The following is a 57,671-nucleotide window of genomic DNA, read 5'->3' as shown; positions in this document are numbered from 1 at the left end:
GTATGGTGCGGCCCGTGCAAAATGCTAAAGCGCACTACCTTTAAAAACAAGGATGTGGCCGATTTTTATAACAAGAACTTTATTAACGTGGCTATGGATATGGAAAAGGGCCAGGGTCCGGAGCTTGCCTCGCAATGGGCGCTTGAAGGTTATCCAACACTCATCATCTTTAACTCAAAAGGTAAAAGGGTATCGCATACTGTCGGTTTTGTTCAGGCCGATGATCTGCTGCGCTTTGGTAAGCAGGCTTTAGCAGCCCGATAAAACTTAGGTATAATAAAAAAGGCCGATAACACTCTCGCAGTATTTCGGCCTTACATCTACCTATGAAAAACAAACCCTCTGAGAAGGGTATTAATACATATCCAAAAGTAGTGCCAAGGCCGTGGTTGAACTTATTTCAACCTATAATTAACTAAGTGTTGCGTGGAATAATGTTTTAACGTGTAATTTTCGCCACAAAAAACGTAGAGCAAATTCCCCAAGTGGGAAATTTGGCACAGCATATCATACTAAATACACAGCATCGGCTTCATCAGGCTCGTTCAGGCGTACATCAACATGGTCTTTTATTACGGTTGATAGCGCTATTCCCGAAAAATCTGTAATTACAGGGAAGCTTTTATGGTTACGATCAATTAAAATTACACTGCGTATTTTCTTTAAAGGCACATTTAAAAATACCCCAAGGCCGTAAGCCAGTGTTTTACCGCTGTTAAGTACGTCATCAACTAAAATAATTACCTTATCGCGGCATTCCTCAACGTCAAAATCAGTAGTGGCTTTAAGTGAGCTGCTTTCCTTATCAATATTAATGGTAAGCAGGCGGCTTTTAAAGGGAGCCTTTTCATCCAGTATAGCTTTTATGCGCTGGGCTATAATATTGCCGCGCGGCAGTATGCCCGCAATCATGATCTCTTGCTCGTCAAAATTATCTTCCAGTATCTGGTAGGCAATTCTATCTATCTTTTGCTGTATTTGCTGGCTGTTTAATATCAGCAATTTTTTCTCGGTCATGGCGGCAGCTTTATTTTTGTTGATTTATGAGGCTAATATATAAGCTTTACTCCTTACTATACGGAAAGAATATAAAATTGGCACCCTCGGGCACTATGGCAAAAACACACATAAAATCGTGCGGGTTTTTAAAGCTATCAATAAAGCGTTGCTTCAATTCCTTTTTAATAACGCCCTTTTCAATAAACTCTTCAAGGGTTGAGGCATGTACACTCCACTCGGAGTTAAGCTCATTACGGTCAAGTATCACCTCGCCCAGTTTTACATCGTGCTGGTGGGCTATAAATATGGGGTAGGCCGACAGGCCCTCAACCATAATTTCAACAGCTACTTCGCGTATGGATTCGCTGAAGAATTTAAGATCAACCTCAAGGCTTACCAGCGGACTCTGTTTCTTTTTATCATCGCCGTCCTCGTTCAACAGATCTTCGGGGTTCATATATTGTGAAATTCTAAGTTCTAAAATCTAAATTCTAAGGTTTGACTTCTAATTACTGATCACTAACCTCTGTTCTCTAATCACTAACCACCAACCACCAATCACTAACTACTGATCTCTCAACCTCAACAGCACCACATTCTCCACGTGTTGGGTATGCGGGAACATATCAACCGGTTGAATTTTAACCAGGTCGTATTTTTCTTTAAGCACTACCAGGTCGCGGGCCTGGGTGGCGGCGTTGCAGCTTACGTAAACAATTTTGGGGGCTTCAATCTCCATCAATCGGGCCACCACATCAGGGTGCATACCCGCGCGTGGCGGATCGGTGATGATAACTTCGGGTTTGCCATGCTCGGCTACAAATTCGGCCGAGAGCACATCCTTCATATCGCCGGCGTAAAATTTGGTGTTGCTGATGTTGTTTATCTGCGAGTTGATCTTGGCATCCTCAATAGCCGATGGCACGTATTCAACGCCCACTACCTCGCGCACGTGGCCTGCCACAAAGTTGGCAATGGTGCCCGCGCCGGTATAAAGATCATACACCAGCTCATCGCCCTTAAATCCGGCAAAATCGCGAGTTATTTCGTACAGCTTTAATGCCTGTACCGAGTTGGTTTGGTAAAATGATTTTGGCCCGATACGGAATTTGATCACCCCGTTTGGCGATGGCATCTCCTCGTAAATATATTCAGGGCCTTTAAAGGCTACTACCTCCTGGTCAAAAATGGTATCGTTTTTTTTATGGTTGATGATGTACAACAGCGATGTGATCTGTGGGAACTCAGCCTCGATAAAGCCCATCAGTTTTTGCACTTCATCATCGGTAGCGTAGGCGAACACCATCACCACCATTACCTCGCCGGTTGATGAGGTGCGGATGATAAGGTTACGCAAAGCGCCGGTATGCTGTTTCAGATCGTAAAACGAGTAGCCGTGCTGTTTCACAAAATCGCGAATGCGGTTACGCAGCGAGTTTGATGGCTCGGCTTGCAGGTAGCAGTGCTCAACATCTAATATCTTATCAAACCTGCCCGGGATGTGGAAACCCAGCGCGTTCATATCCAGTTGCTGGTCGTCGCGGTTCTCGCCATCGTACAGCCAGCGCTTGTTCGAGAAGGTGAACTCCAGTTTATTACGATAATACTTATCGGCCGGTGAGGCTACGATAGGCATAATATCGCTGGCATCTAACTTAGCCAAACGGCTAATAGCGTCAGACACTGATTTTTGCTTGAAGGTAAGCTGGGCATCATACGTCATGTGTTGCCATTTGCAGCCGCCGCAGGTGCCAAAATGCTCGCAAAAAGCCTTAACACGGTGTTCCGACGATTTTTTTAGTTCGGTTATCCGGCCTTCGCCAAAATTCTTTTTGCTTTTAAAAACTGTTACATCGGCCACATCACCGGGGATGGCCTTATCAACAAACAACACAAAATCATCGGCCTTGCCTACGCCCTTGCCTTCCTCGGCAATATCAATTATAGCTACGTTCTCGAAGAACTTACTTTTTTTTGCACCTCTGCTCATCAGGCTGCAAAGTTAAGCCAATTATTTAAAATGGCGATACTTCGCCGTCGGCTTCATTTATTCCGGGCCGAGGGTCTATTCTTAAATAATATAACCAAACCAATGCGATCAATATTAATGTATGTATAACAATATAACTCTTTGATCTCCAATCGGGTTCTGTAATAGACTCGATTCCGAAGATCATAAACAATGGTAAATAAGTAATCACTATTAAAACAAATGACAACCATGCCTTAGCAACAGTCACTCTTAGTTTTAATAATGAAACTACTGAAGCGCAAATCCATAATACAAATAACGCTGGCACTAACCAAGCACATTCACACAAAATACCTATTATATAGATGTTAAACAGTTCAGAAATGTCCAAAAAACCCTCAAGGCCAAGTAGAAAAATAAATACAGGCATAACAAATGCAACGGTTACACCTATCCGGAATACATATGAACAAGCATTCATGATTTATTAACTTCAGGATTTGGGTATTTTATTTAATTAGTACTTGTGTGCAGGTTTGCTTGTGTTTCCAACCGGAACATCCATATGGATATAACTATAACAATAGCATAAATGGATATAAAATACAAGGAAGATGTATCATCATCAGTAATAAACCTTACGCCGTCAAGCATATAAAACGGCAGCCATGATAATGCTAATCCGGCTACTGTTAGCCAGGCTTTGGCCGATGTAATGCTGATTCGTGATGTGGATACTATAAAGGCACAAATGGCTAAAAACAAAAAGCTCGGGATTGACCATATAAAGCCTGCTACAATTCCTATCAGGTAAATAAAAAACGCGTCAGATGCTCCCTCTGATGGCACAATGCTAAGCATCAGTATGAAAACAGGGGCTACAAATACAGCCGTTTGCCATACCCTTAATGTGTATTTTAATGCAATGTTCATGTTGTAATTTTTAATGTTTTACTTAAGCGAATTGTACAAACCCCGATGGATGGGTTATACTCTTAATTGTTTTTGCGTACTTGTACCGCATTTTTTTGAAGTAAGCCATAAAGCCCACGCCGCCCGCCATAAATAATTTGCGGTGCGCCATCCAAACCGTCATGATGGTGGCGTAGTAGAATATTTTGTAGGCAATGGCCCGCCATGCCTTTGAAAATGCCGATCGGTTGCTGAATATCATATCCATTCGCTCAGTTTGGAAGGTGATGTGGTATGCCTCGTCTATCAGTATATCGGTACATATCTCTTTTAGCAGGGGGCAATTGGTGGCGTTCTTTAAAGCCTGGTAAAATATCTGCGCGGTACTTTCAACGGTGATCACGGCTAAAGTCCACATCTCCATGCTGGTGTTTAGGTGGCGGACAAAACGAAAAAGTGAATCGCCCCAGTTTTGTTTGATGCGCGGCAGGTGGAGCGTATCCAGATACTGGCCAAGATTGTTACCATGCTTTTGCTCCTCTTTAATAAAAAGCTTTATAGCTTCCAGGTAAGCAGGATCTTTAGTTTTGGCCGAGTAACGGGTAGCGGCGGCTATAAGATTTTTCCCTTCGGATGTTTCGCCCAGCTGCCAGGCCTGTAGCGAGGGTAATATGCGGTTAATCTCCTCAATGCTGATCATGGGCAGCTGATCCCAGTTTATACGGTGCTGGCCGGCATTGGCCCTGAAATGAGCCACCCAGTAATTACTTGTGTGCATATTGTTATGTTTTAAAGGATGAATGGTTTGGTTTGTAAAGCCCGGCGACCATTGCCGCCGGGCCGTTGCGATAAGGTTAGGTTGAGGTATTTTTACTGGTTATCCCAGTTTATTTTGCGCGAGAAGTACATGAGTATAGCGATAATAGCGAACAGCGTGACACTGCCAACCAGCAAGGCCAGATCTTCCAGCTGAATGATCACGAAAACAAATACATAGAATACACTGAGTATAAAGGTGAGCAAACCGGCTACCTTACCGTTTTTAAGCAATGATGCAATAAACCAGGATATCAGCCCCACGGTAGCCACTGCCGCTATAGCATACGAAATATTGAAGCCCACCTGCTCGGCAAATGATAGCAGCAGTATATAGAACACCACCATGGCCGCGCCAACCAGCAGATAGTTAAAGGTGTGGATGGACGTGCGGGTAATAATTTCGGTAAGGAATAATGCTACAAATGTTAACAGTATTATAAGGATGGCGTACTTGCTGGTGCGCATGGTTTTTTGATAATCATCAACCGGGATGATCATTTTTACACCGAATGATGACTCGCTTACTTTCTCTTTGTTACCGAATATGTTATCAACATTCACCCATTGCTGCGGGAATGTTTGCCCCAGGTTTAATGTATGCCACTTTGCGGTGAAGCCGCTGGTATCAACTTTATGATTATCGGCCGATACCGAACCATCAAAGGATGGTGATGTCCAGTTGCCTGAAACTTCCGCTGTAGTTGCCTTTCCTAATGGCAAAAAGCGGAGCTCGTTACTGCCTTTTATTTGCAGGGTATAGTTGAACTGGCCGCTTTTTTCTAATAGCCCGGTAGCGTTAAAGGCCGCCTGCATGGTGTTTTCAAAAAGGGTATCGTTAAAAGCCGGGCGGGTAGTAGTTTTTTGTCCGCCAATGTTTATCTCGGGCAGGCTTTTCAATCCTTTGGTATCGCTTAAGCCAAAAAGTAAATAAGCGCGTTCGGGCAATAGTTGCGTTGGCGATATCTGCATACCGGTAAGGTCTATCTTGCCAAAGTCGCCGTTCACGTTTATATCGGCATTATATACGGCGGCATAAAATATGCCCTTATGGCGTTTTTCCGATCTTGTGCTGGCTTTATACTTCAAATGCTCGGGCAATACATATAGTTTACCGATAGTTTCACGCACATTAACATGTTTGGAGGTATCTACATATTTTTCGAAGGAGCGATAAGGGATCACCAGCACCGGGCCATTTATGAGCTGGCTGCCCGACCATTGGTTTGATATATCTTCCAATACTTGTTGATTGCGGTTTTGACGTTCATCAATCAGGTTTTGTACAAAGATAGACGGGATAAGCAGCGCCAGTGTAAGCCCGCCTATAATGACGGCCTTAATGGTACTCGAAAATTTTTGCCACGTTGGCATGGGTGATTGGTTGTCTGAGTTCATGATATTATTTATTAAAAAGTACTTTTATTTTCAAAGTAAATGCACAAAAAAAATTATATCCCCTTTTGCAGCCTGATTAATTGCTCGAGCGCGTTAAGGTGTTGTTCAAAAGCCTGTTTGCCTTTTTTAGTGGCTTCGTAATTGGTATTGGGTTTACGGCCAACAAAGGTTTTGTTCACTAATATATATTCGTCTTTCTCCAAAGCTTTAAGGTGCGATGCCAGGTTACCGTCGGTAATGCCCAGCAGCTCTTTAAGTGAGTTGAAGTCGTAACGTTCGTTAGCCATCAACACGCTCATTATCTGTAGCCTTACACGGTTCTCAAAAGCCTTGTCAAGCTTTTCGAAAGGATTATTACCCGTCATATTTAAAATACATTATGCTGCCATAAATAATATGCAGCACGCCAAAACCTACCGCCCAAAACAGCAAACCATAACCCGGCAGCAAGGCGGCAACCAAACCCAAGGCTATTTCAAGCATACCCAGGTATTTTACGTCGCCAAAAGTATAATTACTCGCGCTAACTAAAGCCAATCCGTAAAATATTAGTGTTGCAGGGGCCACAATACCCACATAACCACGCGTAATAAATATAATGCACAGCAATCCGCCGGTTATTAAAGGTATAGCCAGGTGAAATAACAGGTTGCGGCTACTTTTGCCCCAGGCCTGCTGCCCTTTGCGTTTGGCCTTGCGCTTGGTTAGTATGGCGCCTGTAGCTAACGAAAGCACCAGCACTGCCAACGCAATAACTATAAGTGTATACAATACACCACGGTTATCATCTACATTAGCTATTACATAATCGCGGGTGTAGAAAAAACCGTTGCGGGTATATACTATTTGGTAGGCTACAAATGCACCTATTAAGGCATACACCCCCGCCATTATACCCGACAGGCCGCTTAGCGATATAAATTTTGATGAGCGCTCCATCAAACTCCGTATGGAGGTCAGTTCATCATGCAATTCCTTTTCTTTCACTGGAAAGTACTTTTATTTTCAAAGTAAATGAATATTCATAACTCCTGCAAATTTATTTTAACAAAAAAAGCTCACCTGAAAACAGGTGAGCTTTTGGGTATATACATTGATCCGCTATCGCGATAGCTTAAATAAATAAACCGCCTGATGCCTCGATGCGTTGCGCGGTTATCCATGCTGCCCTGTCGCTACATAAAAAAGCAACAATGCCGCCAATGTCATCGGGCTGACCAACACGGCCTAATGAGGTTTGCGATACCAGGTAGTCTTTTGTGCCCGGGCGCTCAAAAGTTTTCTTGGTAAAATCTGTTTCAATAGGGCCCGGCGCTACGGTATTGGCGGTAATATTACGGCCGCCAAGCTCTTTGGCCATATAGCGGGTAAGGTTATCAATAGCTGCCTTCATTGATGAATAGGCCGAATAACCCGGCGTTACAAACCTTGCCAAGCCGGTCGAAAAGTTTACTATCCTGCCGCCATCAGCCAAAACAGGCAGCAGCTTTTGGGTTAAAAAGTAAACGCCTTTAAAGTGCACGTTCATCAGGTTATCAAAAGCCTCCTCGGTAGCATCAGCAAACAACGCGTACGATTCAATGCCCCCGTTATTGATCAAAAAGTTGATCTGCTCCACACCAAATTTGGCTTTCACCTTTTCAACCAACTCAGTTTTAAATGCATCAAAGCTTTTGGTGTTACCGGCATCAAGCTGTAACACTACCGCGCCAACGCCAAAAGCTTCCACTTCGGTGGCTACCTGTTCGGCTTCATCCTTACGGCTGTGGTAAGTAAGCACCACATGGTGCCCATCCTGCGCTAATTTTAACGCTGTATTACGGCCCAAACCACGGCTTCCGCCGGTTACAAGGGCTATTTTATTGGTCTTTTCCATTTTGTTGATAGTTTTTTTACTAATTACTAATACAAAAGTGCCTGTTTGTGTGTTCTTAATAATGGTGATAGTTTCAGTTTAAATGGTGACTGTTTCAGTTTTTTAACATCTTTGCCGCTTTATTTGGCTTTAGCAACATCTATGAAAAAATTTTTGATCGTAATACCTGTTCTGTTTATGCTCTCGTGTTCACAAGGTGAAAAGCAGGAAAATGCAAAACTCAATCAGCTTGCCGCCCGTTACGTAAAACTTGGCCTTAACATTGGCCAGTACGATGAGGATTTTGTAGATGCCTATTATGGTCCGGATTCGTTGAAATCAGCAAAAGAACCTGAAGAAACCTTCCCGAAAGATAGCTTGCTGGCTGCTGTCAACATATTAATGAACGATCTGAAAGATGTATCGCGCGGCGCCGTGGTCGACTCAAACCGTATGCGTGCCGATTGGATGTACAACCAGCTTATCGCATTCGGCGAGCGTATCCGTATTTTCTCCGGCGATTATTTGCCTTTTGATGAGGAATCAAAACAACTGTTTGGCGTAACTGCGCCAACTTACGATGAGGATTACTATAAAACCCAACTGGATGAGTTGGATAGCATTTTACCCGGCAGTGGTAGTGTAAGCAACCGCTTTCAGCGCCTTGCTAAAAAATTCATCATCCCGAAGGATAAGGTGGATATTGTGATGAAAACCGCCATTGCCGAAGCCCGTAAGCGTACGATGGCTCACTATAAATTACCGGCTGGCGAAACTTTTACTCTGGATTATGTGAAGAACAAGCCATGGTCGGGCTATAATTGGTACAAGGGCAAATACCATAGCGATGTACAGATCAATACCGACCTGGATATTTATATTGACCGCGCCATTGATGTAGGCAGCCACGAAAGCTACCCGGGGCATCATGTGTACAATATGCTGCTCGAAAAGAATTTGTATAAGGATAAAGGTTGGGTGGAGATATCGCTGTATCCACTGTTCAGTCCGCAATCACTAATTGCCGAGGGTAGCGCTAATTATGGTATTGAAGTGGCTTTTCCGGGAGATGATAAAGTGGTATTTACCCGTGGCGTACTGCTGCCCCTTGCCGGTTTGGACACCGCCGATGTCGACATATATTTTAAAGCCCTGGCCATACGCGGTAAACTGAACTATGCCCGTAACGAAGCCGCCCGTGGCATATTAAGTGATGAAATGAGCGACAGCAAAGCTCAGCAATGGCTGCGCAAGTATTGTTTAATGGATGATGAAACGGCTAATAAATCTGTTAAGTTCATTAAAAAATACCGCAGCTATGTTATCAATTACAACTACGGGCAGGATTTGGTGAAGAACCACATTGAACGCAACGGCGGCACGGCCAAAAACCCTGCTAAGCGCTGGGAATTGTTCGGGCAGTTATTGAGCCATGAGGTTAACCCTGCCGATCTGGTAAAGAAATAAGGGAAATCTTTTATTAGCCGGCGGTCGCCTGCATTTCGGCAAAAGTTTGCTCGTACAGCTGTTTGCGGTATTGAGATGGGGTAACGTGCTCAAAAAATTTGAACCACTTGGTAAAGTTTGATGGATCGTAAGTTAGTTTACGGGCAACATCGGCAATAGAAAGCTCCGGATCGGCCAGCATATTTTTGGCTACGGCTATCAGTTTTTCTTCGTAAAAATAACAAGGGTGCAAGCCGGTATGCTGCTTTATAACATTGCTTAAGTGGGTGGGGTGTATAAACAGCAAAGCCGCCAGATCGCGCAGCTCAAACATCTCCTCAACACGGCCTTCAAGCACATCATCAATATGCTTATCTATCTCGTGCAGGTAGTTGCGGAATATTTCTTCCTTACGGTTCAGATATTTTAGCGGTACTTTAGGCATAATGCATTAGTAAAAACACTAAAATAGAAAAACCTTTCCGCAATTGTACATGCAGAAAGGCTTTATATGATTTTGCCCGGAGGCGAAAATTAAACGCGTTTTGATTTGATACGTGCAGCTTTACCGGTAAGCGCGCGCAGGTAGAATAATTTAGCACGACGTACTTTACCGTAGCTGTTTACATCTACTTTTTCAATGTTTGGCGAGTTGATCGGGAATATACGCTCAACACCAATACCGTTTGATACTTTACGTACAGTAAAAGTTTCAGAAACACCAACACTGTTACGTTGAATAACCACACCCTGGTAAAGCTGAATACGCTCTTTGTTACCTTCCCTTATTTTATAATGCACAGTAACAGTATCACCTGCTTTAAATGCAGGAACTTGTTTTTTTACTACTGATTGCTCTTCTACAAATTTTACTAAATCCATGATTTTTAGCCTTTAAATCCAATTTTTAGCCCGTAAAAATTGGATTGCAAGTATAGGCATTATTTCTGTTATTTAAAAACAGATTTTAAAAATTTCCACAATTATTATTTTATCAACAAAAAAAGCCTTGTTGTGCTGTGTTTAAGCGCTTTAATTGTTGGGGCGGTATCCGGTATGGGTTATCAAAACGCTGGCGCGTTCCTCTTTATGCAGGGGTACATCCCAGTTGCCCTGGTAGCTAACTTTTACAGGCAAAAGTTCGCCATTAAAGTTATTCATCTCGATATTCATGCGCACATTAAAGCTCACAAACATGTTACTAAAGCTCATATCAATAAAGCGCCCCAATATCTGGAAAGTGCGGGTATCAAATATGGTGGTCATCTCGTTGATCATTACATCGCCGGGGGCAGTGCTTGGCTTGCGGATCACCTTGAAACGGTACACCGGTATACTATCCAGGTAAGTACCCCGCGCGAACTGGTAATAATAAAACTGCTTCAACTCGGGCGAGAATATCTCTGTTTTACCGCTGATGAACGGAATGCCGCTAACCTTTGTACCCGGCCGAAAGATAAGTGTTTTAAGTTTATCCTTGTAAGATGCATTCTTGCTGCCATCACCTTTTGAGTTTGGCGGTGCGGCCAATGGTTTGTTGTAGGTGTTGGCGAAAAGATAATCGAACATCTCCACCGTGTACAGCTCATACCTGCCATTTTTTTTATACACCTTGCCGCTATCGCTTTTGGCGATGTATCGGGTATTAGGCCTGTCGTTAACACGACTATAATTCATTTTACGATATATGCGGCCATTTACCCTGTCCTTTTTATCGTAAGTATAAATGCTGTTCTCGGCCGTGTAGCTGTACTGACGCATGCTCTGGAAAGCCTTGTAGAAACTGGTATCACTGGTTACGGCATCAATAAAATCCTGCACATTGAGTTTATGCGAGTTGATATTGATGACAGAATCAAGCACGATGGTTTTTATCGTATCCGGATCGTAGCGGGTGATTTGTTGTGCGCTTGCAAAGGATGATATGAATATTAGAAATAAAGTAACCGATCCTTTGATTGTCATATTCAAATTAACAGATTATTTGTTCTGTTTAGTATTTTGATAATACACTTCATCAATGATCATCCCTACGTTATAGGCAGAAAGAGTTACAATATTTGAGTTATCTGTAGAGAACGCAACAACCGAACCAGCATGACCACCGGTTGAACGTGAAGAGAAATACGCTTTAAATATTTGAATTCCCTTTCTAAAGTACCGTATCTCTGCGGCACTATCGCATTTTAAGTTTGGGTTGCTTTTTGCTTTAATTATCTGCTCCTTAAAAAATAGAAGATGTCCGGAATCCGTGGTTTTGTAAACTACAGGTTTTTTTAGCTTGAGATAATGTACCTCAATTCGGTCGGTTTGCTTTATTTTATTTAGAAATGATACACTGTACTGAGCTTTAGCGCTGATACTTAATATCAGCATAATAAATATCAGCGCCCTAATCATCATAATTTAATATTAATTACCCAACTGCTTAACTGCCAGGTAAGCCATCAGGCCGGTGCTGGTTTGCAGGGAGGTTTCATCCACATCAAAAGTTGGGGTATGTACTGATGAGGTAATACCACGCTCCTCGTTACGGGTACCCAGGCGGTAAAAACAGCTGTTGGCAACCTGCGAGTAATAAGCAAAATCTTCGGCAGCCATCCATATATCCAAGTCGAGCACGTTCTCTTTGCCCAGGTAATCTTCGGCGTGCGAGCGGGCATTGTTGGTCAGCTTTTCTTCGTTGATCAGGAATGGATAACCTTTCATAATGTTGAATTCGCAGCTGCCACCCATGCTTTCGGCAATGCCTTCGGCCATTTTTTTCATGCGCTTGTGTGCTTCCTGGCGCCAGGCCTCATCCATAGTACGGAAGGTGCCCTCCAGGTAAACCTCGTTAGGTATAACATTGGTAGCGCCGTTAGCGATAACCTTACCGAACGATAATACCGACGGACTTTTTGGGTCAGCAAAGCGACTGATAACCTGCTGCAAGGCGGTTAATATATGCGCGGTGATGATCACCGGGTCAATGTTTTGTTGCGGTTGCGCGCCGTGGCCGCCCTTACCCTTTACGGTAACGTACAACTCATCGGTACTGGCCATGTATTTTCCTGCCCTAAAGCCCACCTTACCGGCATCTATCAGCGGCATAACGTGCTGACCGATCACGGCATCAGGCTTAGGGTTTTCTAATACACCTTCTTTTATCATCAGGCTGGCACCACCGGGCAGTTTTTCTTCGGCAGGTTGAAATATCAGTTTAACAGTACCGCCAAACTCGCTTTTTAGCTGAGTTAATATTTTGGCCGTACCTAATAATGATGAGGTATGCACATCGTGCCCGCAGGCGTGCATAACGCCCGGGTTTTGCGATTTATAAGGCACATCATTAGCCTCTACAATTGGCAGTGCATCCATATCGGCACGCAGGGCTATTACCTTGTCCGACGGTTTATCGCCTTTGATCAGGGCTACCAAACCGGTATCAGCCATTTTATGATACTCCAAACCCATTTCTTCCAGCTTGCGCGCCACAAAGGCCGAGGTTTGCACCTCATGGAATGAAAGCTCAGGGTTGGCGTGCAGGTGGCGGCGGTTGCCTACCACATCATCATAAATAGTTTTGGCTAATTCCTGTATCTGTTCCTTAATCATTACCTGTTTCTAATTTAGGGGGATTGATCTTTCCCGGAATAACAAACATGCCCGAGAAGTAGGGCTTCAGTTCCTCGAGCATTTTTTGTGCTTCGAGCTTTGTTCTGAAATCACCGGCGTGTACCTTAAAGTTAGGGTCGCGATAGCTGATGTAGGTGCGCATATCGGGGTGCATGTCCTGAAACCGGTTTTGCGCTTTGTAGGCATCCTTCCGGTTCGATCCAGTGAATATTTGCACCCGGTAGCCATAGTTTGAGCCACGTATACCGCCTATTTTATTTAGCTCGTCCCAACGGTTAATAAGGGTATCAACGCGGGCGTCTTTCACAACCTCAACCCTGCCACGCTGCGCGGATGCGCCGAGGGCTATCAGCATAAAGAAAACACAGCACCCGGCTACTTTGGCAATTAATGCTTTGTATGTGGATGCTGTGTTGTTCATTTATTTTATTTCATATCGGGATGTATTCTGTTTAGCAAGTACAATAATGTACAGCTTCCGGATTTTCCCTCGTACCAATTGTCATTTCGAGCGATAGCGAGAAATCTGTCTGCGTTCATAGCAAAGCGACAGATCTCTCCTCGTACCTCGTCGAGATGACATTGAGGTTTGTTATTTACTTACGCCAAGCCTACGCCGTGACAGTTTTTGTATTTTTTACCGCTTCCGCAAGGGCAAGGGTCATTACGGCCTATCTTTTGTTCAACACGTACCGGCGATTGTTTTTCCATTTCGCGGGTGTCGTCCATAGGTACGCCGTTGCTCTCCTGTACCACTTCGGCTTTTGAGGCTTTAATGTTCCTTAAGTCCGTTTTAGGCTGTGGCCTTGCTTCGCGTATTTCTTCCGGATGTTGCTGTTGTACCGGTATACCACCACGGAACAGGAAGCTCACCAGCTCCTTATTCACATTGGCCAGCATCTGGCGGAACAATTCAAACGCCTCGAACTTATAAACCAGCAATGGGTCCTTTTGCTCATAAACCGCGTTTTGTACAGATTGTTTCAGCTCGTCCATTTCGCGCAGGTGCTCTTTCCAGGCATCATCTATCAGGTAAAGCACAACGTTCTTCTCAAACGATTTGATCACCTCGTGGCCGTGGTTCTCAACCGCCTTTTTAAGCGGAACGGCTATTTGTATGCCGTGTACACCATCAGTAAATGGTACTACAATGTTCTCAACCTGCGCGCCGCGGGTTTCAAATACATCTTTTAATACCGGGAAAGCCTGGTTAGCAATAGCATCCGATTTACGTTTGTAGAAATCGGTAACCTCGTCAAATGTTTTATCAACCAGGTTATTCAGTGATATGCTGCCAAATTCATCTTCGCTCAGCTCAACATCAACCGAGAATATACGGATCACCTCAAGCTTAAAGCCTTCGTAATTGTTTGATTCTTTGTACTCGGTAACAATATCCTCAACCACATCAAAAATGGTGTTGTTGATATCCACATCCAAACGCTCGCCAAACAAGGCATTTTTACGTTTAGCGTAAATAACGGTACGCTGCGAGTTCATAACGTCGTCATACTCCAGCAGGCGCTTACGTATACCAAAGTTGTTTTCTTCAACCTTTTTCTGCGCACGCTCAATTGATTTTGAGATCATGGAGTGCTGTATTACTTCGCCCTCCTCAATACCCATACGCACCATCAAGCTTGATATACGCTCTGAACCGAATAAACGCATCAGGTTATCCTCAAGCGATACGAAGAACTGTGATGAACCCGGGTCACCCTGACGACCTGCACGACCGCGCAACTGCCTGTCAACACGGCGAGATTCATGCCTTTCGGTACCAATGATAGCTAAACCACCGGCATCTTTAACGCCAGGGCCTAATTTAATATCTGTACCACGACCGGCCATGTTGGTAGCAATGGTAACCGTACCGGCCTTACCAGCTTCGGCCACAATATCGGCCTCTTTTTGGTGCATTTTGGCGTTCAGCACGTTATGTTTGATGCCGCGCAGCTTAAGCATACGGCTCAATAATTCTGAAATTTCAACCGAGGTTGTACCTACCAGTACCGGGCGACCAGCCTGGGTCATTTTCACAATCTCGTCGGCAACGGCATTGTATTTTTCACGTACGGTACGGTAAACCAAATCCTGACGATCCTGGCGGCTTGTTGGCGTGTTGGTTGGTATTTCTACCACGTCCAATTTATATATCTGCCAAAGCTCACCGGCTTCGGTAACAGCAGTACCCGTCATACCACAAAGCTTGTGGTACATCCTAAAGTAATTTTGCAGGGTGATGGTTGCAAAGGTTTGGGTTGCATCCTCAACCTTAACATTCTCCTTAGCCTCAATAGCCTGGTGTAAACCATCCGAGTAACGGCGGCCATCCAATACACGGCCTGTTTGCTCGTCAACTATCTTAACCTTGCCTTCGTCAACAATGTACTCGGTATCTTTTTCAAATAAAGTGTAAGCCTTTAATAACTGGTTAACCGAGTGTATACGCTCTGATTTGATCGAGAAATCGCGCATCAGGGAATCCTTTTGGGCTATCTTATCCTCAGCGCTCAGGTCTGACTTTTCGATAGCGGCGATTTCGGTACCTACGTCGGGCATTACAAAGAAGTGCGGATCTTCGCCCGAAGCGGTGATCAGCTCAATACCTTTTTCAGATAGTTCTACCGAATTGCTTTTCTCGTCGATAACGAAGAACAGCTCGGCATCTACCTTTGGCATTTCCTTGTTTTGATCCTGCATGTAGTGGCCTTCAGTTTTTTGAAGTACCTGCCTGTTTGAGCCTTCGCTCAGGAACTTTATAAGAGCCTTGTTTTTAGGCAAACCGCGGTGTGCGCGTAACAGGGCTAAACCACCATCATCAACACCGGCTTTACCATCATTAATTTGCTTTTTAGCTTCGTTAAGTACGCCGGTAATGTAGTTACGCTGCGCGTTAACCAAGCGCTCAATGCGTGGTTTTAATTCATAAAACTCATGCTCATCGCCACGAGGTATAGGACCTGAGATGATCAATGGTGTACGGGCATCATCAACTAAAACCGAGTCAACCTCATCCACCATGGCAAAGTGCAGCTTGCGCTGTACAAGTTCTTCGGGGCTGCGTGTCATATTGTCACGCAGGTAATCAAAACCAAATTCGTTATTGGTACCAAAAGTAATATCAGACAAGTATGCACGGCGGCGGGAGTCAGAATTTGGCTCATGCTTGTCAATACAATCAACCGACAGGCCGTGGAACTCGTACAGCGGGCCCATCCATTCCGAGTCACGACGGGCAAGGTAATCATTCACCGTTACTATGTGTACACCTTGGCCAGCCAGCGCGTTAAGGTAAGCAGGTAGTGTAGCTACCAATGTTTTACCCTCACCTGTGGCCATCTCGGCAATTTTACCCTGGTGTAGTACAATACCACCAATAAGCTGTACATCGTAATGTACCATGTTCCAGGTAACCTCGTTACCGGCGGCTATCCAGGTATTATGGTGAATAGCTTTGTCGCCTTGTATAATTACATTTTTTTTGCGGGATGCCAGGTCGCGGTCAAACTGGGTGGCCGTAACCTCAATGGTTGGGTTACCTGCAAAGCGGCGCGAGGTTTCTTTAACCACAGCGAAGGCTTCGGGCAATATTTCCATCAGCACCACTTCAAGCTCCTTATCTCGGTCTTTGCCCAGTTTATCAAGCTGAGTATATAACTCAACTTTCTCGGCAACGTCCAGATCAGGGTTATTGTCGGTTTGCTCTTTAATGGCAGCTATCTGCTCATCAATACCGGCAAGCTTTTCCTGTATGGTTTGCTTAAATTGTATGGTTTTGGCGCGCAGCTCATCATTAGTTAATGCATCGAGCTTGGCAAACTCGGCCTTTATCTTATCAACTATAGGATTGATGCCTTTTACGTCGCGTTCTGATTTGCTCCCAAAAAGCTTACTGAAAAAATCTAACATATATTTTTAAATAGCTATGGTTCATAACTCAACAATTGCGCCACAGCGCATTGCAAAGCCATTTTGACAGGCAAATGTAAGATTTTTTACTATAACCGGGCTTATTGACACCAAAGCTTAAAAAAGCGGTAACAATGGTCGGTTAATTTTTGTCTTCGGGCTTATCGTCGCTGTCCTCATCGTCAAAGTCCTCGTCATCTTCAAAGCCCTCATCATCAAAGTCTTCAAAAAACTTTTCCTCGTCAAACATCAGTTCTTCCAGCTTTTCCTGCTCGGGGGTGCTGGTATCAAAGCGAATGGCCCAATTGTCAGGTATATCATAGCTTTTATCAAACCCGCGAATCCACTCCACAAAAACCAGCCTGAACTCCTCCACCTTATCGCGCATTAGCTGCACGTAATCCTCCTCATTAATATTTACCATTGACGCGAATGATACAGCATTGAACATATCCTGCACGGCCAGCTTTATAAGTACGGCGTTCTGCATGCGCAGTGAGTATAGCCCGCCGCCCTCGGCACCGGCAATTTTGGCCTGTATAATGGCGGCGTTGCTCAGCATCTGCGCGGCCAGGTGCTCTTTCATGTCGTCCTCTTTCAAGGCTTCGGCTATAATATCAACCAGATCAAAAAGCTCCTGTGATTTTTGGTATACCGGTAGCTTTTCAAATTTATGAGGTCTGCGTTCCATAGTTAATTATAAAGGTAGCGGTATATACCTTATTATAATAATATAAAATTGCCGGGCGCAAGGGTAGCTGTTATCAGTATTTTGCCCGGCCTGTTAATCTGCCATCAGTATATAACTTATCTCTTAGCCAAAATAGTATCTTTGCGGGCATGAACATCCTGATCCTCGGTTCGGGCGGAAGGGAAAGCGCCTTCGCCTGGAAATTATCGCAAAGCCCAAAATGCGAATCATTGTTTATTGCTCCCGGTAATGCCGGCACAGGGCAGTATGGCACCAATGTAAACATTAAGGTTACCGATTTTGCCGCCATTAAACAATTTGTACTGGCCAACAACATCAATATGGTATTGGTAGGCCCCGAGGAGCCGCTGGTAAAAGGCGTTCACGATTTCTTTTTAGCCGATGATGAGATAAAACACATCCCGGTGGTTGGCCCGCAGGCCGAGGGCGCTCAGCTGGAGGGTAGTAAGGATTTTTCAAAGCAGTTTATGCAGCGCCACAATGTGCCTACCGCGGCATCGCGCACGTTTACTCGCGAAACCTTGCAGGATGGCCTGGAGTTTTTACCAACCATTGGCCTGCCCGTAGTATTAAAAGCTGACGGACTTGCCGCTGGTAAAGGTGTATTGATATGCACAACTCTTGAAGAAGCCGAGCTTGAACTAACCGAAATGCTTAACAACGCCAAATTTGGCGAAGCCAGCTCAAAGGTGGTTATCGAGCAGTTTTTGCAGGGTATTGAACTTTCGGTATTTGTACTTACTGACGGTAATAGTTATAAAGTGCTGCCATCAGCCAAGGATTATAAACGTATTGGCGAGGGCGATACCGGCTTGAATACCGGTGGCATGGGTTCAGTTTCGCCGGTGCCGTTTGCTGATGATGAGTTTTTGAAAAAGGTTGAGGAGCGCGTGATCATCCCTACGGTTGAAGGTTTAAAGCAAGATAACATACCTTATAAAGGCTTTATTTTTATAGGCCTGATGAATTGCGGCGGCGACCCTTACGTAATTGAATACAACTGCCGCATGGGCGACCCTGAAACCGAAAGCGTATTGCCACGTATCGAGAGTGATCTGGTTGATCTGCTGGAAGGTGTTGCCGAGGGTAATTTGATAGATAAACAATTCACCATATCTGATAAAGTGGCAGCTACCATAGTATGTGTAGCAGGCGGCTACCCGGGCGAATACCTGAAAGATAAAACCATCACCGGTATCGAGAACATTCGCGAGTCGATAGTTTTCCACGCGGGCACCACTACCGTTGGCGAGGATATACGCACCGCCGGCGGACGTGTATTGGCCATTACTACCTTACAGGATAACCTGTTCGACGCCCTGCAACAAGCCACTGCCGATGCCAGTCGTATTTATTATGATGGTGTTTACTTTAGGAAAGATATCGGGTTTGACCTGGTATAAATAGTCATTGACTGTTGATTTGGGGGGTGATTTTTTATGGCGTTGATTGGCCTGCAATCTACTCTCACCTCTTGTCATTTCGAGTGGTAACGAGAAATCTGTCTGCGTTCATAGTAAGGCGATAGATTTCTCCTCGTACCTCGTTCGAAATGACATAACAATAAAATGAAGCGTAGGCCATGTCACCCTGAGCCTGTCGAAGGGCGAGCGAGGGCCTAATTAAGCAGCGAATGCTTCGACAAGCTCAGCATGACAAATCACAAACCATAGGTTACTGGTACGAAGCAATGCCGAAAACGGGAGTCACCATCAAAACACCCTGCACAACAACCCCTTCAAATACTCCCCTTCCGGAAAGGATGAACGTACCGGGTGATCTTCGGGTTGGCAAAACTGGTGGATGAATTGCACCTGTTTGCCAGCATCAAGGGCCGCCCAGGCCAATACCTGCTTAAAGGTTTCCAGATCCATAGCGCCGGAGCAGGAATAGGTGGCCAGCAGGCCGCCATCGTTAAGCAGCAGCATGGCTACGCGGTTCAGATCCTTATAAGCGCGGGATGCCCTGTCGAGCGCCGAGCGTGAGGGGGCGTATTTTGGCGGATCGAGTACAATTACGTCAAATTTTTCGCCGTCATCCTTAAAGCGGCGTAGCTGGCTGTTTACATCAGCCTTAATAGCCTCATGTTTTGAGGTGTCAAACCCGTTCAGGCGTATATTTTCGTTCAGTGTTTCAACAGCAAGTGCCGAGCTATCCACACTGGTAACTGATGCTGCCTCGTTTTTTAAGCTATTGAGTGTGAAGCCTCCGGTGTACGAAAAGCAATCGAGCACTTTTTTGCCTTTGGCGTATGATGCCAGTATGCGGCGATTATCGCGCTGATCGCAATAAAAGCCTGATTTTTGTCCTTCGGCAATGTTGATGCCGTAGGTGATGCCATTCTCTTTTACCTCTACCAGTTCGGGCGGTGGGGTGCCCCATAGCAGCTTATTTTCGGTTGTCAAGCCTTCGTGCTGGCGCGATGAAGCATCGCTTTTATCAAAAATACTTTTGGGGTTGAGCAGTTTTTGCAGTTCATCAATTATTACGGGCATATTATTCTCGATACCCGAGGTAAGTATTTGTACTGCCAGATGGTCGGCATATTTATCTACTATTAGTCCGGGCAGGTAATCAGCCTCGCTAAAAATGAGGCGACAGGTGTTGGTTTCACCATCGGCAAGTACATGTTTGCGGGCACTAACGGCATCGGCAACCTTGGCGCGGAACCAGGCCTCATCTATCTGCACCTCCTCGTTCCATTCCAGCAGCCTTACTGCCACGCGCGATTTATCGTTATAAAAACCATAGGCCATAAATAAGCCCTGGGCAGATACCAGCCGCACCACCTCGCCATTTTTAGGTTTACCCTTTACACGCTCAACAGCGCCCGAAAAAACCCAGGGATGGCGTTGCAATACTGCCTTTTCCTTACCTTTTTTTAATATAACATCAACCATAGCACAAAGGTAGCAATTACAATGTGTTATGGCTGCCTGCTATCGGGCTTTATCAGTTTTTGCACCTCGGCAGCCACCACCCTGCCCGATATAATGGCCGGCGGCACACCCGGCCCCGGCACGGTAAGCTGCCCGGTATACAGCAGGTTTTTGATGTGCTTTGCCCGCATGGCCGGCTTTAAAAAGGCGGTTTGGCTCAGGGTATTCGCCAACCCGTAGGCGTTGCCCTTGTAGGAGTGATAATCGGCCTTAAAATCATTCATGGCATAGCTGCGTTTTACGATTATGTTATCGCGGATGCTTTCGCCGGTAACGCTTTCAAAGCGGTTAACCATAATGTCGAAATACTTTTCGCGCATGGCCTCGCTATCCTGCAGGCCGGGTGCTAATGGCATCAGGAAGAACATGTTTTCGCAGCCCTCGGGCGCTACACTGCTATCCGTTTTTGATGGGCATGAGGCATAGAACAGCGGCTTTGATGGCCATTGTGGTTCGGTGTATATCTCGTGCGCATGCTGATTAAAGTCCTCATCAAAAAACAGGTTATGGTGCTTTATGTCGCCCAGTTTTTTATTCAGGCCGATGTAAAACAGCAAACTCGATGGCGACATGGTACGGCTATCCCAATACTTTTCGGTGTAGTTTCTGTAAGGCTCATCTATCAAATGCTGATCAACATGGGCATAATCGGCACCGGCTACTATAAAGTCGGCCTGGTATTGGCCCTTGTCGGTTTCAATAACGGTTATATGTTTGTTCTCTACCTTCAGATGTTTTACTTCGGTATCAAGCTTTATAGTAACACCTAATTCTTTGGCAAGGTTCACCATCGCCTTTACTATCTCGTTCATGCCGCCCATGGGGTACCAGGTTCCTAATGCTAAGTCGGCATAGTTCATCATGCTGTACATGGCGGGCGTGTTCTGTGGGGTAGCACCCAAAAACAGCACCGGGAACTCTAATAATTTTATCAGTTTTGAATTACGAAAGTACTTACGTAAGTGCTTACTCATATTGGTAAGCAATTGTATGCCGATGCTTTTTTTGATGAGATCGAGATCAAAGTATTCGGTTATGGAGTGCGAAGGCTTGAATACATACTCGCCCATGCCTACACGGTATTTGTATTCGGCCTGCTTTAAGAATTGTCTTAATTTAACGCTGCTGCCGGGTTCAATAGCATCAAACATGGCTTCAAGTTCTGGCATTTCTGCGGGAACATCCAATTCATCACCCTTACCAAAATACACCCGGTAGCCCGGGTCGAGGCGTTTTAATTGGTAATAGTCCGACGGTTTTTTACCGAACAGCGTGAAGAAATCCTCAAAAACATCGGGCATCCAGTACCAGCTTGGGCCCATATCAAAACGGAAGCCCTGGGTTTCCCAAACCTGCGCGCGACCGCCGGGTTGGCTGTTTTTTTCGTAAATAGTTACCTCATAGCCTTGTTTGGCCAAAACGCAGGCGGCACTCAGCCCCGCGAAGCCCGATCCAATAACGGCGATCTTATTTTTAAGCATGTATCACACTAATAACCCAAAGTAGGTAAATTGTTTGAACCGCTAAAAAACAAAGCGAATGTTAATTTGTACATTTGAGGTAACCCTCAATTTATGATGCAGCTATACGATAGCACCTGTTTTGATTGCAGTCGGCTTATTACTAATAACTACAGTACCTCGTTCAGTTTGGGTATAAAGGCCTTTGCACAAAAATTCAGGGACCCTATTTACGCTATTTATGGTTTTGTACGTTATGCCGATGAAATTGTAGATACCTTCCACGAGCATGATAAACCAAAGCTGATAGCCGCTTTCAGGGCCGAAACCTTTAAGGCGATTAAGGAGCGCATCAGCCTGAACCCGGTATTACATTCCTTCCAGATAGTGGTGAACCATTACCGTATTGATACCGACCTGATCGATGCCTTTTTGACCTCGATGGAAATGGATCTGTATACCCAAAACTATGACGAGGATGGCTACAAGGCCTACATTTATGGCTCGGCCGAGGTGGTGGGCCTGATGTGCCTGCGGGTATTTTGCGAGGGTAACGAACACCAGTACCAGGCTTTAGTGCCCAATGCTTGCAGCCTGGGATCGGCATTCCAAAAGGTGAACTTTTTGCGTGATGTAAAGGCTGACCGTGAGGAACGTGGCCGCACTTACTTCCCGAACGTGAACTTTGACCAATTTACTGAGCGCGATAAGCAAGCCATTGAGCTCGACATACAAAAGGATTTTGACGATGCCTTTGAAGGCATTAAAAAACTACCTGTAGGCAGCAAGCTTGGGGTATATATTGCCTATACTTATTACAAGCAATTGTTTAAAAAGATCATCCGCACACCGGTTGATGACATACTGCAAAAAAGGGTTCGCGTATCAGACACACGAAAATTAGCGTTATTTGCTCAGGCTGTTATGCAGCAAAAACTTAACGTTATTTAATGAAGGCCCTTTTTTTAAGCTGTTTTATATTCATCAGCATTGGTTTTATACAAGCAAAAGCCAATGAGCACGACCCTGAAACCATACGCAAGCACCTGATTACGGCGCTTAAAAGCAGTAAAACCACTGATTCGCTTTACGATAAACTGGATGCCGTTAAGCATAAAAACGCCCTGATAACCGGCTACCTCGGCACCTTGCAGGCGCTTAAGGCCGTACACGCCTGGAACCCCATTACCAAGCTGAAATACCTCAACGCTGCCGAAAAAACCTATGCCGAAGCCGTAGCTGCCGATCCGCATAATATAGAGATACGGTTTATGCGCTTTTCTGTAGAGCATAACGTTCCGGGCTTTTTGGGTTTCCGAAAAAACATCGACGACGACCGCAAGACCATCATCGAACAGCTTAAGAAAAAGAACTACAGCGATGATGATAAGGATCTGATAAAAACCACGGTAAAATTTCTTATCGACTCAAAACGCTGCACCGCCGCCGAGAATGAGTATCTTAACAAGCAATTAGCTGCATTAAAGTGAAATACACTTACCTGATCATTAATTTCCTGACCATCATCTTCCCGATCATGCTTTCGTTTGACAGGCGGGTGCAGTTCAGCAAAAGCTGGAGGCATATTTGGCCCGGCCTTGCTATAACCGGTTTGGTGTTTTTGTTTTGGGATGTGCTTTTTACCGTAAAAGGGGTATGGTGGTTTAATCCTGAGCGTATTGTGGGCATTAACTTTTTTGGTTTACCCCTGGAGGAGATCCTTTTCTTTTTAACCGTACCCTTTGCATGCATTTTTATTTACGCCTGCCTTAACTACTATGTAAAGTGGCAGCCCAATATCAGGCTTACGCGTATTATATCAAACATGTTGCTTATACTATCGGCAGTGTTGCTGATACTGTATTACGACAGGCTGTATACCGCCGTAACCTTCGGCTTATTGTTTGTGCTGATAGTTTACCTGCAATTTATGGTAAATGCCGAATGGCTGAGCAGGTTTTATATGGCTTATGCGGTAACATTAATACCATTTTATATAGTTAACGGCTTGCTTACATCAATACCCGTAGTGTTATATAACGATGCCGAGAATATTGGTGTACGTGCTGGTACTATACCTTTTGAGGATCATTTTTATTCGCTGGCCCTGCTGGTGATGAACGTTGGCCTGTTTGAGTACTTTAAACGCCGTAATAGCAAAGTACATGGATGATCTGCCGCTATATACCCGCTCGCAATTAGCCCTGCGCAACGGGCAGGATAAGCCACAAATTTGGGTGGCCTACCTGGGTATTATCTATGATGTAACCGAAAGCCGCCTGTGGCGTAACGGCAAACACTACGAACACTGGGCCGGGCAAGACCTTACCGAAGAACTGGCCGATGCCCCGCACACACATTCTGTTTTTGAGAAGTTTGAGAAGGTGGGAAGACTTAGCCCCGGCCCCCCAACCCCCTAAAGGGGGAGCTTAAAAAAACATTATTATATAACTTGATTTTTTGCTCCCCCTTTAGGGGGTTGGGGGGCCGTAGTTGGGCCTGAGTTTTACAATTCAAACTTCGACAGCTTCACAAATTGCTGTACGCGTTCTGTTATTTGTTCTTCGGTCAAATTCTTAATTCTTTCGGGACCGAACTTTTCTACGCAGAATGATGCCAAGGCTGAGCCGTAGATCAACGCGTTTTTCATGTTATTAAAGTTAACGCTGCCCACTTTGGCCAGGTAACCGATAAAGCCACCGGCAAAGGTATCGCCGGCACCGGTTGGGTCGAACACTTCGGCAAGCGGCAATGCAGGCGTAGCGAAAACCGAATCCTTATCAAACAACAATGCGCCATGCTCGCCTTTTTTAATTACCAGGTATTTTGGGCCCATGGTTAATATTTTAGCGGCAGCCTTAACCAGCGAATACTCGCCCGATAGCTGACGGGCTTCCTCGTCGTTAATGGTCAGTACGTCCACCATCTTTAACGTATCAAGCAAATCATCCAGTGCGATGTTCATCCAAAAGTTCATGGTATCCATCACGATCAGCTTTGGGCGCTTAGTTAGGCGCTTGATAACCGTTTGCTGCACCTGCGGGGTAAGGTTGCCCAGCATCAGGTATTCGCAATCCTGGTAGCTGTCCGGAATTATCGGGTCGAAATCGGCAAGCACGTTCAGGTCGGTAACCAGCGTGTCGCGACTGTTCATGTCGTTATGGTATTTGCCTGCCCAAAAAAAGGATTTTTCACCTTTTTTTATCTGCAAGCCCTCGGTATTGATGCCGTGCGAATTAAAATCGTCTATTTCGCTCTGGTGAAAATCATCGCCAACAACAGCAACAATTTTAACTTTATCATAAAAATATGAAGCCGATAAACCCGCGTAAGACGCTGAGCCACCGACTATTTTGTCAGTTTTACCAAAGGGTGTTTCAATAGCGTCGAACGCTACGGTGCCAATAACAACCAAACTCATGTTAAAATATTTTAAATTTTTTTTCCGCAAATATTGTGAAATTAAAGCAGAAAATATACTTTTGCACACCCAATCGGTAAAAAGCATTCCTGAGTAGCTCAGCCGGTTAGAGCATCTGACTGTTAATCAGAGGGTCGCTGGTTCGAGCCCAGCCTCAGGAGCATTAAGGCAAGCACGGTAAAACGGTCGCTTGCCTTTCTTTTACCTCCAATTCACTGTTAATCAAGTGTATACAAGAGTACAAATCGCTCGTTTGAGCGGTTCGATGTTGCAATTCTTCAGAAGTGAATTTTTTGGGGTAAATCGAACCAATTAAGTCGCGATTTACATAAGTTTCTAATTGTGAATAGATTGTGTTTAGCTTGATTAATTTATCCATTGCGATTGTTAATAACGGCTCGATATTAACAACCGTTTTCTTTTGCCCAATCAATTCTGCCGATGCCGGCGCCTTTGCACTCCTTATCTATTTAGCCGTTAGGTTGTTTTCTGGATACGGGGCGTCCATTTGTTGTTGGCATCATTGGGCGTTTACAGTAGTTCTTTTTGACTGGAAAACAAGGAATGAACTGCGATGGCTTCTTTTCAAGGCTATCAATTCTTTTTTCCAGCGATGATACTTTTTGTTTATTCAGAGAGTCGTTCAACTGTAAGCGTGTCACAGCATCTTTTACTTTACTGATCTCTTTTTGCAAGTCATCGGGTTTTTCAGTCCCGCTGAAAACACTGAGAATAAACAGGAATATACCAATAAAGCAACAAGCTGCCTGCCTGTTGAAATGAGTTTTGGTATTGAGGATATCCCAAGTGCCCGCAAAGCCATCCTTCCTTGCTTTATCAATCCCTTTGCCACCAAAATAGATGCTAGCCACAAAGGCGAAAAGTGCTCCCCCGAAAATCAGATAGTACCAAAAGCTAACATCCCTTTTATCAAGGATGAATACGCCGAATGTTCCTATAACGGCGATCATCGCTAAAGCCGCAGTTATCAGCTGACCACTTAGGTTGATACCGATGTTTACTGCTTCCCTTTTATCGTCGCTCATCCCCAGATCTCAAATTTGGTACTTCTTAATTCTCTCCATAACCGGTCGATAGATTGCATGATGGCATGGCCGCTTACCTCTGCGCTATCGTTCGTGCGGTAACTTTCTGTCGCATCCCTGATGATGGTACGCACATCGTCCGAGATTACCTTGAGCAGGTTAACAGGTTCTGGTACGAATTGCGGAAAACGCCTAGCTTCTGCCAGGGGGCGGACAATCATATGATGGAAATTTACGAGCAAAAAGAATTTGGCATCCGGCCTGAAATTTTTGTAGCCGATGGTGTTATCGTCTATCGCTCTGCGGATTGTCCTAAGCATATCGTCTTCAAATGGGAAATATGGTCTGTACGCCCGTCTTTCATCATAGATATAATCGGCATAAAGGTTCTCGTAAGCTTGATAATAGTTACTGTCCATTGTATAAAATATAGGTATTTGGAATACGCTTGAAATTACGAAATCTGCAGCATATTAACATGCATTTTATTTACGCGGTCGCTCGTAACAACGTTAGTTGTCCCGTTTTATATTGAGGACCTCGAATTTAGAGAATCGCGATGTAAGTAAGGTCTGCGTTATTTTGTTTAATAACTCCCAGAAGCCTCAAGAGAAGGCGAATTATGATTCAACTGCTATATGTCGCATTTCGTGTAAAACGGAAAGTATACGGATTCCGTATCACTTGTTTAATGCGAGTTGTCGCAGGGGAATAAAGTTCACCCTTACATTCCAGCTCACATAATCATCCCATTCTGATTCACGTCACGGATGATGTTATCCAACGTCAGGCAGCTGGCCTTACGGTCGCGAATAAAGGCATTCAGGGCATCCGGGTAATTACCGTAAATACTGACATAACTTGTATGAACACTGTATGGCCAGGAAAACAAAAGGTATTTGTATTTCAATGTAACCCCTTGGGCAATATATATAAACAGAATGGAACTTATTAAATTACGCTTTGCAGCGTCGTCAAAACTTTTAAACTTTCTAGTATTTGGTTCAAATGAAGTCTGGCACGGGGAGCCATAAGGCAAGCACGGTAAAACGGTCGCTTGCCTTTCTTTTTTACTTTAAATTCTTCTTAACCCACGTAATTATAAGAATATAAATCGCTTGGACTTGTTTGTTTTCATACGTCAATCATTCAGCTGATCCATGTTTGAAAAACAAACAAAGCCTCCCTTTTGAGGAGGCTTTGAAAAATAAATGAAGAAAAGAAACAATTAAAATGTAAACTCGGTAAGTACCGGGAAATGGTCTGACGGGAATTTGCCGCGGTAGCTATCCGTTAGTATACCCCAACGTTTAACATCGGCATTGCCGGTTACAAATACGTGGTCAATTATACCATCCTTATCCAGAGCTTTGCCAAAGTTGTTGAATGAGGCATTGAAAAAGTAAGGGTGTTTGGCCATTGAGTAGGTATCTTTCAGGTAATCCGATGTTGCTAAACGCTGGTACCAGGTACTTTCATGGTCGCCGTTCAAATCGCCGGTAAATACGGCTTTTTCATTGCCTGCAATCTCTTTTATCTTTTTCAGGATAAGCTTGCTGCTTTCCTCACGTGCTACCTTGCCTTCATGATCAAAGTGCGCGTTAAAAAAGTAGAACTTCTTTTTGCTTTGCTTATCCAGCAGGTAAACCCATGAGCATATACGGTTGCAGCAGGTGGCATCCCAGCCAAGGCCCGGTTTGTCAGGAGTTTCTGACAGCCAGAAATTGCCTTTCTTTAACACCTGGAAACGATCTTTTTTAAAGAATATGGCCGAATGCTCGCCACCCTCCTTGCCATCATCACGGCCAAGTCCATAGCGCTCATACTCCGGCAGGGCTTTGCTCAGGTCGTCAAGCTGTACTTTGCGGCCTTCCTGTGTGCCTATCACATCAAAATCATGAAAGCGGATAAGCGCGGCGGCAACCGGCGCACGGTTTTCCCACAGGTTACCGGTATCGCCCGAATTATTAAAACGCAAGTTGAACGAGCCTGCTATTAAATGCTGTGCCTGTGTTGCACCGCAACTAAGTAAAAGCAGTGCCGAAATAAATAAGTGTTTAATTTTCATAGTACTTGTATTGTATTTTGTATTACCAGCCCGGGTTTTGGCCAAGCTTTGGATTGATCAGCCTGTCGGCCTCCGGTATTGGGTAAAGATAGTATTTATCATCCCATTGGCGCTGTACGTTGGTAAGCCAGGTAAGCTCGTTAGCGCTGTTTAACCGTTGCGGGTTCACCGTACCATTAGCCAGATTATCGGCCACGCTTACATAAGTTACGCCTGCAACAGGGCTGGCCGGCATGGTACGGTAAAAGGCCACATCAAGCTTGCCATCGCCGTTAAGATCAAGCGGGGTGTTCAGTTCAGGTACATAAAAGCCGTTCCAGGCCATATCCATCAGCGGGCCGCGTTTCCAACGGATAATATCATTAAAACGGAAGCCCTCAAACACCAGCTCAATACTGCGCTCACGCCTGATCTCTAACAACGATGCATCAGTAATAGCCGGGAAGTAATTGGTTTGCAAATAGCTATCAATAACTGTTGGCTTTGTTGATGTATTGCCCGTTATACCGGCACGGCGACGTAGTGCGCCAGCAGTTATGTTCCAGTCGGCATCAGTTAGTGTGCCCAACTCGGCCTTTGCTTCGGCATAGTTAAGCAATACTTCGGCATAACGGAATGATGGTATCGAATTGGTATTACGGCTACCGCCATCCATCGAGGCATCATCCTGCGTAAGTTTTATGGGCTGATAGCCAGTATACGTGTATGAAAATACCGGCGGGGCAACCTCCTGCATAGTGCCGTTTAAACGGGTGTAAGTACCCATGCGTATGGTTTGCTGCAAACGCATATCGCGGCCTTTTACCTCCTCAACAAAAGGCAGGGTTTTATAATCTGTTCTGCCGGTAAACGGTGTGCCATCAATATTTAAATAGGTGTTTACAAACGTGCGGATGAGGCTTAAACGATCGCCATAGGTAGCGCTTGTCCAATACCAGTTGGCATCGTTAAACACACCCAGGGCCGGGTCAACCACAGCGGCCAGCATTACTTCGGCAGCGACAGGTGTAGTACCGGTAAATAACTGGCGATAGGCCGCACCTGTACCCCCGGCTGTGCTCAGGCTAAAGGCGTTGGCATCCATTACCGTTTTGGCGGCATCGGCAGCTTGTTGTAACAAGCCGTTGGCTGATGAACCCAGATCATACTCGGTATGATATTTACGGAAAGTACCCTCAAATAAACATACCCTTGATTTAAACGCGTACACAATGTTTTTAGTGATCTGCGTGCGTGAGTTATCATTAGTAAGGATGATGTTTTGCGCGGCATAATCCAAATCGGCAATGATCGAATCAACCACCAGCGCGCGCGAATCGCGGCCACCGTATAGTTTCGGGTCATCAGCATTCATCGGGGTGCTTATCCATGGCACATCGCCAAAACGCTTAAGCTTATCAAAGTAAAACCACGCGCGGAAAAAGCGGGCCAGGCCATTAAAATTCCTGCGCTGATCTTCGGCTACTGTAGGCCTGTTGTTGTTAGCTAAAAAGTAATTGATGTTACGCAGTGCTGTCCACGTCCACCCGGTACTTTGCTGGGCATTGTAAGCGCCGGGGCGCAAAAAATCGGGTACTGAGGTGCGGGCGGCATAGTCAGCCATGGCATCACTGCGTACCAGAGCCCCGGCATCGGGCAAATTCTCATAAAACGAGTTGGCATACAGTTGCAACCCGTTCACACTACCAAATACAGCTGAGTTTGTAGCGGCTGATTTTGGCTCCTGATCAAGCTTTTTACAGCCGGCAGCTATAATGCTTGCCAATACTACGCCCGCCAGGAGATTTATATATTTAAATTTTATCGAAAACATATTTAATCCGGTTAAATTGTTTGTGTTAGCTGATTAAAAGGTTGCAGATAAACCCAGTGTTACACTTTTAAGTATTGGGTAGTTATTACCATTACCGCTTGATCCGTCGGTTAACACCCTGTCTGATCCGTTGATGCTTTCAGGGTCGATATCCTTGGTGATCTTATACAATGGCGACCATGTTAGCAGGTTCTCGCCCGATACAAATACACGCAGGTTGGTCAGCTTAACTTTCTTTATAATGTTCAATGGCAGGTTATACCCTAACTGGATGTTTTTAAGGCGCAGGTAGGCCGCGTTTTGCAAATACTTGGTTTGTGCCTGCGTTAACTCACCCGAGCCATTTTGTGCCGAGTAGCCACGGTAGCGCGGGAAGTAAGCATCCGGGTTATCCTCTGACCATATGTTGCCCAGCATTGATACCGGTATCTTATTATAAGGCCTGTTATACTGCCCCCAGAATACGCCCGCTTCTGAACCCGGGTACCAATCTCGCTTGCCAACACCCTGTAAAAATGCCGAGAACGAGAAGTTATTCCAGTCGGCATTTAAGCCTATGCCATAAGTGTAGCGAGGGGTTGTGTTACCTATCACACGGCGGTCGCCGGGGTTATCGGCAGTTTGTAAGCCGTAATCAATAACACCGTTACCATCCAGATCGGCAAATTTTATATCGCCCGGTAATAACTGGCCGGTTGTTGATGCCTTGGTGATAATTTGTTTAGGCGAGTTAGCTATTTCCTCTGCCGATGTAAAGTAGCCTAAAGTGGTGTAGCCCCAAATTTCGCCCAGGGTTTGGCCGGTGTAATAATCGCTCAGCCTTTTAGTAGCGTTGTTGTATTTGGTGATCTTTGACAGGTAATCAGACAAAGTAAGCCTTACATTATAATTGAATGGCTTGCTGCCCAGGTCAAATTTATCATGCCAGTTCACGGTAACCTCCCAGCCTTTGGTTTGCAGGTCGGCATAATTACCCTTCGGCGGGTCGGCACCAAATACAGCCGGAACAGTCGGCCCTACGGTATACATATTCCGGGTGTCACGTATGTAAGCATCAGCACTGATGCTCAGTTTTTCATTCAACAAGCCCAGGTCAATACCTATGTTTTTAGTGCGTGAGGTTTCCCAGGTAAGCCCATCAGGCAGTACCGCCGGGATGCTTGTGCGTTGTGGTAACACACCATTAATTATACGGCCAGAACGTGAAATACCAAAGGTTTCCTGAAACACGTATGAATTGATGGCACCGTTACCTAATGAACCGTATGAACCACGCACTTTTAAGTTGCTTATCGCGTTTTTTAATGGCTCAAAAAAAGGCTCCTCAGATGCACGCCAACCGGCAGATACCGAAGGGAAGAATGCATAACGCTGATCGGAGGGGAATTTTGACGAACCATCGTAACGGCCATTAGCCTCGATCAGGTACCTGTCCTTGTACGTATAGTTCAACCTGTAAAAACCACCAACTATGGCCCATTGCTCCCAACCGCCCGATGTGGTGATGGATTGGCCCAGCGCGAGGTTAATATCGGTAGCATCCTCAAACACCAAACCGTTACGCAGTGCGGCAAGGCGCTCAAAGGTTGATTGCTCGTAGTTAAAACCGGCCAATGCCTTAAAGTAGTGGCCGCCTTTTAATTTAGGCTCATACTCGCCATAAATATTGGTAGCTAAATACTGCGTGGTTTGATCTATGTTTTGTAGATCGTTATAAGCTGTACCCACGTACTCTATCACCCCCGGCTTGCGGCTGTAAGGCACCTGCACACGTTTCTGATCCTGATTGTTGTCAGTGTTTTGGAACGTAAAGTCGCCTTTTACACGAAACACATTATCAAAAAAGTGCGCGTTAAAGCTGGTAGTGTTACGGAAAACACGATTGTTAAAATCGATACCGTTTTTACCATAATATAAATCGCCAACCGAGTAAGCCGCCGAGAAGGTTAATGTACCATCAGGGTTAAACATAGGTACCATGGTGTGGCCTTCATCGGCAATGTTACGCCATATACTGCCACCCTCGCCCACGTTTAGCGGGTTATGGTATTTCATGCTCGAGTAATCGGCATTGTTGCTGATGGTTAACCATGGGTATACCTGTAACGAGCCTTTGGCACGCAGGTTATAAATGCCATAATCATCGCTATTATAGCGGAACAAACCATCCTGTGAAAAATAACGACCGGTGATCAGGAAATCAGCCTTGCCACTATTGCCCGATACAGAAAGGTTATGCTCCTGCGCGCTGTTATGATCTTTGTACAACAGCTTATACCAATCGGTATCGCCATAATACTCATATTCGCCGGCGGCGTTAACTATAGTAGTTGGCAATGATGGGTCATTGTTTCGGCGCTCCAGTTCGGCCAGGTAATCCTGAGAGAATTTTACTGTTTTGTTGATGTTTTGCGGGGTTTGCGAGTAATCATTCCACGCGCTCCAGGCCTCATTGAACATCTTGGCGAAAGTGTAGCCATCAGTAACATACTCGGGCACCGTGGTAGGACTTTTTATAGCCTGGTTGAATGAGTAGGTTACGCTTGTTCTGTCTTTCGATGGATTTTTGGTAGTGATCAATACCACCCCAAAGGCACCACGCGCGCCATATATAGCTGCCGATGATGCATCCTTAAGTACCGACACACTGGCAATATCGCTCGGGTTTATACGGCTTGGGTCGCCCTCAACACCATCAACCAACACCAGCGCGTTACCACCCTGACCAATCGATGTCATACCGCGAATATTGAACGTTGGCGATTGGATAGGCTTACCATCCAAAGGCACAATGTTTAAATTGGGAATGGTACCCTGTAATCCTTGCGATAGGTTTGGCAACGAACGGTTCTCTAACACCTTTGATGTTACCTGATCAACCGCGCCGGTAAGGTTTTCCTTTTTTTGCGTGCCGTAACCTACTACCAGCACCTCATTCAAGGTACCGCTTTGTCCGTTAAGGGCAATGGTATTTAGCTGTGTGGTTTGGCCAGCGTTTACACGTACGCCCGGTATACGCTTGGTTTCGTACGATATAAAACTCACCACAGCGGTGTAAACACCTTCTTCGGCATCAATGTTGAATGATCCGTCAACCTGGGCTTGTACACCCTTGTTGGCCTCTAACAGCATAACGGTAGCGCCGGGTAATGGCTCGCCCTTTTCATCAACTACTTTACCGGTAACACGGCCTGTTGCGGCTGCCGGTTTTACCTGCTTTTTAAAAAGGGTTACAGTGCCGGGCACTTCCTCCTTAAAACCGATGGCGGTATTGCCCAGTAGTTTTTTCAGGATGTTATACAGGCGCTCGTTACTAAAGTCCTGATTTTTTATTTTGATACTATTGAGGTTAAGTATTTGCGGATCATAGGCAAAATCTACCCGACCAGCTTGTTCAACCTTTTTAATTGAAGCGGCAAGCGTTTCATTTTTCAGTGAAACACTTATACGCTTATCAAATATTTGCCCTGATGACGGCGAGGCGCTCAGCACTCCCGTAAAGGCTATTAATGCGGTGTATATCAGAAACGTAATACGCATAGCTTTACTTAAGCGACGTAAGTTTTTTTTCATACATTTGATTTCTTTTAGTGAATTTTAATTAACGATCTAAAGGGGCGCAAGGCTGTTAGGGCTCAATCTGTCAGCTATGCAAGCATTTGGCCGGTACTGCTTCAGTTCCGGCTTTTTTATTTCCTGTTAATAAAGTATTACTTCATTATCTGTCCTCCTGTAATGGTTTTGATGCACCGAGCATATTATGCGCAGTGTTTCATCAAGGGTGTGTTGTGTATTGATCTTAAGATTGTATTGATAATTAATAGTAGCCTCGTTAGTACTGCTCAGCTTAATGTTGTAAGTATTTTGCAGGGCAAGGGCAAGCTCACTGAATGTGGCATTGCTCAGTATTATTTTACCGGTTGTCCATGCCCGGGCAATGGATGCATCAACGGTGGTAATGTTGGCTATGCCGCTATCCACATCATAATTTACCTGCATGTTTGGGGTAAGTGTGGCCAGCAGTTTTTTGTTAGAGTTAACCTGCACCTTGCCTGTACGTACAGTTACGCTGGCCTTTTTTAAACTGCCATAAGCCTTTACGTTGAATGATGTACCCAACACCTTTGTAGTTACATGCGGCGTTTTTACCAGGAATGGCCGCTGCGGGTTTTTAGTTACCTCAAAAAACGCCTCGCCTTCATCCAGGTAAACGTAACGTTGTTGTTCGGCCTGAAAATCATCACTTATGCGTATCTCGCTTTTGGCGTTCAGCCATACCGACGAACCATCGGGCAGTTTTACTTTTTTTACCTCGCCGGTTTTTGTTTTGATAGAAGTAAAATGTCTGCTATCGGCATTGGTGGTAAACTGCGTGATACTTTTTTTGCGGATAAATAACGATACCGAAACCAGCAGCACAGTAACAGCTGCCGCGTAGCGCATAATTTTAATGGTACGTATGCGGGCCGGGGTCTTTACTGTTTTATTGATGCCGGCACGTATCTCCTGCTTAAGGCGTTCTTCGTCAACCGCGCTCAGCTCCTGCCCATCGTGGTAAGAGGCATACCAATCGTCAACAAGTTGCTTTTCATCATCAGTAACCTCGTTGCGGGCATAGCGGTCTAACAGATCCTTGAGTTCGGCAGGTGTCATTCAGTAATTGTGCTTTTAATATCAAGTTGCACAACTACCGCTTTACTACCTCAATTTTGGGTAAACAATACGTTAACTTTTTGTGAACAGCAACATAAGGAGGGCAAAGCAGCCCGCATAACGTTCAGGATATTCAACCCTGATGCGTTTTTTCAATCGCTTAAGCGCTTCGGTAATATTGTTGGATACGGTTTGTTCGGCCAGGTTGAGGTTGCTGGCTATTTCTTTTACCGAGTAGCTATCGCTGCGCAGCAAAAAGCTATTCTTCATGTTAGCGGGCATGTTTTCAACCTCCTCGCTAACTATCCGTTCCAGATCAAAATATGTTGAGAGGTTTTGGTGTGAATGCAATAGCTGTGTGATACGCTCAAGCGCGTTATCCAGCACTTGCTGTTTTATACTTTCTGACCGGTATAAGTGCAGCACCTTCATTTTAACGGCACCCATCAGGTATTGCTTCAGGGTGCTGGTAATTTCCAGTTCGGTACGCTTTTGCCAGATGTCAATAAACACATTCTGTACAATATCCTTGGCCGACTCCTCATCATTCAGCCGGTTATAGGCTGACAGATAGAGGTATTTCCAGTAGTGATTATAAATACGATCAAAAGCCGACATATCGCCACTTTTAAGTAGTTGCAACAACTCTGTTTCGTTATTTATGTAATCACGGGTAAGCATGAACACAAATGTAAAGGCAGTACGTAAAGTAAATGTTAAATCAAAAAAGAAGAATTCAACCGTCCCCCCCCCCCCGCGAGGGGCATCGTAGTTAGTATGAAGTATGGGGCAATGATAATTCTATAAAAGAAAACGTCGGCAATGTTGATCATTCGAAAATAAGAGCCCGATAGAATTTGAGGGGGGTGATTGGGCATAAGCAGGTGTTGCCGGAAAATGGCCTGTATGTATGAAAATGCCGTTCATTTTTACATATACGATACAATATCAAAATACTGATAATTAGATATTTACAACCGGTTACTTTTGAATAATTAAATCGTAATCACATGAAAAACATCTGTACTATGCTTGCTGCACTATGCGTGCTGGCAACCTCCTGCAAAAAGGAAAACTCTACCCAAAAATCGCCATCTCAAAATGATTCAACCGCATTTTCAGTAAACTTTAATCTGGGCGATTTTAACGTTCAAAGCGGCGGACTACAAACCACCGGTTTAAAATCAGTAAATGCATTGAAGGATCAGATCAGCTATCTTCATTATGCAGTTTACAGAGGCAGTCCCAGCGATGAACGTTACGCTTACCAGGTTCGTAAACAGCTGATGCAAACTGCAAACGATGCAAACTTTGGGGCTATTACCGACACCCTTTACAGTAAAAGATATGGTATTTACTTTGTTGGCGCTAAAAACGCAGGTATTATTTACCCAAGTGAGATACATGGCACGGCCGGGTATTACATAACTCATCCTATTTACGATCCGCAAACACCAACCTTGTCTAAAGAGCTATATTATGCTAAAATAGATACAACGGTTACCAGTTCTATTAAAAAGTCAGTTACTTTAAAACGCATGGTGAGTATGTTTACCGTACGCATAAATGATATTATGCCGGCCAATGCTGATAAAGTGGTAATAACTTACCGCGACTACCCTCCGGGTTTTGACCTTGCCATAGGCACAGGAAGAATCAGGTTCAGGGAGGATTTGTATGATGACCTGGCAGTTACCTATCAGGTTACAGCAAGCGATAGAGGCAAAGAAAACTTTAGTGCCAGCACCGTTATCTGGCCTTATAGATACCTGGGTATAAACATAAGCTGCTACGATAAAAATGGCAACACAATTGTCAGCAAGGATGTAACTCCAAATTATGAGGATAGTTATTTTAATGTAGCAATTAACACGCATTATATTTGCGAGGGATCATTATTCGCACAAAGCGCAAGCTTCAAGGTTTCTGTTGATGAAAGGTGGAACGCGCCGATCAAGGTGCCGTTTAACATAAGCTACTTAAAACATAAAAAGTAAATATCCCTAAACTAATAAAAGGCTTATCATTATTATGATGATAAGCCTTTTATGTTTAACGACAAGTGCAATATTCATTGCTAACGGATTTAAAAATCCCCTATCTGTATACCTATCTTCCCGTAAAAATTTTTGTCGCCTTCCTTAAATTCAAGCAGGCTATGTGCTTTGCCGATTTCAGATAACGGGAAAACTTTGTTTAATACAGGCTTCAACTTTCCGTCCTCGATCAGCTTGGTGAGTTCGTCCAGTTTGTTTCTGCTTTGCCTGGTAAATACAAAATGGTAAGTGGCATTTTTGCCCCAGGCGTGTATCAGGTTTTGTGGCTTTTCAATATCAACTATTGTTACCACCTGCCCCAATTGGCTTAAAATTTTACCACTATCGGCAAGGGTGTTACCGCCTATGGTATCAATCACAACGTCAACGCCTTGATTATTTGTCAGCTTTAAAATGGCATCAATATAGTCTTCCTTTTCATAGTCGATTACATGATCAGCCCCTAAGCCTTTAAGAAAATCGTGGTGTACAGCCCTGGCTGTTGTATAAACTACGGCACCCATCGCCTTTGCCATCTGGATAGTAGGTATGCCAACGCCACCCGCACCACCATGTATCAGGATGGTTTGATTGATCTTGAGTTGTGCCCGGGTATAGAGCATTTCCCAGGCGGTACCGGCTGCTAATGGAAATGTGGCCGCCTCTAAATGGCTCACGTTTTTTGGCTTTATGCCGATGATGGCTTCTTTGGCTACATGATATTCCGCGTAGCTGCCTTGTCCGTTAAAGATTTCGGGCGTGTAATATACCTCATCACCCACCTTGAAATTCTTAACACCAGCGCCGATCTCTACGATCACGCCCGAAACATCATGCCCGGTGATAACCGGTAATTGTAATTCATTTTTATAGTCGCCCCGGCGTACCTGAAAATCCAGCGGATTTACTGATGTCGCCATTACTTTTACCAATACTTCATCTAATCCCGGTTTCGGGGTTGGTACATCTAATATTTCAAATTTTTCAACTGAGCCGAACTCGTTTAACACTGCTGCTTTCATAGTTTATTTATTTACTTGTTTGTTTAGTTATTTAGCTATTTAGGTAAAACTCTAACTATGTTACCAAATTTTTTATAGGTTATCCTTGATCAACTGAGCTAACTGTTGTATCGCATCCTCATTACGTTTATAATAGGTCCATTGATCTTTCCGGGTTGCTACCAAAAGTCCAGCTGTCGACATGTTTTTAAGGTAGACAGAAACTGTCGGGATAGACATTTCAGCCTTTTTAGCGATGTCTGAAACGCATACGCCCAGTGCCGGACTATAATCAGCTAACTCCTCAGCCGGGAAACATGCAAACGGATCTTTCAACCAGGTAAGAATATTCAAACGGGTTTGGTTAGATAACGATTTAATGACTTCCAGCAAATTCATGAAACAAATTTAGGTATTTACCTAAATACCTACGAGTACTTGTGTCTGATTTTACATTTGCATGTTAAAGCGCGGATAGCTATGTCAGAATTTTAAAATGCTTCGCCGTTAAATATGTAGAAGCTTGAGCCTTGCGGCGAAAAGCCGATATCAAATCTGAGATAAATATCCTTTTTAGGGAACAGCAGATACCTCAAGCCAAAGCCGCCCGATGGTTTTACATTTCTTAGGGACAACGCGCCAACTCTTGGCCCTACCACCGCCGCGCCTGCGAATACCGAAGCCCCTAAACGTTTATGAAAAGCGAATGGCAGCATCCTGAATTCAGCCTGTGTAGCAACAAGGTTTTTATCGCGATAGCGGCCCTGGTAGTAGCCCCGCATCATCATATCACCACCAATAAGCGCCATTTGGTTGAACGGTACATCGCCTGTTTGAAAGTTGGCTAGCAGCTGCCAGGCCAAAACATTGCGCTTACTAACCCGGTGGAATGATCGAACATCCACATTAATGGTATTAAAACCGCTGTTCCCACTTAACGACGACCAGTAGTGCAGGTATGATACCTCGCTGAAAAAGCCGTTACGTACGTTCAATACATTATGCCGGTTATCAAAAACCAGAGCGGCACCCAGCCCCAGGTTGGTTGAGCCATTTGCGCCGGTAGGTAGCTCAAAAGCGCCCTCGTCGGGTTGTTGAAAGTCAACGCCGGTTAGGCTATTAACGTCGATCTCGGGGCCTGCAAAAAAGTTATCGACCACTTTGCGCAGCACCCTTTGCCTAAAGTTTATGTTGAAGGCATCAACCACGGCATAATTATCGCCACCGGTATTGGGGCCAATGCCATAGTAATATAAGGGAAAGCGCTGTATGCGGGTGCGGCCTAAAAAGAACCATGCATCCTTATCACTGTAAATGGCGTTATCAAGCCAAAGCCCGTATTGCGCGTTAAAGGTAACAAAGGCGAAAGCCTGTAGCTCGCTCAGGCGGTTAAGCGAATCGTTTTTAGCCCTGAACAAATTAAGAACCGATGCGCCTACCTCGACGCCGGTTTCGGGTGCATAGCCAAGTGTGGGGTATACGGTGAAGCTGGCCTGCTCGGCCGATGTGGTATCATTAAGCAAACGGTGAACCTGCCTGCCCAACCACGATCGTTTTTTATCCTGCGCGGTAGCCTCATCATAATCGACACATACACATGCCAGCACGAAGAGTAAAACCGCTCCCTGTTTCAAATTTTATAGGTATTTGTTGATTTTACTAAAAATAACGTAAAATTAACCGATGGCATTACAGGAAATAAATATTTGACATTGGGGGGACGATTGCAATAGTTCGAGAAAGATCTCCCCTTGATTCTTAGTTAGCGATTTTCAATAAATATTAATTCTTAAAGCACAAAAAAAGCAGCCCCTCGGCTGCTTAAATATCTTTAGTTGCTTGAGCGGCTTTTGTCGCCGTCGGATATTTGTTTGATCAAACTGCCCCAGGCCAGTGGGTTAAGCAGCGGGTTAGGCTGCATCGAGTTTTGATTAAGTATGCGGTTGTGCAGTGCGCCTGCATTGGCAGTCTGTATCTCCCGGCCATCGCGGGCAAGGGTATTTTGCAGCGCCATTAATGATGAACGGCTCACATTCTTTTTAGCCACTTCTAAATCATCATCGGCCAGTTTCATGGCCAAAAAATCTTTCCTGAACTCATCGGTAGTAGCCCATGGGAATACCCTGAAAGTTGGCAGGTTAACTATCTGCGGCTTTAAGGGCACTTTAGTTGTAAAGCTTTTATTGGTATTGGCAGGTATAACCACAACAATAGGCGCATAACCTACTGAAGTAAATTTTACGCTGTCGCCCTCATGCGCTACAAAAGAGAAGTAACCCTTATAATTCGATGAACTTGCCGACTTACCGTTTGACAGATTGGTTACCGTAACATAAGGCACGGCAATACTGGTACTATCTGAATTAAAGGTTATACCCGAAAATTGAACCAAAGGCCTGTCAGGCTGCTGCGCGAAAGCAGCAGTGGTAAACATTAAAAATAATAATCCGATCAAATACTTCATCATCACTTATTATTCTACCACTTTGGTGCCAAAAGGTTTAATCCACGTCAAAAATATCCTGTTTTTCTTAAAACGAGGATGTTTTAACAATACTTAACAAATTACCTTAAGTTTTCGGGTAATACTGCGTTAGGGTCGTCTATATCGGTTAGGTTTATGGCTTCAACACCGGTAACCTCGGGCACGGCTTTTTTAATGGCCTGCTCAATACCGGCTTTCAGGGTCATGATGCTCATTGGGCATGAACCGCATGAGCCAAGCAATTTCAGCTTCACCACGTGGTCAGGAGTAATTTCCTCTATTGACACATTCCCACCATCAGCTTCAAGATACGGACGGATGCTATCCAGCGCTTTCTCAACCTGATTAATTAAATCACTCATTTTTATTCTATTATTACTGTAAAGTTAATAATTATTTACAACATTTTTATCCACCACGCCGCGGGCATTGTATATTGAAACCTGCTGCGCTACCATTTTGGCCATATCAATGAACGCGTTAGCGGTAACGCTATTGTCCTGCAAAATAACAGGCACACCGGCATCACCCGATTCACTTATGCTTTTTACCAATGGTATTTCTCCTAAAAACGGCACATCAAGCTGGTTGGCTAATTTTTTACCGCCATCCTGGCCAAAAATGTAATACTTATTTTCGGGCAGTTCGGCCGGGGTAAAGTAGGCCATGTTTTCAACTACGCCCAATATAGGCACATTAATGGCATCCATCATAAACATACCAATACCTTTTTTAGCATCGGCAAGGGCCACGTTTTGCGGGGTGGTAACAATTACCGCGCCCGTAACCGGGAAGGTTTGGGTTATGGTGATGTGTATATCGCCCGTACCGGGAGGCAGATCCACCACCAGGTAATCCAATTCTCCCCAATCGGCATCGTTAAATAACTGTTTTACCGCTGTTGATACCATTGGCCCGCGCCAAGGCACCGGCTGATTAGGATCAGTAAAGAAACCGATAGACAGTAGCTTTAAACCATATTTTTCGATAGGCTCAATACGGGTTTTGCCATTTTGCTGGGTAGCATTTGGGCGCGCGCCTTCCAGGCCGAACATGATAGGTAGCGATGGGCCGTAAATATCAGCATCAATCAAACCTACCTTAGCGCCGGCCTTGGCCAAGCCTAAAGCCAGGTTAACCGCCACGGTTGATTTACCTACACCACCTTTGCCTGATGCTACGGCGATAATATTTTTAACACCCGGTACACCGGTATCCTTTTGCGAGGTTACGCGCGAGGTCATGTTAATGTTTACCTCAACATCCTTACTTATAAAATGACCGATGGCGTTGCGGCAGGCATTCTCTATCAAACCCTTTAAAGGGCAGGCCGGGGTGGTTAATATTACCGAAAAGCTGAGGCGGTTGCCATCAATATGTATATCCTGTATCATGTTCAGGGTAACCAGGTCCTTTTTCAGGTCAGGCTCCTCAACATGGCTAAGGGCTTGTAAAACTTGTTCTCTTGTAATTGTCATTTATCTATATTAATCGCAAAAATATGAAAACCGCTTGGCTTTGGTTTTGTTACCGAAATAATTTACTGTACTTTAACGTTTGAAGCGGATAAGAATTAATTAGTTTTGGATAAAATTTACTGATGCGTCGCCTTAACCCGAGATATGTCCGGATAGCCGGAATTGTATTTGCCTGTATACTGATAGTTATTTTAATAAGTGGCTTTATTGCGTATTCAAAGCGCGAAGCATTGCTTCAAAAAGTTATTTACAAAGCTAAAGCCAAAGCCAGGAACGATTATAATTTAGATGTAAAAATAGGCTCGGCGCACTTTACCGGGCTCAGCAAGGTAGCGTTCAACAACGTATCCATTGTGCCCGATGATCGTGATAGCCTGCTGCGTATCAATAACCTTACTGTTGAGGTTAAGCTGATGCCGCTTATTTTGGGCGATGTTAAACTGGCTGATGTTACCCTTGAGGATGGCTTTTTAAGCCTCACCAATAACAAAGGAGTTAAAAACTTCGATTTTTTATTCCGTAAAAAGAAAACCAATACTGAGAGCAAAGGCAAGGTTGACCTGGCCGATCTGTCATACCACCTCATTAACCAGGTGCTGTACAAGGTGCCTGATAATTTGAATCTCAAAAATTTCAATATTTCCTACCGGGAAGATACTACCCGCATGAGCCTGCTGGCGCAAACCGCGGTTATTGATGATGGCGACCTGAAATCAACCATCAACGTAAACAACGGCGAATCAACCTGGCATTTGATGGGTAAGATGCATGCGTCAGATAAAGATATTGATGTAAAACTTTATGCTGATGGTAAAAAGATAGAGCTGCCCATCATCGAAAAAAAGTTCAAGGCCAAGCTTAATGCCGATACCATTACCACCCGTCTTACCAAAGTTGAGCAGGATGGCGGCGAAACCCGCATATTCAGCTATTGGGGCGCACGCAATCTTTTGGTTAACCACGCGGGCCTTTCAACACAGGATATTGTTATACCTAATGGCGCTATCGAGGCTAATATATTTATCGGCGAAAATTATTTGTCGTTAGATAGTACCTCAACCATCTACTTTAAAAAGATAACCGCGCACCCTTTTATAAAATACACGCTAAACCCGGTTAAGATATACGAGCTGAAAGTAAATACCGGCTGGCTGAACGCGCAGGATGTGTTTGATTCGTTTCCGGTGGGAATGTTTGAATCGTTGGATGGGATGAAGGTTTCGGGCAAGCTGAACTACGCGCTTAACTTTTACATGAATAAAAACCAGGTAGATAGCCTGAAATTTGATTCGCGTTTGGATAAGGATGATTTCAAGATCATAAAATTTGGCAAGGCCGACCTTACCAAGTTGAACAAGCCTTTTACTTATGTGCCGTATGAAAGGGGCAAGCCTATGGGCCCGCACCTCATCAGCCCTGAAAACCCGGAGTTTACGCCGCTTAACCGCATCCCGGTTGATATGCGCAACGCGATAATGACAGCCGAAGATCCATCATTTTACAGACATAATGGCTTTGTGGAGCAATCTATCCGCAGCTCAATAGTTACCGATTTTAAGGAGAAGAAGTTTGTGCGTGGCGGCAGTACTATATCTATGCAGCTGGTTAAAAACGCGTTTTTAAGTAGGAATAAAACACTCTCGCGTAAAATTGAGGAAATACTGATCGTGTGGTTGATAGAGAATAATCGACTAATGACCAAGAACCGCATGCTTGAGGTGTACTTTAACATTATTGAGTGGGGGCGTGATATTTATGGTATTCACGAGGCGGCAAGGTTTTACTTCGGCAAAAACCCGTCGGATCTTACCCTTGGCGAAAGTATTTACCTGGCCAGCATTGTGCCTAACCCCAAAGCGGGTTTGTATGCCTTTAACGGCGATGGTACCCTGCGACGGGGTTTACACGGTTACTTTAACCTGATAGGCCGCTTAATGGCCAGCAAAGGTTTAGTGGCACGCGATACCAATGCCTATGGTTTTTATAATGTTCGCTTGCGAGAAGCCTTAAGGCGCGAGGCACCGACGGATACTACGGCGGTTATTGACAGCACCATATTGCAGCAAAACCCGGATGCTATGCCGGTTGAGGAACCCGAAAAGAAACTAAATTTCTTCCAGCGCTTATTTGGCGGCGGTAAAAAAGATAGTACCGATAAGGAAGAAGAAAAAATAGATACGGCCGAATTACGCAAAAAGCGTGAAAAAGAGCAGGAAAAAGCAGATAAAAAGGAGCGTAAGCGCCGTGAAAAACAACGCCGGGATGAACTGCGCGAGCGGGGATTGTTTTAACATTTTAATAGTATGATTTACGTAACACTTTATATATGTGGACATAAAAAAAATATTTTTTTTCAGAAAGTAGAATGCTTGTATTTCTGAAAAAGAAAAATGCCTATATTACAGCCGGATTGAGGTGTAGGTATATATTATAAAAAAAACAAAATCAGGCAAACTCAACTACTCACTTTACAAGAAAAATTTAATGAACATTTTCGTAGGAAGCCTTCCTTATCAATTACAGGAAGAAGATTTAAGGGCCCTTTTTGAACCATTTGGCGAAGTTAGCTCTGCAAAATTAATTATGGACAGAGAAACAGGCCGTAGCAAGGGCTTTGGTTTTGTTGAAATGCCTGATGATGAAAGCGCACAATCAGCAATTGACGCGTTGAATAAAAGCGAAGTTAAAGGCCGTTCAATAGCCGTTAGCCAGGCTGAAAATAAAAAACCAAGCGGCGGCGGCGGTGAGCGCAGAGGCGGCGGCGGTGGTTTTAACCGCGGCGGTGGCGGCGGTGGTTACAATCGTGGTGGTGGTGGCGGTGGCTACAGCCGTGATGGTGGCTACAATCGCGACAAAGGCGGCGATCGCTGGCAATAATATTAAAAAAGGCTTTGAGCAAATGCTCAAAGCCTTTTTTGTGCCCATCATTTTTTTCTCGGTTTATTTGAGCGACAGAATGTATTTCACCATTTTATCAGCATCTGCTGCGGCAAGTGTTGCGTGAGGTGACATAGGTATTTGTCCCCAAACGCCTGAACCACCATCAATCACTTTTTTGGCAAGTGTTGCATAGTTGGCCGGGGTTGCCGGGTACTTTTTAGCTACATCAATATAAGCAGGGCCTACCAGCTTAGTATCAACCTTGTGGCATGCCAAACAATCAGATTTTGCTATCAATGCCTTACCTGCCGCTATATCAGCAGCGGAAGCGCCTTTTGCCGCGGCCGGTTTTTTAGCAGCCGCTTTTTTGCCTTTACTTTGAGCCTGTACTGTATTTATAGCCGGAGTGGTAAGCAATAACGCCAGCATCATTCCGGGGATAATTAATAACTTTTTCATTCGGTATAATCAGCTTTGTTTTTTTACAATTAATAAACTCAATAATAAGGTTTTGATTGTTCTGTGACATTAAAATTATCTAATTTTTAAACATTCTAAATAATATCTTCGTGTATTGCGTACACAGCGGCTATAACAACAGAAAGCGACCGGTATTTAGCCGGTCGTTTTTTATAATTCAGGTTGATAAGGAGTCGAAATAATTGATTACTATCAATTTAAACCCTCGGCCAATGATTTTATTTTAGCCAAAGCCTCATCCCAAGCTACCAACATGAGCTCCAGATAATCTTCGCCCATTGCGGCTGATATATCTAACACCGTGCTTCCACCCTTATCGGTAAGTTTATACACCTCGTGCGAGCCTTTATAGGCCTGGGCCTGCTCGCTGCTTACATCCTGCACGCCTTTGTAAATAAAGCCATCGTACTTTATAACCATTTCGGTATGCGGGTTATTGGTAACAATGTGGCCAATAATGCCATCGTTGGCCCCGTCAACAAATAATACATTGCTGCCCGTGCTCCAATCGGTTTCGGCGTAAGTGCCTGCCGAAAAAATACTCAGCCATTGCCGGTTCAATTCATTATTGAAAAGCGCTCGCCAAACCTTGTCGGCAGGGGCTGCTATTTCTATCTGCTTTATAATCGGTACAATTTTCATGGCGTTGCAGGTTTAGTTGGTTTGGGTATAACTTAACATCCACTGTATACCAAACTTATCGGTGAATGAGCAATAGTAATCGCCCCAAAACATTTGTTCAGGTTTCATTTGCACTTTACCACCTGCCGATAGTTCTGCAAAAATGCGGTCGGTTTCCTCCTTGCTATCCGTGCTGATGGATATATGCACGTTGTTACCGGTAACCAGGTTAAAGCCCATTGATTCGGGCGCATCGGTACCCATTAATATAGTGCTGCCCAATGGCAGGGCTATGTGCATTATCTGGTTGTTCGGCGCTTCGGGCATGTCAACACAACCTTCGGCATTTTTTGGCATATCGCCAAAACGCATCAGTGTTAAAAACTCGCCGCCGAAAATGGACTTGTAAAAATTGAAGGCTTCTTCGGTAGTACCGTTAAAGTTTAAATACGGGTTTGCTGATTTCATGGTTATAGTATTTAGTAGTGGTTATTGTTCAAGTTTACCTTTAAGGTTGCTAAGGCCAACATTCAGGTCGTTACCTATTAATTGCTCTACATCAAAAAACAGGCACATCAGGTTAAACGGATAAGGTACATGCTCCTCAAAACCCCAGGTCACCTTGGTTTCAGTAGGGGCAATGCTATCGGTTATCATGTAAGCCGGCGCAACAGCCTCCATAGGTTTGATGAAACGTATCTCGTAATCAACACGCTTGCCTTCCTCTATCTTCATGATCTCCTGCTCGCCCTTGCCTACACTGTCCAGTTTACTATCCCAGGCCGAGACAAAGCCAACCTGCCCGTCGGTTCCACGAAATGTAGGCTTCATGTTCGGGTCCATTTTGGCCCATTTACTGTACTCGTTTTGGTTTTTGAGGTATTTAATGTAATTGAAAACCTCGGTTTTAGGTTTGTTTATCACAATCTCTCTTTTGATGGAATAATCGCCGTTAACAAACAGTGCTGTAATAAGCGCTATGGCAATAATGGCCACAACAGTAAGCAGGATAATTTTCAGAATTTTCATGATCTTTTTGGTTTGGTATGGGTTTAATAAATTGATCGGTTATGATAAAGCTAATGCTATTTTTAAAATCAATCAAAATAATTGATACACCAAAATTAGGCTAATAATTGCTTGCTTTTGAGGGGCGAAAAGGGCAATATAAGGGGGCGTGCGCGACATATAAGGGCATAAAAAAGGGCATCGTATTTAAACGATGCCCGAAGGTGCATTTTGGTTAGAAAGGCCACACCACCGCACTTTCTACAAAATATAGAACACCTTGCTCTTTACCGCCGGATCTTCGGCTGGTTTATCTTCTTTATAATACTGCTTCAACATTTGCAGTATATCGCGCTCAATAGTGGCCGATATGGCTGTTGTTGGCGTATCAGTTGGTTTATTCTCAAATGGGTCCTGTAAGTGGATGGCCATCTTTTCAATTAAAAAGAACGAGCTGGCAATGGCAATAACCATAGGTATCTCTACCATCCCAAAAAACTCAATCAGCCCAAAGGGCAGCAAGGCTACAAACAGTATTAGCGCAAAGTGTATGTACACTTTATAGGTTGATGGAAACACCGTGGTCTTGATACGCTCGCAACCACCCATGTGGTTTGAAAAGCGTGTAAGCGTGGCATCCATCTCCACCTGCTGAAACTCGTTGATCCAGCCCAGTTTGTAAGCATGGCGCAAATCGCCACCGTGCAGCTCAAGCAACGCAACCGACTTGTTGCTGTAGCTTTTTATATATTCAAAGTCCTCGTTACAAAGCCATTTGTCGAGGCCGGGCATAGCGTCATGTCCGCGCAGTTGCTGGCTTAGGGCATAACACCAGGCTATCTGGCGTTTGGCCATGCGCTCGCAAAAAGCCTTTTCTTCAGCCGTACCGTAGTGGGTGTCAATATAGGTGAACAACTGGCGCGTTAACGTGCGCGAATCATTCACGATGGCTCCCCAAAGCGTGCGTGCCTCCCACCAGCGATCATACGCCTGGTTTGATTTGAACGCCAGCAGCAGCGATATAACCGTACCTAAAAGCGTAGGCACCGCTATTGGTATTGATATACGCGTGAAGTGAAAGTTTTTATACAGTAGAGCGATCAGCACGGCATACATTGTAACCATTAGCACCTCGATACGTATCTTCCCGAAGATGTATCTTACCGGAATATTCTCTTTCAACAACATCGCTTAACAATTTAAAAGTTAAACAATCAGGGCCTCAACCATCACCTGCTCGGCCGCCGGTACATTTACCGTTACAGCCGCCGCGTTAGGTTTTAAGCTTAGCACAGGTAATCCGCTTTTTTGTATCAGCACAGCCGGATCAATGCTCGATTTATTGATCTTGCCGGCATAGCAATGCTTAACATCAAGCACCTGGCTCACATCGTTATCTTCCAAAAAGTTTTTGAACATGCTTAGCGTGCTGCCATACAAAAACTCCACCTTAATGGCGGCTATTTGCGGGTACTGCTGTTTTAAGGCAGTGCAGCCGTTATAAAACTCATCGCTCACCTGTTCGTACTCACGGCTTCTTCTTGAAAGCATCAGCAGATCGGTAACCGAGTCGGACAGTTTGAACATGTGGATAAAGATGAAGCTGAGTTTTTCCTCATTCATCTGTTTGCACACCAGGGGTATCGCTTTTAATGCCTCTATGTTAAAATCTGTCGGAATCAGTACGGTTTGCATGGGCTTAACTTTAAGTGTTTATGCCTTAGTGAATTACCAATACAATTTTACGACAGACTAATTAGAGCGATTTAAGACAGAAATTAGAATTTTATTAGATTTTGCAGACGATGAGCGTCGCCAACTTTAATATTGGTGCCGACAAATTCCCCATTCTCTAATAAATACTGCATCCGGATGGATTTTTATTAGAAAAATATTAGAATGAGTGGACGTGTTTTAAATATTAGGCGATCAGTTTAATGATAATGTATGGTAAACCCATTGATACCGCTAACGAATAAATAGCATCAAGCCAAAAGAAAGAACCCAGCGCGCCTAAGTATATAAAACCAACTATAGGGGCAACAATGGCTTTTGAAAACCATGAGCTTTCCTCTGATTTCATTACGCCATTCCATAACGATGAGGCATCGCCGGTGCTGGGGAACGCGTGCATGCCTATGGATATGGCCAAATACATCAGCAAATAATCAATAATATTGGCCGAGTCGAACTTAAATTGCAGCGAGGCCGACATGCCCAGTATAAAGCATATAAGCGTGTTAATAATAAATGGCCCTACCGATATAAATACCGTTTGATAGGTTTTTTTAGCCGGTTCGTGCAGTACATAGCCTACCGGGTTTTGTGTGCGAAAATAGCAAACCTCAAATACCGGAATTTTAAACCACCTGCAAAACAGCTGATGGGCAAGTTCGTGAACAATTACACCCGGAAATGTTACTATGCTGATGACGATGCCTGGAATAAACATATTAATTAGTATTATCTGTACTGTAGTGATCCGTTAAGGATAGGGCTTATCCTATCTCTTATTGTATTATCGCCGCTTATAGTGGCAAGATTCTTAATTTTGTTGAAGGTCGCGTCGGCATCTTTTTTATGGCCGGTGAGGTAATCTGTTAAAGCTTTAGCCTCAAGTGCAAGGTCGCTATCTGGATCAATGGCCATGGCTTCATCAACATACTTACGGGCGCGCTCGTCATTTTTACGTTTTAGTTCGATACGTGCTTTTTGCGATATGGCATAAATATCCTGATGGTTTATCTTTAGCATATCATTACAATAAGCCAGAGCTTTATCAAACTCCTTTAACTCGCGCTTAGTGGCCGATAGTAAACGTATAGCGATCTGCGATTCAGAATTAATACTTATTGCTTCAAGCGCCAGTGAGTCTGCCGCTTTATATTCCTTCAGATCGTACAAAGCATTGGCAACAACAATTTTTAGCTGGATGCTTAATGAGTTATTCTCTTTAACCAACTTTAATAATGCTGGCTTGGTGTTAGGCGTGGCGGCAACTTTGGTGTTAACTACGGTATCATTAACCATATTCTGATCTAAAAAGGCCAGCGCGCTTTCTACATTTTTAAGCAGCTCCGTTTCGTCGTCAAAATCCTTATTTTCTATCTTGGTGTATGCCGGGCCGGTTTCGGCCATATCTAAGTTATAGATAGAGGCAATAACCATGTTTGCATTAGCGATAAGCCCGTCAGGTGCATCGGCCAATACTTTTTTCAGCTCATTCTCTGCCGTTACGTAGTTTTTAAGTTCGATGGCTTTTTCGGCACGCCCCAGGTGTATGGCTGCGCTAATGTACTTTTGAGTACGGAAAATACTCAGTACCATAACCAACAAAATACCTGCCGCGAAATACTTTAGCCAGTTAGGTATAGGATACTTAATTAGCGATGCACGACAATCGGTACATAAATTTATTGGGTAACCGGCCTCAAATGGTTTGGCCTGGCATTGTACACAAAGATCAGGATTATGCTCGTGGCTTTCCTGTTGAGCGGTTGGGGTAATATCAGTTTGTGGTTCCATAAAGTTTAGGAGCCACTAATATACAAACAATTAGGTTGGGCGCAAATATTATATCTCGATATCGCCGGCGTATACCTGCTTGGCCGGACCCTCTAAAAATATATCGGTATAGCGCTCGCCATCGTAATTAAAGCGGATGTTGAGGTCGCCGCCTAATACTTTTACGGGGGTGGTAATTTGCCCGGTTTGATTGTTATGTGCAGCCATGGCTAATGCTACGGCGGTTGCACCGGTACCGCAGGCAAAGGTTTCATCCTCAACGCCGCGTTCAAAGGTGCGCAAAAAGTAACCGTCGGTATCGGTAAGGGGTTCAACAAAGTTTACGTTGATGCCCTGGGCACAATAGGTTTCGTTATTGCGGATTGCTGAGCCTTCGGCAAATACATTCTTATCTTTCAGTTGCTGCGCAAGAGTAACATAATGCGGCGAACCGGTGTTAAGCACATAAGCCTCACCATCACGGGTTATCTGTTCAACATCTATCATTTGCAGGCTTACCCAGGTACCCTCTGCTGAAATTTTGGCATAATGCGGGCCATCAACTGCCACAAATTCGGTTTCGTTTTCTATAACACCTAAAAACTTGGCGAAGGCCACAATGCAACGGCCGCCGTTGCCGCACATACTGCTCGGGTTGCCATCGGCATTATAGTATACCATCTCAAAATCGTAACCATCGGCATTTTGCAAAAACATGATACCATCGCCACCAATACCAAAACGGCGGTCGCATAGGCGCGCAAGCAGTTCAGGATCATGATGATCTACAATATTTTCGCGGTTATCAACCAAAATAAAGTCGTTACCGGCGCCCTGGTATTTATAGAAATGCAGCTTCACAGCAATAAGTGTATTAATTTAAGCGTAATATTACTACATATAAACTTAAAAGCTGTCATCTACCTGTTAAATCAGGTTTAACATATTTTAACAAATTTCGCAATAACAACTCGTTGTTCTTACCGTCTATATGGTATTATATTTGAACATTGTATTATAACCCAAGTAAAAGAATAATTATCTAAATAAAAATGAAAAGAGTTGGTTTAACATTATTAGCCGCCTTTGTAGGTGGTGCAATGGCGTTAGGCACATACAAGTTCTTCGACAAGAAGAGTGCTGACGATATGACCTTTGAGGAACGCCAAAAAGTATACTTTACAAATAACCCGGTAACCGTATCCTCAGCCGGATCGGTTGACTTTACACAGGCCGCGGCAGCCGTAACCCCGGCAGTGGTATATATACGTACTACCTACGCAGCAACACAAGGCAATGGCGGCGGCAATTCGTTCGACGATATGTTTGGCGATTTCTTTGGCCAGCGTATGCGCCCTCGCGGCCCGCAACAGGCATCAGGCTCGGGTGTTATTATCTCGCCCGATGGTTACATTGTAACCAATAACCACGTGGTTGAAAAGGCCGACAAGATCACCGTTAACCTGAACGACCACCGTACCTTCCAGGCTAAAGTAGTAGGTACCGATCCAAGTACCGATCTGGCCCTGATCAAAATAACCGGTAACGATCTGCCTATAGTAAAACTGGGTAACTCTGATGATGCCAAGGTTGGCGAGTGGGTATTGGCTGTAGGCAACCCTTTTAACCTTAACTCAACCGTAACCGCGGGTATTGTTAGCGCTAAAGGCCGTAACATTGGCATCATCGGCAGCGAAGATAATGAGGAGAACAGCAACCCGTTCGGTATGCGCCAACAGCAGGCTCAGCCTAAGCTGAACAAGGCTATCGAATCATTCATACAAACCGACGCAGCCATTAACCCTGGTAACAGTGGTGGTGCGTTGGTAAATACCAAAGGTGAACTTATCGGTATCAATGCCGCTATCGCTTCGCACACCGGCTCGTACGAAGGTTATGGCTTTGCCATTCCGATCAATCTGGCTAAAAAGGTATTGAATGATATCAAACAGTTTGGTTCGGTAAAACGTGGTTACATTGGTGTGAACTTCAGAGAGCTTAATGATGATGCCGCGAAAGATCTGGGTATTAGTCGCAACACAGGTTTATATGTGAATGATCTGGTTGAGGGTGGTGGCGCGCAAGCAGCAGGTGTTCGCAAAGGCGATATCATCACTAAGGTTGAAGGCACTCCGGTTTACGAATCATCAGACCTGCAAGAGCGTGTAGGCCGTTTACAGCCCGGCGATAAGATCAACATCACCGTACAGCGCGATGGCAGCGAAAAGAATTTTGCCATCACCCTTAAGGGTGAAGCCGCAAGCCCTAAAACAGCCGCGGTATCAAAATCAGCTGAGGAGTTGTTTAATAAATTAGGCGCGAGCTTCCAGCCGCTATCAAAAGAGCAAAAAGCTAAATTCCATGTAAATAATGGTGTAGTAGTAACGCAGGTTCGTCCGGGTCGTTTATTCTACGAAACCGAAATACCTGTAGGTTCAATCATCACCAATATCAACAAGCAGCCAATTAACAGCATTGCTGATATTGACAAGGCGATAACCAACCTGCGCAACGGTAACCTGATTATTACAGGTATATACCCTGACGGAACAAGCTTTAACAACATGTTCCAGGTGCAATAAGTAAAATGTAATTGATTAATTAGTTTGAATAAAAAACGCCCGGTAACAATGCCGGGCGTTTTTGTTTTTATGGGTAGATGAATTAGTGCGTATTTTCCAGATCGTACACCTGCATTTCATCAGCGCTTGGGCCGTAGCTGCCTGGTATAGGTATATCAAGTAAACGAAGAAACACACCCAGCTGCGCACGGTGGTGCACCAATTGGCAAAAGGTGGTACGTATCATTTCGGCACGGCTACAGGTTACGTATATAATGTCGCCATTGCGCAGTGTCCAGTCGGGTAACAGATCGTCCTCGGTAGCTTTTTCAAGGCTGGCCTGTGCGCCTGCCAGGCCTTGCTCAAACAACTCGATAGCGGCTGAAACACTTGGGCAGTTGTGTTCGGTATAACCGTTTTGGGCAAAATCAAGCCCGGTGGTATTAAGCACCATGGTTACCCAGGCTGGTAGCTCGCCAATATGGCTTGATAGCTGGCGCAAGCTCATGCTTTTTGGATGCGGGCGCCAGTCCAGTTTATCTTCAGGAATAATGCTTAACATTTTACGGGTGGTAACAGCTTCCTCGGCCATCTCCTTTAATAACATTGGGATAATTTTCATGATGATCATTTTTTGGTTTGTTGATTCAAAGTAACTACCCGGTAATGACAGCCCTATGTCAACAGGAAAATTCAAAAACTAAAAAAAATTTAATGCTTTTATAAAAAGACCGATGAATGATGCTAAACCAAATAGAAGCCCATGCAATTATTTTATAGTAAATGTTTTACTGTGCAGATAAAAAAACCAATCGATTTCATCAAAAATTTGATGGTTAAACATAATATTTTATACCTTTTTAATGTTTTTACATCATAACGGGCAACAAAAACATTTTAGCAAGCTAAAATCAGCCCAAAAAGAAATTTTTTATTGTGAAATATACAATATTGAGTTTTTTGTATGATTTTGTTGTTTTTTTATGACATTAACAATGGTTTGTTAAATATGTTACGATATGCTTAATTGTGATAAAATATATTTGAAAAATTTTTAAAAAATATTTGCACGAAATTAAACTTAGTGTTATCTTTACACCGTTGAAACAACAACACAAAATAGTCTTCTCATAATTTAGGTTTATAATTGGTTAGTAAAGGCCTCCTGCCCATCAGGAGGCTTTACTTTTTTAAGGCATTTCCTATTAAAAAATCAGGCCATCAATTCATTTTAAAAGCAAACTGATTGCAAAAAGTTGCGTAATAGGTATATTAAGGGCATTGTTTGTATTGGTAGTTAAATAACGGAGTATTTAATAACGGTATAGAGCTCATGATATAATTACATTACTACTTACATCTACATTCAGCATGCGAATTTTAAATTCAGTAAAAGCGCTGTTCCGCAATATGTATCGCTCATTTTTAAATGAGCCGGGCATACATAAAACAACCGGCGAACAAGGTCTTGTTTACTGGCAGAATAAACTTTTTGCTACCGCCATTTTTTATGCCTTACCTGTTAGCCTGTTTGCTTTAATACCCAGTATTATATTACAGCTGGAGGAGGGGCATACCAACATTGTTATATTTAATATAGTGGCCCTGGCTGTTGTTGGCCTTATTGCTTTTAATAAGCGACTGAGCCTGCACCTGCGCAAAATATTGATAGCCGCGCTAATTGCCCTGTTCGCCATTATCATGATGGCTTTTATGGGCTCGTTCACTATGGGTTGCATTTACCTTTTTCCGCTGAGTATTTTTGCCGCGCTGCAATTCTCAAACCGGGTAGCTTACTTTTTTGTGGGATTGAATTTTTTGATATGCGGGGCTTTTGCGTTGATATTTTGGCTAAAACCATTTAATCTGCCCGAATTATTCAAAAATCTATCACTAAACCACTGGATCATCTATTCGGTCAATTTTATATTTATGGATCTGGTTGTGGTAATGCTGATCCGCATGTTGCTGAACGGACTTGATCGCACAATGCTGAAGGAAGCCTTTTTACACCGGGAGCTGCAAAAGGAACTACAGGAAAAAAATGTACGCAACGAGTTGCTCAAAGAATCAGAAGCGCATTATCGTACCTTGTTTTTTCAGAGCCCGTTACCTAAGCTAATATTTGATGTGGCCACCCTGCGGTTTTTGCAGGTAAACTATGCCGCTATAAGCAGCTACGGTTATACCGAGGATGAGTTTTTGAATATGAAGCTGTCCGACATTCATCACGCCGGGCAAATACCCGACCTGATGCGGGCGGTCGAAAAATCGGCGGCGGAACATGCTTCATATAAAACACAACATTCGCGCAAGGATGGACAGATGATACACGTAGAAGTTAGGCGCAGCGATATCCTGTTTCATGGCGAAAGGGCACGACTGGTTATTGTTACCGATATTACTGAACAGATAAACCATACCCGCGCTATCGAGTTAAAGAACGAAAAGCTGGAGGAGATAGCCTACATGCAATCGCACGTGGTGAGGGTGCCCCTGGCCAATATAATAGGTATCACCGACCTGATAACCCAGCAAACCAAAACCGGCGAGGAGCGTGAACTTTACGATCATCTGGATCGCTCCGTAAAACAGCTTGATAAGGTAGTTAACCAGATTGTGAGGCATGTGGAAGAAGTTTTGCCCGATCAAAAATAGGGCATTCACACATTCAAATTTTATACCTTATATATATAGGTATAAAATGAAGTACCTATCATACCTGTTATAGCAGGTGTATTTCGATGATATTTATAGCCTTAAATTGTAAAGCTTATAATTATATGCACCTATTTAGCTTAATGAGCTCTCATTAAATAGTATTTTTTAAAAATATTTCAAAAAAATATCTTTTCTATTGAAATTATTGTGATATTGCAATGAAATTCAAGTGCTTGTTTCAATAATTTATTCTTTTATAGAGTAAATTATGATTTAATTCTTCACTTAAATTTAATGTTCTTTAAATGACATGTCATTTTTATTGATTGAATTATAAATAATGATATATAATGTTGCTTTTGTTTTGCGATAGGCCTACAGAATTGTAAATAACTAAAAGAAAAGCTTGCGAAATTGATTTTTTGTGAGTGGATTTTCAAAAATATTAACCCCGATTACAAATTAACCCTAACTAAAAACACAAGATGAAAAAAATCCTACCCTTTTTACTGCTGGTGGTAGTAGTAGTGCTGGCACTGATCTATCCGTCAGTAGAGGTGACCACGATCGCCGACAGCAAGATCGACAGCGGCGATACCGCCTGGCTACTCGTTAGTACCGCGCTGGTACTGATCATGACCCCCGGCCTGGCCTTCTTTTATGGCGGTATGGTAAGCAAAAAGAACGTACTCTCTACCATGATGCAGAGCTTTGTCTGTATGGGCATCATCACCATCCTGTGGGTGGTGTTCGGCTTCAGCCTCGCCTTCGGTAAAGACATGTTCGGCGGCTTTCTGGGCGACCCTTCTACCTTCTTTATGATGAAGGGCATGCTGGGTAATGACACCTGGCCGCTGGCTCCTACCATCCCATTGGTACTGTTCGCCATGTTCCAGTTAAAGTTCGCGGTAATTACCCCGGCGCTGATCACCGGTGCCTTTGCCGAGCGTATCCGCTTTAACTCTTATGTGATCTTCCTTTGTTTGTTCATGATATTCATCTACGCGCCATTGGCTCACGCTACCTGGCACCCGGATGGTTTCTTCTTTAAATTAGGCGTACTGGACTTTGCCGGTGGTACCGTGGTACACATGTCGGCAGGCTGGGCGGCTTTGGCCTCAGCCATCTATCTGAAACAACGTACCGATAAGGCACACGCTCCTGCCCGTATCAGCTACGTACTTTTAGGTACCGGTTTACTGTGGTTCGGTTGGTTCGGTTTCAATGCCGGTTCGGCATTGGGCGCTAACCCGCTGGCGGCAACCGCTCTGGGTACTACTACTACCGCTTCAGCGGCAGCGGCTATCGCCTGGATCTTCTTTGATATGCTGCGTGGCAAAAAGCCTTCAGTAGTTGGTGCCTGTATCGGCGCGGTGGTTGGTCTGGTGGCCATCACTCCTGCGGCCGGTTTCGTAACCATCCCGCACTCATTGATCGTAGGTATCGTTGCCGCGGTGGTAAGTAACCTGGTGGTGATCTGGAGGACTAAGACAAGCATTGATGATACGCTGGATGTATTCCCATGCCACGGTGTGGGTGGTATGGTAGGTATGCTGATGACCGGTATCTTCGCCCATGTGAACGTGAATGGTGGCAATACTACCGGTAACGGTTTGTTCTATGGCGAGACTTCGTTGTTCACCAAGCACCTGATCGCTTTGATCGGGGTATCGATATTCGCTTTCGTGGGTTCATTGATCCTGCTGAAGGTGACCGACCTGATCTCGAAACTGCGTGTTACTCCGGAGGAAGAAGCTATCGGCCTTGATGTGAGCCAGCATGATGAGGAGTTGTAAGTATAACTGAAATCAGCATAAAGAATCTTTAATAAATATTAACTGACCATTGTATTTATTTACGGCTGCCCCACCAGGTGCAGCCTTTTTTGTTTTCAGGCTTTTATATTTGTTAACGTA

Annotated in this window: 57 protein-coding genes and 1 tRNA gene (2 of these 58 only partly in view); 15 read left to right on the top strand and 43 right to left on the bottom strand. The window is 44.3% G+C overall.

The window, feature by feature from the left end; translation table 11 throughout:
* Nucleotides 1-264, top strand: partial view of a thioredoxin domain-containing protein gene (locus IM792_RS11025; RefSeq protein WP_194101897.1) — the 3' portion only. The gene continues 189 nt to the left of window position 1, outside the view; the window shows 264 of its 453 coding nt (coding positions 190-453); the start codon falls outside the window, past its left edge; it ends in the stop codon at nucleotides 262-264.
* A gap of 243 nt (nucleotides 265-507) precedes the next feature.
* On the opposite strand, the gene IM792_RS11020 is transcribed toward IM792_RS11025, so the two are convergent.
* From IM792_RS11020 to IM792_RS10980, 9 genes are all read right to left on the bottom strand, one after another.
* A complete protein-coding gene (locus IM792_RS11020) occupies nucleotides 508-1,017 on the bottom strand; it encodes a phosphoribosyltransferase family protein (protein WP_194101896.1) in 510 nt (169 codons plus the stop codon).
* A 46-nt stretch (nucleotides 1,018-1,063) separates the two neighbouring features.
* Nucleotides 1,064-1,456, bottom strand: a complete 393-nt coding sequence (locus IM792_RS11015) for a hypothetical protein (RefSeq protein ID WP_194101895.1) — start codon at nucleotides 1,454-1,456, stop codon at nucleotides 1,064-1,066.
* 108 nt (nucleotides 1,457-1,564) lie between these two features.
* The gene (gene rlmD, locus IM792_RS11010) at nucleotides 1,565-2,989 is read right to left on the bottom strand and encodes a 23S rRNA (uracil(1939)-C(5))-methyltransferase RlmD (protein ID WP_194101894.1); all 1,425 of its coding nucleotides are present in this window, start codon (nucleotides 2,987-2,989) and stop codon (nucleotides 1,565-1,567) included.
* A 495-nt stretch (nucleotides 2,990-3,484) separates the two neighbouring features.
* Nucleotides 3,485-3,904, bottom strand: coding sequence for a hypothetical protein (locus tag IM792_RS11005; RefSeq protein WP_194101893.1), 420 nt, complete (start codon nucleotides 3,902-3,904; stop codon nucleotides 3,485-3,487).
* Between the two features lie 22 nt (nucleotides 3,905-3,926).
* Entirely contained in the window at nucleotides 3,927-4,661 is a 735-nt protein-coding gene (locus IM792_RS11000) for a ferritin-like domain-containing protein (protein WP_194101892.1), read from the bottom strand.
* 92 nt (nucleotides 4,662-4,753) lie between these two features.
* Nucleotides 4,754-6,097, bottom strand: coding sequence for a cell envelope integrity protein CreD (gene creD / locus IM792_RS10995; RefSeq protein ID WP_194101891.1), 1,344 nt, complete (start codon nucleotides 6,095-6,097; stop codon nucleotides 4,754-4,756).
* Nucleotides 6,098-6,150: 53 nt separating this feature from the next.
* Nucleotides 6,151-6,462, bottom strand: a complete 312-nt coding sequence (locus tag IM792_RS10990) for a transcriptional regulator (RefSeq protein WP_194101890.1) — start codon at nucleotides 6,460-6,462, stop codon at nucleotides 6,151-6,153.
* A complete protein-coding gene (locus IM792_RS10985) occupies nucleotides 6,452-7,084 on the bottom strand; it encodes a hypothetical protein (protein WP_194101889.1) in 633 nt (210 codons plus the stop codon). The genes IM792_RS10990 and IM792_RS10985 overlap by 11 nt, the downstream gene beginning before the upstream one ends.
* A gap of 127 nt (nucleotides 7,085-7,211) precedes the next feature.
* On the bottom strand, nucleotides 7,212-7,973 hold the full coding sequence (locus IM792_RS10980) for an SDR family oxidoreductase (protein WP_194101888.1): 762 nt from the start codon (nucleotides 7,971-7,973) through the stop codon (nucleotides 7,212-7,214).
* A gap of 141 nt (nucleotides 7,974-8,114) precedes the next feature.
* On the opposite strand from IM792_RS10980, the gene IM792_RS10975 reads away from it, so the two are divergent.
* Nucleotides 8,115-9,419, top strand: a complete 1,305-nt coding sequence (locus IM792_RS10975; protein WP_194101887.1) for a hypothetical protein — start codon at nucleotides 8,115-8,117, stop codon at nucleotides 9,417-9,419.
* Between the two features lie 13 nt (nucleotides 9,420-9,432).
* On the opposite strand, the gene IM792_RS10970 is transcribed toward IM792_RS10975, so the two are convergent.
* The 8 genes from IM792_RS10970 to IM792_RS10935 form a co-directional block, all read right to left on the bottom strand.
* Nucleotides 9,433-9,843: an AraC family transcriptional regulator gene (locus IM792_RS10970; RefSeq protein WP_194101886.1), complete on the bottom strand. Its 411-nt coding sequence runs from the start codon at nucleotides 9,841-9,843 to the stop codon at nucleotides 9,433-9,435.
* An 89-nt stretch (nucleotides 9,844-9,932) separates the two neighbouring features.
* Complete coding sequence (gene rplS, locus IM792_RS10965) at nucleotides 9,933-10,280, bottom strand: 50S ribosomal protein L19 (protein WP_194101885.1); 348 nt, start codon at nucleotides 10,278-10,280, stop codon at nucleotides 9,933-9,935.
* A 150-nt stretch (nucleotides 10,281-10,430) separates the two neighbouring features.
* Nucleotides 10,431-11,363 (bottom strand): hypothetical protein, encoded by a 933-nt coding sequence (locus IM792_RS10960; protein ID WP_194101884.1) that lies wholly within the window; start codon nucleotides 11,361-11,363, stop codon nucleotides 10,431-10,433.
* A 15-nt stretch (nucleotides 11,364-11,378) separates the two neighbouring features.
* The gene (locus IM792_RS10955) at nucleotides 11,379-11,801 is read right to left on the bottom strand and encodes a hypothetical protein (protein WP_194101883.1); all 423 of its coding nucleotides are present in this window, start codon (nucleotides 11,799-11,801) and stop codon (nucleotides 11,379-11,381) included.
* 9 nt (nucleotides 11,802-11,810) lie between these two features.
* Nucleotides 11,811-12,995, bottom strand: a complete 1,185-nt coding sequence (locus IM792_RS10950; RefSeq protein ID WP_194101882.1) for a M20 family metallopeptidase — start codon at nucleotides 12,993-12,995, stop codon at nucleotides 11,811-11,813.
* Complete coding sequence (locus IM792_RS10945) at nucleotides 12,988-13,437, bottom strand: SPOR domain-containing protein (protein ID WP_194101881.1); 450 nt, start codon at nucleotides 13,435-13,437, stop codon at nucleotides 12,988-12,990. Before IM792_RS10945 ends, IM792_RS10950 begins: the two co-directional genes overlap by 8 nt.
* A gap of 179 nt (nucleotides 13,438-13,616) precedes the next feature.
* Nucleotides 13,617-16,928, bottom strand: coding sequence for a preprotein translocase subunit SecA (secA, locus tag IM792_RS10940; protein WP_194101880.1), 3,312 nt, complete (start codon nucleotides 16,926-16,928; stop codon nucleotides 13,617-13,619).
* A gap of 142 nt (nucleotides 16,929-17,070) precedes the next feature.
* Nucleotides 17,071-17,619 (bottom strand): hypothetical protein, encoded by a 549-nt coding sequence (locus tag IM792_RS10935; protein WP_194101879.1) that lies wholly within the window; start codon nucleotides 17,617-17,619, stop codon nucleotides 17,071-17,073.
* 149 nt (nucleotides 17,620-17,768) lie between these two features.
* Between IM792_RS10935 and purD the strand changes: the two genes are divergently transcribed.
* Nucleotides 17,769-19,043: a phosphoribosylamine--glycine ligase gene (gene purD / locus IM792_RS10930; protein ID WP_194101878.1), complete on the top strand. Its 1,275-nt coding sequence runs from the start codon at nucleotides 17,769-17,771 to the stop codon at nucleotides 19,041-19,043.
* Between the two features lie 309 nt (nucleotides 19,044-19,352).
* Here the strand turns inward: purD and IM792_RS10925 are convergent, their stop codons facing one another.
* Nucleotides 19,353-20,540: a class I SAM-dependent rRNA methyltransferase gene (locus IM792_RS10925; protein ID WP_194101877.1), complete on the bottom strand. Its 1,188-nt coding sequence runs from the start codon at nucleotides 20,538-20,540 to the stop codon at nucleotides 19,353-19,355.
* A 26-nt stretch (nucleotides 20,541-20,566) separates the two neighbouring features.
* Nucleotides 20,567-22,060: a phytoene desaturase family protein gene (gene crtI, locus IM792_RS10920; protein ID WP_194101876.1), complete on the bottom strand. Its 1,494-nt coding sequence runs from the start codon at nucleotides 22,058-22,060 to the stop codon at nucleotides 20,567-20,569.
* Between the two features lie 93 nt (nucleotides 22,061-22,153).
* On the opposite strand from crtI, the gene IM792_RS10915 reads away from it, so the two are divergent.
* From IM792_RS10915 to IM792_RS10900, 4 genes are read left to right on the top strand one after another with little or no spacing between them, the layout of a single operon-like run.
* Complete coding sequence (locus IM792_RS10915; protein ID WP_194101875.1) at nucleotides 22,154-22,990, top strand: phytoene/squalene synthase family protein; 837 nt, start codon at nucleotides 22,154-22,156, stop codon at nucleotides 22,988-22,990.
* A complete protein-coding gene (locus IM792_RS10910) occupies nucleotides 22,990-23,529 on the top strand; it encodes a hypothetical protein (protein WP_194101874.1) in 540 nt (179 codons plus the stop codon). The genes IM792_RS10915 and IM792_RS10910 overlap by 1 nt, the downstream gene beginning before the upstream one ends.
* Nucleotides 23,526-24,212, top strand: coding sequence for a lycopene cyclase domain-containing protein (locus IM792_RS10905; protein WP_194101873.1), 687 nt, complete (start codon nucleotides 23,526-23,528; stop codon nucleotides 24,210-24,212). The genes IM792_RS10910 and IM792_RS10905 overlap by 4 nt, the downstream gene beginning before the upstream one ends.
* Nucleotides 24,205-24,459, top strand: coding sequence for a cytochrome b5 domain-containing protein (locus IM792_RS10900; RefSeq protein ID WP_194101872.1), 255 nt, complete (start codon nucleotides 24,205-24,207; stop codon nucleotides 24,457-24,459). Before IM792_RS10905 ends, IM792_RS10900 begins: the two co-directional genes overlap by 8 nt.
* Nucleotides 24,460-24,545: 86 nt before the next feature.
* Here IM792_RS10900 and IM792_RS10895 read toward each other — a convergent pair whose 3' ends face one another.
* Entirely contained in the window at nucleotides 24,546-25,460 is a 915-nt protein-coding gene (locus tag IM792_RS10895; protein WP_194101871.1) for a PfkB family carbohydrate kinase, read from the bottom strand.
* An 87-nt stretch (nucleotides 25,461-25,547) separates the two neighbouring features.
* Between IM792_RS10895 and IM792_RS10890 the strand changes: the two genes are divergently transcribed.
* A tRNA-Asn gene (locus IM792_RS10890) sits at nucleotides 25,548-25,621 on the top strand.
* A 309-nt stretch (nucleotides 25,622-25,930) separates the two neighbouring features.
* Here IM792_RS10890 and IM792_RS10885 read toward each other — a convergent pair.
* The 7 genes from IM792_RS10885 to IM792_RS10855 all read right to left on the bottom strand — a co-directional run bounded on the left by IM792_RS10885 (nucleotide 25,931) and on the right by IM792_RS10855 (nucleotide 35,721).
* The gene (locus tag IM792_RS10885; RefSeq protein ID WP_194101870.1) at nucleotides 25,931-26,506 is read right to left on the bottom strand and encodes a hypothetical protein; all 576 of its coding nucleotides are present in this window, start codon (nucleotides 26,504-26,506) and stop codon (nucleotides 25,931-25,933) included.
* Nucleotides 26,503-26,925 carry a hypothetical protein gene (locus IM792_RS10880; RefSeq protein WP_194101869.1) on the bottom strand — a complete coding sequence of 141 codons (423 nt, stop codon included), beginning with the start codon at nucleotides 26,923-26,925 and terminating at the stop codon, nucleotides 26,503-26,505. The genes IM792_RS10885 and IM792_RS10880 overlap by 4 nt, the downstream gene beginning before the upstream one ends.
* A gap of 809 nt (nucleotides 26,926-27,734) precedes the next feature.
* Nucleotides 27,735-28,574: an endonuclease/exonuclease/phosphatase family protein gene (locus IM792_RS10875; protein WP_194101868.1), complete on the bottom strand. Its 840-nt coding sequence runs from the start codon at nucleotides 28,572-28,574 to the stop codon at nucleotides 27,735-27,737.
* Between the two features lie 22 nt (nucleotides 28,575-28,596).
* Nucleotides 28,597-30,387, bottom strand: a complete 1,791-nt coding sequence (locus tag IM792_RS10870) for a RagB/SusD family nutrient uptake outer membrane protein (protein ID WP_194101867.1) — start codon at nucleotides 30,385-30,387, stop codon at nucleotides 28,597-28,599.
* Between the two features lie 33 nt (nucleotides 30,388-30,420).
* Complete coding sequence (locus IM792_RS10865; protein ID WP_194101866.1) at nucleotides 30,421-33,960, bottom strand: TonB-dependent receptor; 3,540 nt, start codon at nucleotides 33,958-33,960, stop codon at nucleotides 30,421-30,423.
* A gap of 126 nt (nucleotides 33,961-34,086) precedes the next feature.
* Nucleotides 34,087-35,040: a FecR family protein gene (locus IM792_RS10860; RefSeq protein ID WP_194101865.1), complete on the bottom strand. Its 954-nt coding sequence runs from the start codon at nucleotides 35,038-35,040 to the stop codon at nucleotides 34,087-34,089.
* A 72-nt stretch (nucleotides 35,041-35,112) separates the two neighbouring features.
* Nucleotides 35,113-35,721, bottom strand: a complete 609-nt coding sequence (locus IM792_RS10855) for a sigma-70 family RNA polymerase sigma factor (RefSeq protein ID WP_194101864.1) — start codon at nucleotides 35,719-35,721, stop codon at nucleotides 35,113-35,115.
* 329 nt (nucleotides 35,722-36,050) lie between these two features.
* Here IM792_RS10855 and IM792_RS10850 point away from each other — a divergent pair, with 329 nt between their 5' ends.
* Complete coding sequence (locus IM792_RS10850) at nucleotides 36,051-37,037, top strand: hypothetical protein (protein ID WP_194101863.1); 987 nt, start codon at nucleotides 36,051-36,053, stop codon at nucleotides 37,035-37,037.
* An 89-nt stretch (nucleotides 37,038-37,126) separates the two neighbouring features.
* Here IM792_RS10850 and IM792_RS10845 read toward each other — a convergent pair whose 3' ends face one another.
* The 6 genes from IM792_RS10845 to IM792_RS10820 form a co-directional block, all read right to left on the bottom strand.
* Entirely contained in the window at nucleotides 37,127-38,098 is a 972-nt protein-coding gene (locus IM792_RS10845) for a zinc-dependent alcohol dehydrogenase family protein (RefSeq protein ID WP_194101862.1), read from the bottom strand.
* Nucleotides 38,099-38,170: 72 nt separating this feature from the next.
* A complete protein-coding gene (locus IM792_RS10840) occupies nucleotides 38,171-38,476 on the bottom strand; it encodes an ArsR family transcriptional regulator (RefSeq protein WP_194101861.1) in 306 nt (101 codons plus the stop codon).
* Between the two features lie 92 nt (nucleotides 38,477-38,568).
* Nucleotides 38,569-39,711, bottom strand: a complete 1,143-nt coding sequence (locus IM792_RS10835) for a BamA/TamA family outer membrane protein (protein WP_228085021.1) — start codon at nucleotides 39,709-39,711, stop codon at nucleotides 38,569-38,571.
* A 197-nt stretch (nucleotides 39,712-39,908) separates the two neighbouring features.
* Nucleotides 39,909-40,511: a hypothetical protein gene (locus tag IM792_RS10830; RefSeq protein WP_228085020.1), complete on the bottom strand. Its 603-nt coding sequence runs from the start codon at nucleotides 40,509-40,511 to the stop codon at nucleotides 39,909-39,911.
* A 131-nt stretch (nucleotides 40,512-40,642) separates the two neighbouring features.
* On the bottom strand, nucleotides 40,643-40,924 hold the full coding sequence (locus IM792_RS10825) for a NifU family protein (RefSeq protein WP_194101860.1): 282 nt from the start codon (nucleotides 40,922-40,924) through the stop codon (nucleotides 40,643-40,645).
* A gap of 24 nt (nucleotides 40,925-40,948) precedes the next feature.
* Nucleotides 40,949-42,040 carry an Mrp/NBP35 family ATP-binding protein gene (locus IM792_RS10820; protein WP_194101859.1) on the bottom strand — a complete coding sequence of 364 codons (1,092 nt, stop codon included), beginning with the start codon at nucleotides 42,038-42,040 and terminating at the stop codon, nucleotides 40,949-40,951.
* A gap of 122 nt (nucleotides 42,041-42,162) precedes the next feature.
* On the opposite strand from IM792_RS10820, the gene IM792_RS10815 reads away from it, so the two are divergent.
* Nucleotides 42,163-44,331, top strand: coding sequence for a biosynthetic peptidoglycan transglycosylase (locus IM792_RS10815; protein ID WP_194101858.1), 2,169 nt, complete (start codon nucleotides 42,163-42,165; stop codon nucleotides 44,329-44,331).
* A 193-nt stretch (nucleotides 44,332-44,524) separates the two neighbouring features.
* The gene (locus IM792_RS21405; RefSeq protein WP_194101857.1) at nucleotides 44,525-44,917 is read left to right on the top strand and encodes an RNA-binding protein; all 393 of its coding nucleotides are present in this window, start codon (nucleotides 44,525-44,527) and stop codon (nucleotides 44,915-44,917) included.
* Nucleotides 44,918-44,980: 63 nt separating this feature from the next.
* On the opposite strand, the gene IM792_RS10805 is transcribed toward IM792_RS21405, so the two are convergent.
* The 9 genes from IM792_RS10805 to dapF all read right to left on the bottom strand — a co-directional run bounded on the left by IM792_RS10805 (nucleotide 44,981) and on the right by dapF (nucleotide 51,394).
* Nucleotides 44,981-45,379: a c-type cytochrome gene (locus IM792_RS10805; RefSeq protein WP_228085019.1), complete on the bottom strand. Its 399-nt coding sequence runs from the start codon at nucleotides 45,377-45,379 to the stop codon at nucleotides 44,981-44,983.
* Nucleotides 45,380-45,592: 213 nt separating this feature from the next.
* On the bottom strand, nucleotides 45,593-46,042 hold the full coding sequence (locus IM792_RS10800) for an SRPBCC domain-containing protein (protein WP_194101856.1): 450 nt from the start codon (nucleotides 46,040-46,042) through the stop codon (nucleotides 45,593-45,595).
* A 12-nt stretch (nucleotides 46,043-46,054) separates the two neighbouring features.
* Complete coding sequence (locus IM792_RS10795) at nucleotides 46,055-46,489, bottom strand: VOC family protein (protein WP_194101855.1); 435 nt, start codon at nucleotides 46,487-46,489, stop codon at nucleotides 46,055-46,057.
* A gap of 21 nt (nucleotides 46,490-46,510) precedes the next feature.
* Entirely contained in the window at nucleotides 46,511-47,050 is a 540-nt protein-coding gene (locus IM792_RS10790; RefSeq protein ID WP_194101854.1) for an SRPBCC family protein, read from the bottom strand.
* Nucleotides 47,051-47,290: 240 nt separating this feature from the next.
* The gene (locus IM792_RS10785; RefSeq protein ID WP_194101853.1) at nucleotides 47,291-48,217 is read right to left on the bottom strand and encodes a bestrophin family ion channel; all 927 of its coding nucleotides are present in this window, start codon (nucleotides 48,215-48,217) and stop codon (nucleotides 47,291-47,293) included.
* Between the two features lie 18 nt (nucleotides 48,218-48,235).
* Nucleotides 48,236-48,724 (bottom strand): hypothetical protein, encoded by a 489-nt coding sequence (locus IM792_RS10780; RefSeq protein WP_194101852.1) that lies wholly within the window; start codon nucleotides 48,722-48,724, stop codon nucleotides 48,236-48,238.
* Nucleotides 48,725-48,950: 226 nt separating this feature from the next.
* Nucleotides 48,951-49,481: a metalloprotease family protein gene (locus IM792_RS10775; RefSeq protein WP_194101851.1), complete on the bottom strand. Its 531-nt coding sequence runs from the start codon at nucleotides 49,479-49,481 to the stop codon at nucleotides 48,951-48,953.
* Nucleotides 49,482-49,492: 11 nt separating this feature from the next.
* The gene (locus IM792_RS10770; RefSeq protein ID WP_194101850.1) at nucleotides 49,493-50,554 is read right to left on the bottom strand and encodes a hypothetical protein; all 1,062 of its coding nucleotides are present in this window, start codon (nucleotides 50,552-50,554) and stop codon (nucleotides 49,493-49,495) included.
* A 48-nt stretch (nucleotides 50,555-50,602) separates the two neighbouring features.
* Nucleotides 50,603-51,394 (bottom strand): diaminopimelate epimerase, encoded by a 792-nt coding sequence (dapF, locus tag IM792_RS10765; protein WP_194101849.1) that lies wholly within the window; start codon nucleotides 51,392-51,394, stop codon nucleotides 50,603-50,605.
* A 191-nt stretch (nucleotides 51,395-51,585) separates the two neighbouring features.
* Between dapF and IM792_RS10760 the strand changes: the two genes are divergently transcribed.
* Entirely contained in the window at nucleotides 51,586-53,115 is a 1,530-nt protein-coding gene (locus IM792_RS10760) for a Do family serine endopeptidase (RefSeq protein WP_194101848.1), read from the top strand.
* An 82-nt stretch (nucleotides 53,116-53,197) separates the two neighbouring features.
* On the opposite strand, the gene IM792_RS10755 is transcribed toward IM792_RS10760, so the two are convergent.
* A complete protein-coding gene (locus IM792_RS10755; RefSeq protein ID WP_194101847.1) occupies nucleotides 53,198-53,716 on the bottom strand; it encodes a DinB family protein in 519 nt (172 codons plus the stop codon).
* A 749-nt stretch (nucleotides 53,717-54,465) separates the two neighbouring features.
* On the opposite strand from IM792_RS10755, the gene IM792_RS10750 reads away from it, so the two are divergent.
* From IM792_RS10750 to modA, 3 genes are all read left to right on the top strand, one after another.
* On the top strand, nucleotides 54,466-55,752 hold the full coding sequence (locus IM792_RS10750; RefSeq protein WP_194101846.1) for a PAS domain S-box protein: 1,287 nt from the start codon (nucleotides 54,466-54,468) through the stop codon (nucleotides 55,750-55,752).
* Between the two features lie 488 nt (nucleotides 55,753-56,240).
* Nucleotides 56,241-57,551, top strand: coding sequence for an ammonium transporter (locus tag IM792_RS10745; protein ID WP_194101845.1), 1,311 nt, complete (start codon nucleotides 56,241-56,243; stop codon nucleotides 57,549-57,551).
* Nucleotides 57,552-57,670: 119 nt separating this feature from the next.
* Nucleotide 57,671, top strand: a 1-nt sliver of a protein-coding gene (gene modA / locus IM792_RS10740) for a molybdate ABC transporter substrate-binding protein (RefSeq protein ID WP_194101844.1). 752 nt of this gene lie beyond the right edge of the window; just 1 of its 753 coding nucleotides falls inside the window; only part of the start codon is in view: it crosses the right edge, with 1 base visible at nucleotide 57,671; the stop codon falls past the right edge of the window.

The organism is Mucilaginibacter sp. JRF (assembly GCF_015223065.1).
Lineage (GTDB): Bacteria > Bacteroidota > Bacteroidia > Sphingobacteriales > Sphingobacteriaceae > Mucilaginibacter.
Note: the sequence above shows the minus strand (reverse complement) of the source record. Positions and strands in the feature narration are given on the sequence as shown.

Bases quoted from the DNA above. Each gene is read 5' to 3' on its own strand.
- IM792_RS10900 (WP_194101872.1), top strand. From the start codon at position 24,205: ATGGATGATCTGCCGCTATATACCCGCTCGCAATTAGCCCTGCGCAAC.
- rplS (WP_194101885.1), bottom strand. From the start codon at position 10,280: ATGGATTTAGTAAAATTTGTAGAAGAGCAATCAGTAGTAAAAAAACAA.
- IM792_RS10910 (WP_194101874.1), top strand. From the start codon at position 22,990: ATGAAGGCCCTTTTTTTAAGCTGTTTTATATTCATCAGCATTGGTTTT.
- IM792_RS10760 (WP_194101848.1), top strand. From the start codon at position 51,586: ATGAAAAGAGTTGGTTTAACATTATTAGCCGCCTTTGTAGGTGGTGCA.
- IM792_RS10975 (WP_194101887.1), top strand. From the start codon at position 8,115: ATGAAAAAATTTTTGATCGTAATACCTGTTCTGTTTATGCTCTCGTGT.
- IM792_RS10950 (WP_194101882.1), bottom strand. From the start codon at position 12,995: ATGATTAAGGAACAGATACAGGAATTAGCCAAAACTATTTATGATGAT.
- IM792_RS11005 (WP_194101893.1), bottom strand. From the start codon at position 3,904: ATGAACATTGCATTAAAATACACATTAAGGGTATGGCAAACGGCTGTA.
- secA (WP_194101880.1), bottom strand. From the start codon at position 16,928: ATGTTAGATTTTTTCAGTAAGCTTTTTGGGAGCAAATCAGAACGCGAC.
- IM792_RS10945 (WP_194101881.1), bottom strand. From the start codon at position 13,437: ATGAACAACACAGCATCCACATACAAAGCATTAATTGCCAAAGTAGCC.
- creD (WP_194101891.1), bottom strand. From the start codon at position 6,097: ATGAACTCAGACAACCAATCACCCATGCCAACGTGGCAAAAATTTTCG.
- IM792_RS11020 (WP_194101896.1), bottom strand. From the start codon at position 1,017: ATGACCGAGAAAAAATTGCTGATATTAAACAGCCAGCAAATACAGCAA.
- IM792_RS10795 (WP_194101855.1), bottom strand. From the start codon at position 46,489: ATGAAATCAGCAAACCCGTATTTAAACTTTAACGGTACTACCGAAGAA.
- IM792_RS10865 (WP_194101866.1), bottom strand. From the start codon at position 33,960: ATGAAAAAAAACTTACGTCGCTTAAGTAAAGCTATGCGTATTACGTTT.
- IM792_RS10875 (WP_194101868.1), bottom strand. From the start codon at position 28,574: ATGAAAATTAAACACTTATTTATTTCGGCACTGCTTTTACTTAGTTGC.
- IM792_RS11015 (WP_194101895.1), bottom strand. From the start codon at position 1,456: ATGAACCCCGAAGATCTGTTGAACGAGGACGGCGATGATAAAAAGAAA.
- purD (WP_194101878.1), top strand. From the start codon at position 17,769: ATGAACATCCTGATCCTCGGTTCGGGCGGAAGGGAAAGCGCCTTCGCC.
- IM792_RS10915 (WP_194101875.1), top strand. From the start codon at position 22,154: ATGATGCAGCTATACGATAGCACCTGTTTTGATTGCAGTCGGCTTATT.
- IM792_RS10750 (WP_194101846.1), top strand. From the start codon at position 54,466: ATGCGAATTTTAAATTCAGTAAAAGCGCTGTTCCGCAATATGTATCGC.
- IM792_RS10790 (WP_194101854.1), bottom strand. From the start codon at position 47,050: ATGAAAATTCTGAAAATTATCCTGCTTACTGTTGTGGCCATTATTGCC.
- crtI (WP_194101876.1), bottom strand. From the start codon at position 22,060: ATGCTTAAAAATAAGATCGCCGTTATTGGATCGGGCTTCGCGGGGCTG.
- IM792_RS10775 (WP_194101851.1), bottom strand. From the start codon at position 49,481: ATGTTTATTCCAGGCATCGTCATCAGCATAGTAACATTTCCGGGTGTA.
- IM792_RS10755 (WP_194101847.1), bottom strand. From the start codon at position 53,716: ATGAAAATTATCCCAATGTTATTAAAGGAGATGGCCGAGGAAGCTGTT.
- IM792_RS10785 (WP_194101853.1), bottom strand. From the start codon at position 48,217: ATGTTGTTGAAAGAGAATATTCCGGTAAGATACATCTTCGGGAAGATA.
- IM792_RS10840 (WP_194101861.1), bottom strand. From the start codon at position 38,476: ATGAATTTGCTGGAAGTCATTAAATCGTTATCTAACCAAACCCGTTTG.
- IM792_RS10895 (WP_194101871.1), bottom strand. From the start codon at position 25,460: ATGAGTTTGGTTGTTATTGGCACCGTAGCGTTCGACGCTATTGAAACA.
- IM792_RS10830 (WP_228085020.1), bottom strand. From the start codon at position 40,511: ATGTTTACCACTGCTGCTTTCGCGCAGCAGCCTGACAGGCCTTTGGTT.
- IM792_RS10935 (WP_194101879.1), bottom strand. From the start codon at position 17,619: ATGGAACGCAGACCTCATAAATTTGAAAAGCTACCGGTATACCAAAAA.
- IM792_RS10980 (WP_194101888.1), bottom strand. From the start codon at position 7,973: ATGGAAAAGACCAATAAAATAGCCCTTGTAACCGGCGGAAGCCGTGGT.
- IM792_RS10855 (WP_194101864.1), bottom strand. From the start codon at position 35,721: ATGCTTACCCGTGATTACATAAATAACGAAACAGAGTTGTTGCAACTA.
- IM792_RS10770 (WP_194101850.1), bottom strand. From the start codon at position 50,554: ATGGAACCACAAACTGATATTACCCCAACCGCTCAACAGGAAAGCCAC.
- IM792_RS10880 (WP_194101869.1), bottom strand. From the start codon at position 26,925: ATGGACAGTAACTATTATCAAGCTTACGAGAACCTTTATGCCGATTAT.
- IM792_RS10955 (WP_194101883.1), bottom strand. From the start codon at position 11,801: ATGATGATTAGGGCGCTGATATTTATTATGCTGATATTAAGTATCAGC.
- IM792_RS10820 (WP_194101859.1), bottom strand. From the start codon at position 42,040: ATGACAATTACAAGAGAACAAGTTTTACAAGCCCTTAGCCATGTTGAG.
- IM792_RS10745 (WP_194101845.1), top strand. From the start codon at position 56,241: ATGAAAAAAATCCTACCCTTTTTACTGCTGGTGGTAGTAGTAGTGCTG.
- IM792_RS10990 (WP_194101890.1), bottom strand. From the start codon at position 6,462: ATGACGGGTAATAATCCTTTCGAAAAGCTTGACAAGGCTTTTGAGAAC.
- IM792_RS21405 (WP_194101857.1), top strand. From the start codon at position 44,525: ATGAACATTTTCGTAGGAAGCCTTCCTTATCAATTACAGGAAGAAGAT.
- IM792_RS10825 (WP_194101860.1), bottom strand. From the start codon at position 40,924: ATGAGTGATTTAATTAATCAGGTTGAGAAAGCGCTGGATAGCATCCGT.
- rlmD (WP_194101894.1), bottom strand. From the start codon at position 2,989: ATGAGCAGAGGTGCAAAAAAAAGTAAGTTCTTCGAGAACGTAGCTATA.
- IM792_RS10800 (WP_194101856.1), bottom strand. From the start codon at position 46,042: ATGAAAATTGTACCGATTATAAAGCAGATAGAAATAGCAGCCCCTGCC.
- IM792_RS11000 (WP_194101892.1), bottom strand. From the start codon at position 4,661: ATGCACACAAGTAATTACTGGGTGGCTCATTTCAGGGCCAATGCCGGC.
- IM792_RS10815 (WP_194101858.1), top strand. From the start codon at position 42,163: ATGCGTCGCCTTAACCCGAGATATGTCCGGATAGCCGGAATTGTATTT.
- IM792_RS10780 (WP_194101852.1), bottom strand. From the start codon at position 48,724: ATGCAAACCGTACTGATTCCGACAGATTTTAACATAGAGGCATTAAAA.
- IM792_RS10960 (WP_194101884.1), bottom strand. From the start codon at position 11,363: ATGACAATCAAAGGATCGGTTACTTTATTTCTAATATTCATATCATCC.
- IM792_RS10885 (WP_194101870.1), bottom strand. From the start codon at position 26,506: ATGAGCGACGATAAAAGGGAAGCAGTAAACATCGGTATCAACCTAAGT.
- IM792_RS10845 (WP_194101862.1), bottom strand. From the start codon at position 38,098: ATGAAAGCAGCAGTGTTAAACGAGTTCGGCTCAGTTGAAAAATTTGAA.
- IM792_RS10870 (WP_194101867.1), bottom strand. From the start codon at position 30,387: ATGTTTTCGATAAAATTTAAATATATAAATCTCCTGGCGGGCGTAGTA.
- IM792_RS10970 (WP_194101886.1), bottom strand. From the start codon at position 9,843: ATGCCTAAAGTACCGCTAAAATATCTGAACCGTAAGGAAGAAATATTC.
- IM792_RS10805 (WP_228085019.1), bottom strand. From the start codon at position 45,379: ATGAAAAAGTTATTAATTATCCCCGGAATGATGCTGGCGTTATTGCTT.
- IM792_RS10850 (WP_194101863.1), top strand. From the start codon at position 36,051: ATGAAAAACATCTGTACTATGCTTGCTGCACTATGCGTGCTGGCAACC.
- IM792_RS10925 (WP_194101877.1), bottom strand. From the start codon at position 20,540: ATGGTTGATGTTATATTAAAAAAAGGTAAGGAAAAGGCAGTATTGCAA.
- IM792_RS10860 (WP_194101865.1), bottom strand. From the start codon at position 35,040: ATGACACCTGCCGAACTCAAGGATCTGTTAGACCGCTATGCCCGCAAC.